General features: G+C 43.3%; 36 protein-coding genes (1 of these 36 cut by a window edge). 24 read left to right on the top strand and 12 right to left on the bottom strand.

What is annotated here, in order from left to right:
* The first annotated feature begins 589 nt into the window (after positions 1-589).
* The 3 genes from galU to tnpC (ES017_RS07680) are packed head-to-tail and all read left to right on the top strand — an operon-like array spanning position 590 to position 3,696.
* The gene (gene galU / locus ES017_RS07690; RefSeq protein WP_035064488.1) at positions 590-1,471 is read left to right on the top strand and encodes a UTP--glucose-1-phosphate uridylyltransferase GalU; all 882 of its coding nucleotides are present in this window, start codon (positions 590-592) and stop codon (positions 1,469-1,471) included.
* 16 nt (positions 1,472-1,487) lie between these two features.
* Complete coding sequence (locus tag ES017_RS07685; protein ID WP_171334952.1) at positions 1,488-2,189, top strand: sugar transferase; 702 nt, start codon at positions 1,488-1,490, stop codon at positions 2,187-2,189.
* A 58-nt stretch (positions 2,190-2,247) separates the two neighbouring features.
* The gene (gene tnpC / locus ES017_RS07680; RefSeq protein ID WP_116052098.1) at positions 2,248-3,696 is read left to right on the top strand and encodes an IS66 family transposase; all 1,449 of its coding nucleotides are present in this window, start codon (positions 2,248-2,250) and stop codon (positions 3,694-3,696) included.
* Between the two features lie 110 nt (positions 3,697-3,806).
* On the opposite strand, the gene ES017_RS07675 is transcribed toward tnpC (ES017_RS07680), so the two are convergent.
* Positions 3,807-4,178, bottom strand: coding sequence for a VOC family protein (locus ES017_RS07675; protein WP_003397545.1), 372 nt, complete (start codon positions 4,176-4,178; stop codon positions 3,807-3,809).
* Positions 4,179-4,750: 572 nt separating this feature from the next.
* Between ES017_RS07675 and tnpC (ES017_RS07670) the strand changes: the two genes are divergently transcribed.
* The 4 genes from tnpC (ES017_RS07670) (at position 4,751) to ES017_RS07655 (ending at position 10,328) form a co-directional block, all read left to right on the top strand.
* A complete protein-coding gene (gene tnpC, locus ES017_RS07670; protein ID WP_171334951.1) occupies positions 4,751-6,199 on the top strand; it encodes an IS66 family transposase in 1,449 nt (482 codons plus the stop codon).
* Between the two features lie 158 nt (positions 6,200-6,357).
* Positions 6,358-7,395 carry a LacI family DNA-binding transcriptional regulator gene (locus ES017_RS07665; RefSeq protein ID WP_171334971.1) on the top strand — a complete coding sequence of 346 codons (1,038 nt, stop codon included), beginning with the start codon at positions 6,358-6,360 and terminating at the stop codon, positions 7,393-7,395.
* Positions 7,370-8,905 carry a gluconokinase gene (locus ES017_RS07660; RefSeq protein ID WP_171334950.1) on the top strand — a complete coding sequence of 512 codons (1,536 nt, stop codon included), beginning with the start codon at positions 7,370-7,372 and terminating at the stop codon, positions 8,903-8,905. Before ES017_RS07665 ends, ES017_RS07660 begins: the two co-directional genes overlap by 26 nt.
* Positions 8,906-8,987: 82 nt before the next feature.
* Complete coding sequence (locus ES017_RS07655) at positions 8,988-10,328, top strand: GntT/GntP/DsdX family permease (RefSeq protein ID WP_021095808.1); 1,341 nt, start codon at positions 8,988-8,990, stop codon at positions 10,326-10,328.
* 200 nt (positions 10,329-10,528) lie between these two features.
* Here ES017_RS07655 and ES017_RS07650 read toward each other — a convergent pair whose 3' ends face one another.
* Positions 10,529-11,221, bottom strand: a complete 693-nt coding sequence (locus ES017_RS07650) for a plasmid pRiA4b ORF-3 family protein (RefSeq protein ID WP_021095805.1) — start codon at positions 11,219-11,221, stop codon at positions 10,529-10,531.
* Between the two features lie 165 nt (positions 11,222-11,386).
* Between ES017_RS07650 and ES017_RS07645 the strand changes: the two genes are divergently transcribed.
* From ES017_RS07645 to ES017_RS07635, 3 genes are all read left to right on the top strand, one after another.
* The gene (locus ES017_RS07645) at positions 11,387-12,688 is read left to right on the top strand and encodes a UDP-glucose dehydrogenase family protein (protein WP_021095804.1); all 1,302 of its coding nucleotides are present in this window, start codon (positions 11,387-11,389) and stop codon (positions 12,686-12,688) included.
* Between the two features lie 74 nt (positions 12,689-12,762).
* Entirely contained in the window at positions 12,763-13,734 is a 972-nt protein-coding gene (gene galE, locus ES017_RS07640; RefSeq protein WP_021095803.1) for a UDP-glucose 4-epimerase GalE, read from the top strand.
* Positions 13,735-13,830: 96 nt separating this feature from the next.
* Positions 13,831-16,887 carry an efflux RND transporter permease subunit gene (locus tag ES017_RS07635; protein WP_171334949.1) on the top strand — a complete coding sequence of 1,019 codons (3,057 nt, stop codon included), beginning with the start codon at positions 13,831-13,833 and terminating at the stop codon, positions 16,885-16,887.
* A gap of 104 nt (positions 16,888-16,991) precedes the next feature.
* On the opposite strand, the gene ES017_RS07630 is transcribed toward ES017_RS07635, so the two are convergent.
* Both ES017_RS07630 and ES017_RS07625 read right to left on the bottom strand, forming a co-directional pair.
* Complete coding sequence (locus tag ES017_RS07630; RefSeq protein WP_483296344.1) at positions 16,992-19,688, bottom strand: DEAD/DEAH box helicase; 2,697 nt, start codon at positions 19,686-19,688, stop codon at positions 16,992-16,994.
* Positions 19,688-21,355: an SWIM zinc finger family protein gene (locus ES017_RS07625; RefSeq protein ID WP_021094693.1), complete on the bottom strand. Its 1,668-nt coding sequence runs from the start codon at positions 21,353-21,355 to the stop codon at positions 19,688-19,690. Before ES017_RS07625 ends, ES017_RS07630 begins: the two co-directional genes overlap by 1 nt.
* A 140-nt stretch (positions 21,356-21,495) precedes the next feature.
* Between ES017_RS07625 and ES017_RS07620 the strand changes: the two genes are divergently transcribed.
* Positions 21,496-21,927, top strand: a complete 432-nt coding sequence (locus tag ES017_RS07620) for a VanZ family protein (protein WP_021094692.1) — start codon at positions 21,496-21,498, stop codon at positions 21,925-21,927.
* An 8-nt stretch (positions 21,928-21,935) separates the two neighbouring features.
* On the opposite strand, the gene ES017_RS07615 is transcribed toward ES017_RS07620, so the two are convergent.
* The 3 genes from ES017_RS07615 to ES017_RS07605 form a co-directional block, all read right to left on the bottom strand.
* Positions 21,936-22,988 (bottom strand): Fic family protein, encoded by a 1,053-nt coding sequence (locus ES017_RS07615; RefSeq protein ID WP_084703092.1) that lies wholly within the window; start codon positions 22,986-22,988, stop codon positions 21,936-21,938.
* Between the two features lie 94 nt (positions 22,989-23,082).
* Complete coding sequence (locus tag ES017_RS07610; RefSeq protein ID WP_042535302.1) at positions 23,083-24,075, bottom strand: Gfo/Idh/MocA family protein; 993 nt, start codon at positions 24,073-24,075, stop codon at positions 23,083-23,085.
* Positions 24,072-24,929 carry a CvfB family protein gene (locus ES017_RS07605; RefSeq protein WP_042535304.1) on the bottom strand — a complete coding sequence of 286 codons (858 nt, stop codon included), beginning with the start codon at positions 24,927-24,929 and terminating at the stop codon, positions 24,072-24,074. Before ES017_RS07605 ends, ES017_RS07610 begins: the two co-directional genes overlap by 4 nt.
* 126 nt (positions 24,930-25,055) lie before the next feature.
* Between ES017_RS07605 and ES017_RS07600 the strand changes: the two genes are divergently transcribed.
* Positions 25,056-26,201, top strand: a complete 1,146-nt coding sequence (locus ES017_RS07600) for an SEC-C metal-binding domain-containing protein (protein WP_171334947.1) — start codon at positions 25,056-25,058, stop codon at positions 26,199-26,201.
* Between the two features lie 23 nt (positions 26,202-26,224).
* Here the strand turns inward: ES017_RS07600 and ES017_RS07595 are convergent, their stop codons facing one another.
* Positions 26,225-26,794, bottom strand: a complete 570-nt coding sequence (locus ES017_RS07595) for a hypothetical protein (protein WP_021094687.1) — start codon at positions 26,792-26,794, stop codon at positions 26,225-26,227.
* Positions 26,795-26,933: 139 nt separating this feature from the next.
* Here ES017_RS07595 and ES017_RS07590 point away from each other — a divergent pair, with 139 nt between their 5' ends.
* From ES017_RS07590 to ES017_RS07545, 10 genes are all read left to right on the top strand, one after another.
* Positions 26,934-27,668: a WecB/TagA/CpsF family glycosyltransferase gene (locus tag ES017_RS07590; RefSeq protein WP_021094686.1), complete on the top strand. Its 735-nt coding sequence runs from the start codon at positions 26,934-26,936 to the stop codon at positions 27,666-27,668.
* Entirely contained in the window at positions 27,665-29,197 is a 1,533-nt protein-coding gene (locus ES017_RS07585) for a putative polysaccharide biosynthesis protein (protein ID WP_021094685.1), read from the top strand. The genes ES017_RS07590 and ES017_RS07585 overlap by 4 nt, the downstream gene beginning before the upstream one ends.
* On the top strand, positions 29,170-31,056 hold the full coding sequence (locus ES017_RS07580) for a DUF5693 family protein (protein WP_171334946.1): 1,887 nt from the start codon (positions 29,170-29,172) through the stop codon (positions 31,054-31,056). The genes ES017_RS07585 and ES017_RS07580 overlap by 28 nt, the downstream gene beginning before the upstream one ends.
* Complete coding sequence (gene csaB, locus ES017_RS07575) at positions 31,053-32,129, top strand: polysaccharide pyruvyl transferase CsaB (protein WP_042535314.1); 1,077 nt, start codon at positions 31,053-31,055, stop codon at positions 32,127-32,129. Before ES017_RS07580 ends, csaB begins: the two co-directional genes overlap by 4 nt.
* Before the next feature lie 99 nt (positions 32,130-32,228).
* A complete protein-coding gene (locus tag ES017_RS07570) occupies positions 32,229-34,337 on the top strand; it encodes a methyl-accepting chemotaxis protein (RefSeq protein WP_035063142.1) in 2,109 nt (702 codons plus the stop codon).
* 89 nt (positions 34,338-34,426) lie between these two features.
* Positions 34,427-34,909, top strand: a complete 483-nt coding sequence (locus tag ES017_RS07565) for a competence protein ComK (RefSeq protein ID WP_021094681.1) — start codon at positions 34,427-34,429, stop codon at positions 34,907-34,909.
* Positions 34,910-34,943: 34 nt separating this feature from the next.
* Positions 34,944-35,372, top strand: coding sequence for a DUF1284 domain-containing protein (locus ES017_RS07560; protein ID WP_021094680.1), 429 nt, complete (start codon positions 34,944-34,946; stop codon positions 35,370-35,372).
* 49 nt (positions 35,373-35,421) lie between these two features.
* Positions 35,422-36,768 (top strand): aspartate kinase, encoded by a 1,347-nt coding sequence (locus ES017_RS07555; RefSeq protein WP_021094679.1) that lies wholly within the window; start codon positions 35,422-35,424, stop codon positions 36,766-36,768.
* Between the two features lie 60 nt (positions 36,769-36,828).
* The gene (locus ES017_RS07550; RefSeq protein ID WP_021094678.1) at positions 36,829-37,749 is read left to right on the top strand and encodes a processed acidic surface protein; all 921 of its coding nucleotides are present in this window, start codon (positions 36,829-36,831) and stop codon (positions 37,747-37,749) included.
* On the top strand, positions 37,713-38,222 hold the full coding sequence (locus tag ES017_RS07545; protein ID WP_253263369.1) for a class D sortase: 510 nt from the start codon (positions 37,713-37,715) through the stop codon (positions 38,220-38,222). The genes ES017_RS07550 and ES017_RS07545 overlap by 37 nt, the downstream gene beginning before the upstream one ends.
* Here the strand turns inward: ES017_RS07545 and ES017_RS07540 are convergent.
* Positions 38,219-38,626: a YwpF-like family protein gene (locus tag ES017_RS07540; protein ID WP_042535316.1), complete on the bottom strand. Its 408-nt coding sequence runs from the start codon at positions 38,624-38,626 to the stop codon at positions 38,219-38,221. The genes ES017_RS07545 and ES017_RS07540 overlap by 4 nt on opposite strands.
* Before the next feature lie 365 nt (positions 38,627-38,991).
* Between ES017_RS07540 and ES017_RS07535 the strand changes: the two genes are divergently transcribed.
* Positions 38,992-39,219, top strand: a complete 228-nt coding sequence (locus ES017_RS07535) for a hypothetical protein (protein ID WP_021094675.1) — start codon at positions 38,992-38,994, stop codon at positions 39,217-39,219.
* 21 nt (positions 39,220-39,240) lie between these two features.
* Here the strand turns inward: ES017_RS07535 and ES017_RS07530 are convergent, their stop codons facing one another.
* Positions 39,241-39,657 carry a helix-turn-helix domain-containing protein gene (locus tag ES017_RS07530; RefSeq protein ID WP_235341143.1) on the bottom strand — a complete coding sequence of 139 codons (417 nt, stop codon included), beginning with the start codon at positions 39,655-39,657 and terminating at the stop codon, positions 39,241-39,243.
* A gap of 188 nt (positions 39,658-39,845) precedes the next feature.
* Between ES017_RS07530 and ES017_RS07525 the strand changes: the two genes are divergently transcribed.
* Positions 39,846-40,295, top strand: a complete 450-nt coding sequence (locus ES017_RS07525) for a hypothetical protein (RefSeq protein ID WP_035063140.1) — start codon at positions 39,846-39,848, stop codon at positions 40,293-40,295.
* Between the two features lie 182 nt (positions 40,296-40,477).
* Here ES017_RS07525 and ES017_RS07520 read toward each other — a convergent pair whose 3' ends face one another.
* Together ES017_RS07520 and secA2 are read right to left on the bottom strand one after the other, a co-directional pair.
* A complete protein-coding gene (locus tag ES017_RS07520) occupies positions 40,478-41,347 on the bottom strand; it encodes an accessory Sec system S-layer assembly protein (protein WP_042535318.1) in 870 nt (289 codons plus the stop codon).
* A gap of 16 nt (positions 41,348-41,363) precedes the next feature.
* Positions 41,364-43,024, bottom strand: the 3' portion of a protein-coding gene (secA2, locus tag ES017_RS07515) for an accessory Sec system translocase SecA2 (RefSeq protein ID WP_075039196.1). The gene runs 673 nt beyond the window's last position; the window shows 1,661 of its 2,334 coding nt (coding positions 674-2,334); the start codon falls outside the window, past its right edge — the gene reads right to left on this strand; its stop codon occupies positions 41,364-41,366.

Here is a 43,024-nt window from a genome sequence, read left to right as displayed (position 1 = left end):
GCGAATTTTCCTCCAATGGTTTGGTTTGGTCACCTTTACCATACAGGAAAATTCGCATTTTTTGTACCCCTATTTTCTATATGCACACCGATCTTAAATGATCAAGTACAACTTGTGGTGAAGAGCCTATATAAAAGAATTTTTTGTTGTTATAATGAATCTAGTGAATGGTTTTGTCGGAAATATGTGTATGATAGCATCTTACTGTTATCAATGGAGTCACTCGGTCGTGCTGTGGTGGGGACAACGATGTGCCGAGCACCTCAGACGCTTGTCTTCAATGGTGCGGTGTGAGGACGGGGAATGCCAACCTTGTTTTTATTTCTGTCTCTTTTTGAGCGTGTTATAAGGATAAATGGCTACGAAACGATTTGCAGCTTATGAAAGAATCCACCCATTTAATCATGTTGCATTTAAAGGTAAAAACATGATGTGTTGCTCGATTGGATCATAGAACATGAAAAAGAAATGTTCAACTTAATGTCTAACTGGCTAACTCTCAACGGGGGCTATTTTTTGTACATCGACGTATATGTTGTGCATATATAACATGTACGTGGGTGTACAGTTTAGAAAGCGAGGGATCTATGTGAAAAAGGTGCGAAAAGCAATCATCCCAGCTGCCGGGCTTGGAACAAGATTTTTACCTGCGACAAAAGCGATGCCGAAGGAAATGCTTCCGATCGTCGACAAACCGACGATTCAATACATCGTTGAAGAAGCGATTGAATCAGGCATTGAAGATATTATTATCGTCACAGGAAAAGGAAAACGCGCCATCGAGGATCATTTTGATCATGCATTTGAACTAGAACAAGCATTATTAAAAAGCAATAAGCATGACTTGCTAGAAAAAGTAAAAGAACCGTCCAAAGTCGACATTCACTACATTCGTCAAAAAGAGCCGAAAGGACTTGGCCATGCGGTTTGGTGCGCACGCAAATTCATCGGAGACGAACCATTCGCTGTCCTATTAGGCGACGACATCGTCCAAGCAGAAAAACCTTGTTTAAAACAGCTGATGGACGAATTTGAACGAACACATAGCTCCATCATCGGAGTGAAACAAGTCAGAGATGACGAAACACATCGCTACGGCATCATCGACCCACTCGACAAAAAAGGCCGCCGCTATCAAGTGAAACAATTCGTCGAAAAACCAGCACCAGGCACCGCACCGTCCAACTTAGCCATCATGGGACGATACATACTTACGCCTGAAATTTTCATGTTTCTCGACAAACAAGAAACAGGCGCAGGCGGTGAAATTCAACTAACCGATGCGATTCAACAACTAAACGAAATTCAAAGAGTGTTTGCGTACGAGTTCGAAGGCAAGCGATATGATGTCGGGGAGAAGCTAGGATTTATCCAGACGACGGTGGAGTTTGCGATGCAAGATGAGGAGTTGAAAAAACAGCTTATTCCATTTATCGAGAACATATTAAAAGAAGCAAAAGTGACTGAATGAAGGGGGATGAAGGAAGTTGGCTCAATCAGGCAATACTGCCAGTATACAAGTCCAACAAAGATATACACAACAAGTACTCATTAACGAGAGAAAAAGCTACTTAATCACCAAGCGAATGATGGACATTATAGGAGCTTTGATCGGCTTAATTGCCTTATCATGGCTCTTTTTTCTTGTAGCCGTTTTAATCAAATTAGAAGATCGAAAAGGCCCTGTCTTTTTTAAACAAGTTCGTGTAGGGAAAGACGGAAAAGAATTTTACATGTACAAATTTCGCTCAATGGTGACAGATGCGGAGGAAAAGTTACAGGAATTGTTGAAGTACAACGAAGTGTCCGGCGCGATGTTCAAAATGAAAAACGATCCGCGCGTTACGAAAATCGGAAAATTTATTCGCAAAACAAGCATTGACGAACTGCCACAATTATGGAATGTATTAAAAGGGGAAATGAGTCTTGTCGGTCCACGCCCACCGTTGCCAAGAGAAGTAGCGCAGTATAAGGAATACGACAAACAGCGATTTCTTGTGACCCCAGGGTGTACAGGGTTGTGGCAGGTGAGTGGGAGAAATGACTTAGGGTTTCGTGATATGGTTGAGTTAGATTTACAATATATCCGTGAACGCTCATTCTTATATGATTTAAAGATTATTGTTAAGACAATCGTAATAATGATTAAGCCGAATGTAACTATTCAGCCACATCATAAAGTGAGCTGAATATTTTTTGCTTTTCCTGTCTATGATGTGAATATTGATAGACAAGGAGGTGAATCACATGTTGACGGTACAACAAGCTGTATTTACAGTTGAGGGCTTAATCGGCAAAGTCCAACAACAAAAACAGCTCATTCATCAACTCATTCAAGAAAATGAACATTTGCGTCAAGAAAACAAACAGCTACGCAAAGAAAATGAACAACTCAAGCATCGCGTTCAAGAGCTGGAAGCACGCACGAAAAAAAACAGCTCCAATAGCCATTTGCCCCCATCTTCTGACCGTTTTGAGAAAAAGCGTTCCTCCCGCGAGCCGTCTGGCAAAAAGCCTGGTGGGCAAGAGGGACATGAGGGGACGACGCTCCGTCAAGTGGAACATCCACATCATCGTGTCGTCCATCGCGTACATACGTGTCAAGGATGTGGGGCTTCTTTGCGTGACGTAAAACCGTTCAAATTCGATGTCCGTCAAGTGTTTGATCTGCCTCCCGTGTCGATTGAAGTGACACAACATGAGCGTGAAGTGAAATCATGTCCGCATTGTCGATGCGTGCAACAAGCGGAGTTTCCACCACATGTCACGAATCATGTGCAATACGGTCCACGTCTTACTGCGCTCGTTGTTTATTTGCATCATATCCAATTGATCCCTTACAAGCGTTTAAGTGATACAATCGAAGCGTTATATCAACACTCGGTTAGTACAGGAACCCTTGCCAATATGGTGAAACGAGGACGCGAAGCGCTGGAATCCAATATGGACATGATCGAAGACGCCTTACTTGACTCTAACATCTTGCATGTCGATGAAACGAGTTTGCGCATCAATGGTAAACTCGCATGGGTGCATGTCGCATGTACGTCGACATATACGTACTTGGCTTTTCACGCTTCTCGTGGAAAGAAAGCAACGGATGAGATCGGGATTCTTCCACAATACAAAGGGACGATGATGCATGATGCATTCGGTACGTATCCGAGATACACGAAAGCCACACATGCTCTTTGCCATGCCCATCATTTACGTGAGCTAAAAGGCTTCATCGAACAAGGCCATACATGGGCATCGCGCATGACCACGTTTCTGTTAGCCGCCAAACAGGCAGTCGAAGCGCATCACGGTGCACTTTCCGAAGAAGAAGCGAAACGATGGGAACGAGTGTATGATCGTATCCTAGCGAAAGCACAGCACCGATTGGAAACGATGACACCTCTTCCGAAAAAAGCACTCGCTTTTATTCGACGGCTTCAAAAACGAAAGGAAGAAGCGCTGCGTTTCTTATGTGAAGTGCATGTTCCCTTTGACAATAACCAAGCCGAGCGAGATCTTCGCATGGTCAAAGTCAAAGAGAACATCTCGGGTACATTTCGTGACGAAACGTTCGCGCAGTCGTTTTGCATCGCAAGAAGCATCGTTTCCACACTTACGAAACACGAAAAAAACGTGTGGGACTCGTTGTGTCTTCTGTTGGCAGGCGAAACGATCGATCGAGTTCTTTCCGCTACCTAGGTCATTTTCTATGACCGAAATGCCCTATTTGTGCTGGGCTTTTTTATACACTAGCACTGGGGTGAATAGTTACTTAGCGACGTGGTGCTTAATTTGCTCAAGTACAGTTATTATTTAATCCACTCTAAAAATTCGAGTCTGTTGCCAAAAGGATCATTGGCATAAAAACGATTTGCTCCTTCTAGCGGTTCATCTTCCTTTACTGCAATCCCCTTCTCAATTAAGTGGTCACGCAATACAGCAAGATTTTTTACATGAAAGGCTGGGTGTGCTTTTTTAGCAGGTTGAAAATCATCTTGTACACCAATATGTAGCTGATGACTCCCACATTGAAACCATACTCCACCTCGCTTTTGTAAGTTCTCAGGTTTTGGGATCTCTTTCATTCCTAAAATTTTTCCGTAAAACTCACGTGCTTTTTCTTCACAACCTTTAGGAGCAGCAACTTGAACATGATCAATTTCTAAGAAAGTAAAGTTCATGTATATTCCTCCTCAGTAAATATATTAAATTAAGTTAAAATAATTTATTTTAATTTATTTTAATTTATTTTAATTTATTTTAATTTATTTTAATTTATTGAACATGTTTGTCGCGCAAGAACAGTATATGCTTTGCAGCGAATGACAATTATGTTATCACTCTAATTTAAAGTTTGAACAACAGTGAAAAATGATACTCTTTCATAGAACAAATTTACTGAGAACACGGTTATTTGAAGTAACAGTTCAATCCTTAGTAATGTCGTCACGAACTAGAAGATATAGTGAATAGGATTGAATGAATGATTTTAACGGTATTTTCAAGCTAAATGATAGAATAAATTTCTATTCTATACTTATTATAACTTATAAACAGAAATTTTCAATTATTAAAAATTTAATATAATATTGACAATATAATAATTTTTTATAAAATAAAAGTAGAGGTTTGCAATATTTTATTGCAACACCTTATTTTGGGGTAACTATTCAGCCACATCATAAAGTGAGCTGAATATTTTTTTCTTTCCTTGTCTATGATGTGAATATTGATAGACAAGGAGGTGAATCGCATGTTGACGGTACAACAAGCTGTATTTACAGTTGAGAGCTTAATGGGCAAAGTCCAACAACAAAAACAGCTCATTCATCAACTCATTCAAGAAAATGAACATTTGCGTCAAGAAAACAAACAGCTACGTAAAGAAAATGAACAACTGACATATCGCGTTCAAGAGCTGGAAGCACGCACGAAAAAAAACAGCTCTAATAGCCATCTGCCCCCATCTTCTGACCGTTTCGAGAAAAAGCGCTCCTCTCGTGAACCGTCTGGCAAAAAGCCTGGCGGACAGGAGGGACATGAGGGAACGACGCTCTGTCAAGTGGAACATCCACACCATCGTGTCGTTCATCGCGTCCATACGTGTCAAGGATGTGGGGCTTCTTTACGTGACGTAAAACCGTTCAAAGTCGATGTCCGTCAAGTGTTTGATCTGCCTCCCGTGACGATGGAAGTCACACAACATGAACGCGAAGTGAAATCATGCCCGCACTGTCGGTGCGTACAACAAGCCGAGTTCCCGTCACACGTCACCAATCATGTGCAATATGGTCCACGGCTCACGGCGCTTGTCGTGTATTTGTACAACATACAAATGATTCCATATCAACGTTTACGTGACATGATGGAAGAGTTATATCAACATCCGATCAGCACAGGAACACTTGTCAATATGGTCAAACGAGGACGCGAAGCACTCGAACCAAACATGGACATCATCGAGGAAGCATTGCTTCCATCGGATATCTTGCATGTGGATGAAACGAGCTTGCGGATCGATGGCAAACAGGCCTGGGTTCATGTCGCCTGTACATCTGCATATACATACTTAGCTCCTCACGCTTCTCGTGGAAAGAAAGCAACCGATGAAATCGGGATTCTTCCACAATATAAAGGAACGATGATGCATGATGCATTCGGTACGTATCCCAGATACACCGAAGCCACGCATGCCCTTTGTCATGCCCATCATTTACGTGACTTGAAAGGGTTCATCGAACAAGGGCATACATGGGCAAAACGGATGACCACGTTTCTATTATCCGCCAAACAAGTGGTCGAACAACATGGTGGCTTTCTTCCTGAAGAAGAAGCGAAACGTTGGGAGCGCGTGTATGATCGCATACTCTCGAAAGCGCAACATCGGTTGGAAGGGATGACACCGTTGCCAAAAAAAGCGCTCTCCTTCATTCGGCGACTTCAAAAACGGAAGGAAGAAGCGCTGCGCTTTTTGCGTGAGGCTCACGTTCCCTTTGACAACAACCAAGCCGAACGAGATCTTCGCATGGTCAAAGTCAAAGAGAACATCTCAGGGACGTTTCGTCAGGAAACGTTCGCGCAGTCGTTTTGCATCGCAAGAAGCATCGTTTCCACACTCACAAAGCACGAAAAAAACGTGTGGGACTCGTTGTGTCTTCTGTTGACAGGTGAAACGATAGATCGTGTTCTTTCCGCTACGTAGGGCATTTTCTATGACAGAAATGCCCTATTTGTGCTGGGCTTTTTACACACTAGCACGGGGGTGAATAGTTACCGGTTGTAAAACGCTTTCAATTTCATATATAATACAACTAAACCGGTTTATTTACTAAATCGATTTAGTAAAGGGGAATGAATACGGTGCGGAAAGTGACGATGGCGGACGTAGCAAAACTGGCGAATGTTTCAAAAAGTACAGTATCGCAATATTTAAATAAAAGATATGAATATATGAGCGAAGAAACGAAAAGGCGCATTGCGGAGGCAATTGAGGAATTACAATATCGCCCAAATGTTCTCGCCCGTAGTTTAAAACAAAAATCAACAGCGACGATTGGCGTCATTGTTTTCAACATTTTGCATATGTTAACGACGCAAGTGCTCCGTGCAATTGAGGATATGTGTCAACAACATGATTTCCATGTCATCGTTTGTAATACAGATGACGATCCTGAAAAAGAAAGAAAATATATTGATATGTTATGGGCGAAACAAGTGGATGGGTTTATCATTTTCCCGACAGGAAAAAATGTAGAGTTGTATAAAAAAATGCAAGAAGCGCGCTTACCGCTTGTGTTTGTGGACCGTACAGTTGCGGGGATCGATGCGGATTCGGTTTTGTTGCATAATGAGCGTGCTGTTCAGTTAGGTGTACAGTATCTCATTGAACAAGGGTATAAACATATTGGGCTTGTTGCACCGCCATTTGCTCCACACGTCATTCCACGTACAGAGCGCATCGAAGCTTTTCATCATGCGTTGTGTGATCACGGTGTTTCAGTGGAAAAAGAGTGGGTTATTACCGAGCATGTGAAGCGCATCCCGGAGCGATTAGAGGCTCTTTTTAACAGTAATAAACTGCCTGAGGCGATATTTGCGATAAATGACTTAACGTTAATGGAAGTATTAGCGTTCGTGAAAAAACATCAACTCGCCATTCCGAACGATCTAGCAGTCATAAGTATTGATGACGTTCCATTTGCATCGATTTATACCCCTTCGTTAACAACGATTGCACAGCCAACGTTTGAAATGGGAAAAATAGCGGCAGAACGGTTGTTTATGCAAATGAATGGTGAGACGTCTCCACAAATGTTTCGGCTTGCTCCAATGTTCATAGAAAGGGATTCAGCAAAGAAAAGAGGAGAAAAAAATGAGTCAAGTTGTCATCGGAGTTGATATTGGCACAACGAGTACAAAGGCCGTCATTTTTGACGAAGATGGAGGCATTCGCTCCATACATGCGGTCGAATATCCGATGCTTCATCCGCAACCGGGATGGGCAGAACAAGATCCGCACGTTCTTTTTTCCGCGGTGATGCAAAGTATACAAGGAGCGATATACAAAGGACATGTTTCCGCAAAGCAAGTAAAAGCAATTGGATTCAGTGTCGCCATGCATTCAATTATGTTAGTAGATGAACACCACCGACCTTTGACGAACTGCATCATTTGGACAGACAACCGAAGTAGCGAACAAGCGGAACGGCTTCGAGCGAGTGAACAAGGAGTGGCGATGTATAAAAAAACGGGGACGCCGATTCATCCGATGTCACCGCTTGTGAAATTGATGTGGTTTAAAGAATGTGCGCCAGATGTATTCAAACGGGCATATAAGTTTATTTCCATTAAGGAGTATGTGTTATATCAATGGTTTCATCAGTACGTTGTCGATTATTCGATTGCTTCGGCCACCGGTTTGTTTTCTTTGCAAACATTTGATTGGGATGAGGAGATTTTAACATTTCTCGGCATTGAACGTAGCCAGTTGTCTTCTCTCGTTCCTACGACATATACGCTACAAGGAATGGATAAAAAATGGGCTGAACAGCTCGGTATTTCTTCTCGCACACCTGTTGTCATTGGAGCGAGCGATGGTGTGCTTGCGAATGTCGGGGTAGGCGCTGTATTACCCCATGAGGCCGCTATTACGATTGGAACAAGCGGGGCAGTGCGAACGATTTCACCTTTTCCAAAAACAGATGAACGAGGGCGGACATTTTGTTATGTGTTGACAGAAAATGAATGGGTTGTTGGCGGACCGACAAATAATGGGGGGATTTTATTACGTTGGCTACGCGATGAATTTGGGGCACAAGAAAAAGAAGTAGCAAAGCGGCTTGGAGTAGACCCATATGATTTATTGACACAATATGCCGCTCGTGTACCTGCTGGATCAGAAGGATTGTTATTTTTGCCGTTTTTATCAGGGGAGCGGGCTCCGTATTGGGATGCGCATGCGCGTGGAACATTTTTTGGTATTCGTTTGCAGCATAAGCGCGAGCATTTTATTCGTTCAGTCATGGAAGGGGTTTGTATGAGCGTATTTTCGGTTGCACTTGCGGTTCGTGACGTCGTTGGACCGTTATCGGAAATTCGAGTATCGGGTGGATTTGCGAAGTCGCCGTTTTGGCGTCAAATGTTGTGCGATATGATGGGGAAAGAGCTAATCGTCCCTGAAACGCATGAGGCATCGGCGCTAGGAGCAGCAGCATTAGCCCTTTACGCCCAGGGAGATATTTCGTCGCTACAAGAGGTGAAATCGTGGCTACGCATTTCTTCTTCTCATACACCAAATGAACAACATACAGTGATTTATGCGGAATTGTTTGACTTGTACACACGCCTATATATGCGATTAAAAGATGAATTTCAAATCATTTCTTCCTTTCAAAGTAAATATGTATAAACAAAGGGGGTGATTCACTGTATAACTAAACCGATTTAGTAATTGTAAGCGTTTACTTTAAAACAAGGGGGAGCGGAGTGCAATGACATCATCTTCATTAATTTTCATCGTTATCGCAGGGATTAGTTTATTGTTATTTCTTATTATTCGTTCAAAATTGCATGCATTTGTCGCTTTATTGTTAGTTAGTTTACTCGTCGGAATGGCGGCTGGCATGCCGCTGAAAAGCGTTATTGAGTCCATCCAAAACGGAATGGGTGGGACACTTGGATTTGTCGCGGTTGTTGTCGGATTAGGTGCGATGTTTGGACAGATGCTTGAGGCGTCGGGAGGGGCTGAACGACTAGCTCAAACGTTAATGAAGAAGTTTGGTGAAGATAGAGCACAGTGGGCGCTTGGAATTACTGGGTTTTTAGTTGCGATCCCGGTATTTTTCGACGTTGGGTTTATTATTCTTGTACCCATTGTTTATGGTTTAGCGAAAAAGACAGGGCGCTCTCTTTTATATTACGGTATTCCTTTGCTTGCTGGTCTAGCGGTGACGCATAGTTTTATTCCACCAACACCAGGGCCTATTGCGGTTGCGAATTTAATTGGCGCAGATTTAGGTTGGGTCATTTTATTCGGTTTTATTGCTGGTGTACCTGCGATGATGATAGCAGGACCTTTGTTTGGGAAGTATATTGCAAAAAAAATTCATGCTTCTATTCCTTCTTATATGGAATGGAAAGAGCATGATAACGAACGGGATTTACCTAGCTTCGGATTAATTGCGACGATTATTCTCATTCCTTTGCTCCTTATTTTAATGAATACCGTTTCAGGAGTTGTTTTGCCAGAGAAAAATATGTTTCGATCGTTCTTTACGTTTTTAGGGCATCCGTTTGTTGCATTAACGATCGCCACATTATTAGCTTTCTATTTCTTAGGACGAAAGCGCGGTTTTTCAAAGCAACAAGTACAAGATATTGCGACAAAAGCGCTTGAACCGGCTGGAATTATTATTCTTGTCACAGGAGCTGGTGGAGTGTTCAAGCAAATTTTAGTCGATTCAGGTGTCGGTAAAGTGCTTGCAGATATGATGGCGACATCTACGTTACCTCCAATTGTGTTAGCTTTTATCATCGCTGCGCTCGTTCGTATTTCGCAAGGCTCAGCAACGGTAGCAATGGTGACATCCGCTGGATTAATGGCTCCATTTATTGAGACGCTCAACTTAACGGGTCCGATTTTAGGCTTAATGACAATTGCGATTGCAGCGGGAGCGACAATTCTTTCACACGTCAACGACTCAGGATTTTGGCTCGTCAATCGCTATTTTGGTTTAGAGGTGAAAGATACGCTGAAATCATGGACAGTGATGGAAACAATCATCGCTTTCGTCGGTTTTTCCGTTGTTTTTATTATTAGTTGGTTTGTATGATAGGATAAGAAAAGGGCTACTTAAACGGAAGTGGCCCCTGTCAAGTAGACAGGGGTCACTTCAATTTTAGCCATCCTTCTTTACAGGCGCTAACACATTTTTTGCGGGAAGCTTAATTAAAACATATCAAAATCGTTTCCTAACAGACGTTCATACGCGAGAGGACCGTCCTTCCTCAGCAGTCCTCTCACATTTTCACGCTACTTGAAGCGAATGGTCGCAAGTCGTTGGTTTACTTCTTCAATGTCAAAGCGCTCTGGATCAAAGTCGTCTCCGTACCATTCGTCATACCATTCTAAAAACTCTTGACGCTCTTGTTTTCGCGTATCGTCCTTCATCATATCGATCGCATCTTGGTAGCCCCAAACCCCACCAACATCTTCGGGAGGGCATGCTCGTGATCCTTTGATGCAAACAGGATGTGTTAACGGTTCGATTCGTTTTTCGATTTTCTCCAATGTAATGATATGATCCCAGTTGTCCCCGAAGTCATACGTATATAGCACTTTTTGTTTCTCTTTACTTAAATATTTTTTAATCGGTGTTTTTTGTGAATCGAGCTTGTCCTTCCAAAGAGTCATAAATCGATCATCTGGATGCGGGACGTCAATGATCGCATCACTTGTTTCAAACTGATACAAATGGTAATTTCCCCAGCCCATTGCCTCTTGAATAATGAGATGGAGCTGATCGAATGTTATGTCGCTTGGGACGAGCACACGTCGCCAAATCGGTGGACGGATACCGCGCAACTGGATTTTTAATTGATAAATTGTTTCGGCTTTCTTGACTTGTTCTAAAGTTTGTTCAATCTCATGGCGGAGCGAAGCGGGTAATGTCTCGTAATCTGATAATTTTGTAATCTTTTTTAATGTTTCCCATGCAGTTGGCATATGCTATTCCTCCTCTGTCTTTTTACTATAATCATAGACAAATGTTCACTTTCTTATAAGTGAAATGACTTACTTTCTAAAAAATATTTTTCACAATAGCTGTACCGTGCAAAAGTGTTCGTATTTGTGTAAACTGAAAAAAAAAACAGGCACGGAGGGTTTGGAATGAACATTGTCGTCGTTGGGACAGGGTATGTTGGGTTAGTGACAGGTGTAGCACTTGCGCATATTGGGCATCGGGTGACGTGCGTCGATGTCGATGAAGAAAAAGTAAATCGGATGCGACAAGGCATTTCCCCGATTTATGAGTCGGGGATTGAGCAGTTTATGAAAGAAAATATGGAAGCGAATCGGTTGTTTTTTACAACGGACGGTGCGCGTGCATATCGCGAAGCGGATGTGATTTATATTGCGGTCGGCACGCCTGAAAACGAAGACGGCTCAGCGAATTTGACATATATTTATCAAGCGGTGAAAGATATTGCCTCATCAGTGACGAAAGATGTCATTATCGTGACAAAAAGTACGGTGCCCGTCGGGACGAATCATGAGATGCAGCGCATGTTTCAACAGCTCGCTTCGCATGTGCGCATCGATGTCGTGTCGAATCCGGAATTTTTACGCGAAGGGTCAGCGATTTATGATACGTTTCATGGCGACCGAATTGTGATTGGCGCGGATGATGAACGAGCGGCAGCTGTGGTTGCAGACATTCATCGTCCATTTGGCATTCCGATTTTTCAAACAGATATTCGAAGTGCAGAAATGATCAAATACGCTTCTAACGCATTTTTAGCAACAAAAATTAGTTTTATTAACGAAATTGCAAACATATGTGAAAAAGTTGGCGCAGATATTGAAAAAGTGGCAGCCGGAATGGGAATGGATCAACGCATCGGCTCATCGTTTTTACGTGCAGGTATTGGATATGGCGGTTCGTGTTTTCCGAAAGATACGAAAGCGTTAGCGAAAATTGCCGCAAATATCGATCATGATTTCGAGTTGCTGAAGGCGGTCATTGAAGTAAACAATAAACAACAACGAAAGCTCATTGAAAAAGCAAAAAAGCGTTTCGGACATATTCAAGGCAAAAAAATCGCCCTTCTCGGTTTGTCGTTTAAGCCAAATACAGACGATATGCGAGAAGCCGCATCGCTTGTCATCGCACGGGAACTCGTTGCTGAGCAGGCGATCGTTGTCGCTTACGATCCGATTGCGATCAATAAAGCAAAAGCCGTATTGCCGAAAGAAGTTACATATGCAAGCCATGTCGAAGAGGCACTCAAAGATGCGGATGCAGCGATGATTTTAACAGAATGGGATGAGTTTCGCCAACTCGACTTATCTGTATATGTCAAGCAAATGAAAACGCCAATTATTTTTGATGGACGTAATTGTTACGCGCTTGAAGATGTCAAAAAATATGCAATCGAATATTATTCGATCGGGCGAAAGCCAATGAAGTAAGACAGGAATGATGCTCGATTTTTCCATATATGTATAGTAATATGGTTATAGATGGGGCTGAAAGGAGTTTGTGTATGATTTTAGTCGTTGGTGGGGCAGGATATATCGGCAGCCATGTCGTCAAACAGTTAGTGGAAACAAACTCAGTCGTTGTGCTTGATAATTTATCGACAGGACATCGGTATTTAGTCGATAAACGAGCGGTGTTTGTGCATGGCGATTTAGGTGATCGGGCAGCGCTCGTGCGCATTTTTGAAAAATATCCGATCGATGCGGTCATGCATTTTGCGGCGAATAGTTTAGTTGGTGAGTCGGTTGTCGAGCCGATGAAATATTATAAAAATAATGTGGCAGCGACGTTAACGTTATTAGAAACGATGATGGAATATGGAGTGAAGCGCTTCATTTTTTCATCGACAGCTGCGGTGTATGGCATTCCGAACGTCGATATCATTACAGAACAATGTCCGACGCTTCCAATTAATCCGTACGGTCGCTCGAAGTTAATGATTGAGCATATGCTTTCTGATTTTGCATCAGCGTACGATTTACGTTACGTGGTGTTGCGCTATTTTAATGCGGCAGGTGCGCATGTAAGTGGCGACATTGGGGAGGATCACGACCCAGAGACGCACTTAATTCCGCTTATTTTGCAACATTTGCTCGGATTGCGCGATAAAATTTCAGTGTTTGGCACAGATTACGATACGCCAGATGGCACATGTATTCGCGATTACATTCATGTGACCGATTTAGCGGAGGCGCACATTCTCGCTTTGCATGCCCTTCTTTCTGATGAGAAAAAGACGGCTGTATACAACCTTGGCAACGGTCTCGGTTATTCGGTGAAAGAAGTGATCGACATGTGCGAGCGCGTGACAGGGAAAAAAGCAACGATTGAATATACAGCGCGTCGTCCGGGAGATCCAGCTCGCCTTGTTGCTTCATCCGAAAAAATTGCCCGCGAACTCGGCTGGCAAGCGACACGTTCGTTAGAGGACATCATTAAAACCGCTTGGAATTGGCATAATAAGCAAAGAGGTTGAATACGTTTCAGCCTCTTTTTTCGTTTGTTTCCAAATTTGACAATGGATTTATGTGTTCGTTACTCTATCATTAGAACAAACATGGGGGGAGATATAATGGGCATTAGCCATTTTTCGATTCGGCGTCCTGTGCTGACATTTGTCTCGATGATTATCGTCATTCTTTTAGGGGCGGTATCGTTATTAAATATTCCGATGAAGTTAATTCCAGATATTCAGCCACCCGTTGGAGTTGTTGTGGCAACGTATCCGGGGGCAGGGCCAACGGAAGTGCTTGAAAAAGTGACGAAGCCGTTAGAAAGCAGTTTAGCGACGTTGCCGGGGTTAAAGTCGATGACGTCAACATCCCAAGAAGGCTCTACACTCATTTTATTGCAGTTTTCATGGGCGACAGTCATTGATGAGATGCAAAATGATGTGATGCAGCGCATCGATCAAGCACCGCTTCCAGATGATGTGCAAAAGCCGCGATTTTTAAAGTTTGATCCGTCGCAGTTTCCGGTCATTCAAATGACGTTAACGAGCAAAGATGGAACGGGTGAGTTGAACGCATTAGCGCAACAGTTAAAAGCAGAGCTAGCAAAAACGGAAGGCGTGGCGAGCGTGAACGTATCGGGCACGTTAACGAAACGGGTGCGCGTGCTCGTTGATCAAAATAAGCTTCGTACATATCGCCTGTCGCAACAAGATATCGCTAACTTGATTTCAGCCAATAACGTGTCGCTGCCGGGTGAAACAGTTGTCATCGATGAGCGGCAATTGTCGACGCGCATTTTAAGCACTGTGCAATCGGTTGACGATTTAAAAAAGCTCGTCGTTGCGGTGAATCCGTTGACGAATGAACGCATTCGTCTACAAGACGTGGCGAAAGTCGAGCTCGTTTCACCAAAGCAACAAACGATTACTCGAACGAATGAACAGCCATCTGTGCTCATGAGCGTGCTGCAAAAGGCGGATGCGAATACGGCCGAAGTGTCACAATCGTTTCAAAAGCAGCTAGATAAGCTATTGAAAAAAGAACAGTTTAAAAACGTCCATGTCGATATTTTATTTGATCAAGGGGAATTTATTGAACGGACGATTCGCAATATTGCCCAGTCGCTCGTTTTAGGTGGCGCGTTTGCGATGGCTGTGTTGTTTTTATTTTTACGCAATATAAAAAGCCCGATTATTATCGGCATCGCCATTCCGTATTCGGTCATTGTGACGTTCGTTTTAATGTATTTTTCCGACTTTACGTTAAATATTATGACGCTTGGCGGATTAGCGCTCGGAATCGGTATGCTTGTCGACAACTCGATCGTCGTCATCGAAAATATTTCGCGCCATTTAGCGATGGGGAAAGAGCCGAAAGAAGCGGCAAAAGACGGGGTGAGCGAAGTCGGAAGCGCCATTGTCGCCTCGACGTTGACGAGCGTGGCGGTATTTATTCCTGTATTGTTCATTACCGGATTAATTGGTGATTTGTTTACCGAATTTGCGTTAACGATTGCGTTTAGTTTGCTTGCTTCGTTGTTTGTCGCGTTAACGGTTGTCCCGATGCTTGCGAGCCGTTGGCTACGTCCGCGCAGACGTTATCGGGAAGAAGCGCGATTATCTTCTGCCCCGATGCGCGCAATGGAAAAAAGTGTGCGTTGGGCATTGCGCCATCGTTTGATCGTGTTATTGTTCGCGGTTGGATTGCTTGGCGTCGGTGTTGTCGGGTTAACGAAAGTAGGCATGCAGTTTTTACCGAATACAGATGAAGGATTTTTCTCGATTCGCGTGCAAACGGATGACGGCTACTCTTTAGAAGCGACAGAGCGCGTCGTTGCGGCCATTGAACATGAGCTAAAGAAAGTCGATGAGATTGAAACGTACGTCAGTCTCATCGGTTCGACGCAAGAACAGTCGTTTCGCGGGACGACGCAAAGCAACGTCGCTGAAATATATGTGAAAATGAAGCCGAAAGATGAGCGAAATCTGTCTGTGTTCGTCGTCGTTGACGAATTAAAAGCGCCCGTGCAACAAGCGGTAAAAAACGTGAATCAAACTGCGGAAGTATCGTTTAACTTGCAAGCGTCGACAGGAAGTGCGCCAAATACGTTAATATTTAGTGTAAAAGATACGGATGAACAGCGCTTAAAGAAAGTCGTTAGCCAAATTGAAAAACGAGTGAAGGCATTAAAAGAAGTGAAAGAAGTATCGACAGATTTATCAGAAACGGTCGATGAAATTCAAGTACAGATCGATCGCGATAAAGCGTTACAGCATGGACTGACACCTGCGCAAGTGGCGGTCGTTGCCCAACAAATGACGCGCGGAATGACAGCGACGCGCATCATTGACGCATCTGCGAACGTGTACGATGTGACGGTCGAATACGATGAAAACGTGAAAAATTCTGTATCCGACTTAAAGCAGTTGCTTGTGAAAAAGCCGGACGGTTCGTTTGTGAAACTCGGCGATATCGCCTCGGTTACCGTTGGAAAAAGCCGCGTCCAAATTCAGCGCGTAAATGAGCAAAGCGCGGTACAGTTTACAGTGAAATATAAAAGTTCAGTGACGCTGAGTGACATATCTGCCCTTGTTGACCGAGAAATTGCTAAGCTCGATCTTCCGTCTGAAACGGACATCGTCTTCGGTGGCGATCGGGAGCTATTAGAATCGTCGATTGACGATTTAGCGTTAGCGTTTGCGTTGGCGGTGACGTTCGTCTATCTTGTTATGGCAGCGCAGTTTGAATCGTTTAAACATCCGTTTATTATTATGTTTACCATTCCGCTCATGATCATCGGCATTACTGCTGGATTATGGCTAACACAAACGCCGATGAGCGTCATGGTCATTATCGGTGGCATCGTCCTTGCGGGCATTGTTGTAAACAATGCGATTGTGCTTGTGGACTACATGAACCAGATGCGTGCGCGCGGGGAGCGGGATATTATTGTCACAGCGGTGAAACTTCGTCTTCGTCCGATTTTAATGACGGCGTTCACGACGATTTTAGGTTTGTTGCCACTTGCTTTTGGTATCGGTGATGGGGCAGAACTCAATCAACCGATGGCGATTACGGTCATTGGCGGATTAATCAGTAGCACCTTTTTAACTTTATTTATTATCCCGATTGTATATAGCTTTACGTTGCCAAGAAAGTTTTACATTCAAAAATAAACAGCCGGTCGTGCCGGCTGTTTATTTTTTTCGCTCTGCTAGTTTTTTTAACATTTGTTCGATGAGCTTTTCCCAACTTTCTTTTTTCTTTGCCATGTTTCACCTCAATATGATAAAGTAAATAGTTCGCGCAGTTGTTCGTTGGACAGTTCGGTAATCCACGTGTCGCTTTGGATGAGCTGTTCATTGAGCGCTTGCTTCATTTCAATCATTTCGTCAATTTTTTCTTCAATCGTACCCGTTGTAATGAATTTATGCACATGGACGAATTTCGTTTGCCCGATGCGATACGCGCGGTCTGTCGCTTGATTTTCAACGGCTGGGTTCCACCAACGGTCAAAATGGATGACGTGATTTGCGGCGGTTAAGTTTAACCCTGTGCCGCCTGCTTTCAGCGACAAAATGAATATATGAAACTGTCCGTTTTGAAATTGCTCAATCATCGTGTCGCGCGTCTGTTTCGGTGTGCTTCCGTTTAAAAAGACGACGGTTTCTTTCAAATGTGTCGATAACACATGTTGGATCATTTCACCCATTTGAATATATTGGGTGAAAATTAAACAACTTTCCCCGTTTTCACGAATTTGTTCGACAAGTTCAAGCAATTTTTCTAGTTTATGTGACCGTTCAACGACTTGTTTTGGATGCTCTTCTTTTAAATAAAGCGCAGGGTGATTGCATAGTTGCTTTAAATTGTTTAACATTTGTAAAATAATCCCGCGCCGCGCAAAGCCGTCTACTTGTTCGAGTTTTTCGAGCGACTGTTGCACAATTTGTTCATATAATGAAGCTTGCTCGACGGTTAGCGGACAATATTCTTTTTGTTCTAGTTTATCTGGTAAATCAAGCGCAATGCGTTCGTCTGTTTTCGTTCGGCGCAGTAAAAACGGGCGAATCAAGTTTTGTAGTTTTTCTGTCGCCTGCTGCTCGCCATTTTTTTCGATTGGCGTCGCAAAGCGGCGTTGAAATTCTGTTTGTGAGCCTAAGTAGCCCGGATTTAAAAAGTGGAAAATGCTCCATAGCTCGTTTAACCGGTTTTCAATCGGTGTCCCGGTAAGCGCGATTTTATGCTGTCCTTTCAGCTTGCGAATGGCGCGCGCTTGCTTCGTTTGGGCGTTTTTAATGTTTTGCGCTTCATCTAAACAAATGACGTCCCAGTTGATGCTGGCCAAATCGTCAAAATCTAAATGCGCCAAGCTATACGATGTAATGACGAGGTCGTAGCTTTTTACCTTTTCGGCAAACGCATCGCCGTGTTCGCGATTTGATCCGTGATGGACGTAAACGTTTAAAGACGGCACGAATTGCTTACATTCTTTTTGCCAGTTGCCGATGACGCTCGTCGGGCAAATGAGCAAGGCAGGTCCGTTTCGTTTCTCATTTTCTTTCACATATGCAAAATAGGCGAGCATTTGGATCGTTTTTCCGAGCCCCATATCATCAGCTAAACAGCCGCCAAAGCCGAACTGACGCAAAAAGACGAGCCAATCGACACCGCGTTGTTGATATGGGCGTAACGTACCGTGAAACGTTTTTGGTACGGGGACGGTCGGAATATGGTCGATATGTTTTAACTTTTGAATGAGCGACGTGAATGAACGGTTTAGTTCAATGTCAATCGGATCATCATGTTCATCTTGTTCTGTTCGTTGCTCGGCAAGTGTTTGCGCAAGCACGTCGCGAATAGATAGCCCTTCCTTTTTCGCTTGTTTGATTAGCGTTTGAACGCGTTGAATAAGCGCAGGATCAAGCTGCACCCATTGATCGCGAATGCGCACGAGGCGACGTTTTTGAGCCACGAGTTCCGCAAATTGCTGTTCTGTCAATTCGACACCGTTTGTGGCGATGCGCCAGTCGAAATCAAGCAGTGCATCTAATCCGAATACAGATGTCGATGATGATTTGACACGGGCTTTTACCCGAAGTTTTGTTTGCTTAACGACTTCCCACCATTCTGGCACAATGACGCGGACGTCTGCTTCAGTTAGTTCAATAGTTGCTTCCACTAAAAAACGCCACGCTTCTTCTTCGTTTAGTTCGTTGCGCAACGCCCCGTTTTCGCTCAGCCACGGGACGATCGTTTGCCATCGTTGTTGTGCCCGTTCGACGTGGCTAGCGTACGCTTGCCAAGCGCGCGGCATATGTGGATAAACGGTGATGTCGTTTGTTGTTGTGTCGATGAGCACCGTTTCAAGCGACCATGCTCCACCATCTTCCTTAGGTTCGTTTAAACGAATCGCAACGACAAAAGGCGGACGGTTTTGATCCCAACCGATTTCCGTTAACCAATCGTGCTCGTCCATCAATGGCACAACGTCACTTGTCAGAAGCGGATACGTTTTCACGATTTGTTCCCACGTTTCTTTTAGTTCTACGTCAGATTGAATCCAGTCATTTATCGCTTCTGAGCGCCACATAGCAACGAACGGATGGCCTTCTTCTATTCCTTTCCAGCCGAATTGTCCGTTTTTCCATGCTGCAAAGTCAGGCATAAACTGTTTTTGTTCGATATGTGCAATGATTTGTTTTGCCCACGCTTGAAATTGTTTACTTTGTTCATCCCATATGATGTCAACGAACTCGTTTGTGGATGGATAAGCAAAAAACGTGAGCGCTTCCCAAGGAGAAAGGAGAACACCAATATGTGTTCCAATCGTCTCGATAGGGGCAAATGTGCCATAAAACGTTTCCTCATGCCAACAAAAGACGAGGTCCCTCCAATTACTTGGATGTGTATCGTCACTATAAATGAAAAATTGTTTTTGTTCCTCAAGCCAGCGGCTTTGTAATTCCAGTTGCATCATATGAATTTCCCTTTCCGTAATAAATCTTGAAAGGCACGCAATCGTTTTGTTTGTTCAGCGAGTTTTGTAATATATGCTTCCCAGCGAGGCATTTGTTTTAATGCTCGGTAATGTGCTCGCAGTTTTCGTAAATGTTTAATTGCTTGTTCGTATGCGCTCCGATTTTTTTGTTCGATGTAGTACATAATCGTTTGATGATAAAGCGGAAGAACGAGCGAACGATCCGTTTGTTCGATTTCCTTTAAATGGAATGGATGAATCATATCGACGTTTGCTTTTTCGAGCATATACAATTCAATGAGTTCTCTCCATTTTTGTTCATCGAATAAGTAGTCGATGTACGTATAAAAACTATACGGAAGAAGCTTTTGAAGAAGCTGTTCGTATCGTTCTGTTTCGTCGCTTTTTGTTGCAATGCGGTATTGACTATACGCAGATAATACGGTGCGAACAAACCAATCGCGGTCAGTCATACGAAGCGAATGTAAGTATGATTCCATATTTTTTTCAAGCCGATGAAACCACTCAGCTCCGCGTTGTATTTGTTTTTTCGCAAATGACATGTGCATAAAATCGACGATATGTTCCGTTGCTAAATATGGAAACGGTTCAACGAGCTGATAAGCTTGCTGATCGTTTTCAAGCAAAAACGATACGTATGAAGCGGTAGCGATAAATGGTAGTTTTTGTTCGACTGTTTCTTTCTCATTTAGCTGTTTTATCGCCCAGTTGCATTCTTCTTCGCGATATGACGGGTCGGTGAATACATATGTCCACATTGTTTCATATACATCTAGTATTTGTCTAAAGTACGTTAATTCGCCTGACAATATGCTTCGTGCGTACGGCATTGACGCATATATGAGTTGTTCGTGCAGCTTTGTACGCGGCTTTTTCGCTAAGTCTTTGATCGCTTGTTGTACTTTTGGAACAAACTGAGTGATATGTCGCTCTTGCATGATGGCGGAGTAGCCCCATGCATGTTGCGGGATGTGAACGAGTTTCACAAATGTAAATAAGGCGGCATGGACATAATAAAAATGATCTAAAAACGGTGCTTTTGATGTCGGACGTTCGAATGTTGAAAAAAAAGATTGAACGAGCTTGCGCATATGTTCTTCCTCTGTGAGATCGTAAAGAAACATGCGACCATACCGTTCTTCAAACGATTGCCACCACGCATCAACGACGTTTGTTTTCGTCGTATCTTCTATGTTTGAATTTGATTGAGTTTTTGTGACCTTTTGTTTTTCTTCGCTTATCACCTGTTTTTTCTTGCTTCCTGTCTGTTTTTCCTTGCTTCCTGTCTGTTTTTGTTTTGCATTTGGCTCTTTCCATTGCCGAATCAAGTTTCCGACCGCATCGATTTGATTGTACGCATATAAAAATAACGCAACATTGTGCGGACATAATCCTACTGTTGTGCAAGAACAAGACGAGCCGGCCGCTTGTTTCAAGCGAAAAGAAGGCTCATACGTATGCCCTCGGTCTGTCACCTTCCCTTTTAGTACATCATTTTCTACCGTCACATTATATACATGTCCTGTGCGATACAGTTGCCATGCTCGCTTGATGACGTCGCTATGTTTTTTGTACGGTAAAAGTTTCATGAGACGTCGAGCCGCTTTTGTCATCACTTCTTGCGATAACATCGTCTGTAACATACGAAAGCTCCTTTTTTATCAATTTGCCCTTATTTTAGCATGTGTGCTTGTTGTTTACAAATGGAACAAATCAATCGTACAAAGGCGATGAAAATGGTAAAATGATGTGTAGATTTCCATATGTAGAAAGGGCTTGAAAGATGACGAAAACAAATCGTTTGATATGGTGGGGACTTGTGTTTATATGGTGTATGCTCATTTACTATTTTACGGAGTCTCCGCTATTTACTGGAGAGCAAACCGCGCAATGGATACGCCATTGGTTAAATTATTTTGGAATTGAAACGAACCGTCCTGTGAGCGATGGGGTATTTTCGTGGAATTTCATCGTTCGGAAATGTGCGCACATGACGGTGTTTGGAACGTTAGCGTTTCTTGTGTGGAAAGCTACGCACCCACACCGCTATCGTTACCGAATTGCTTGGATTTTTACGCTCATATATGCTATCTTCGACGAATGGCATCAATCGTTTCAGCCGAAACGAACGGCCTTATTTTCTGACGTCATCATCGATATGGTCGGAGCAACGATCGTTTTATGGATCGTTTGGAAAGCGAATAAGCGAGCATAGTCGCTCGCTTATTCACCTATTTTCCGCCACTTCGAACCTCTCCCTTTACCGATTGGTGTAATTTTCTTCGCTTCCTTTAATTCATTCAAAACGCGATTAATTGTTGCTTCGCTAATGTCAGGATAAGCGTGGCGAATATCTCCCTTTGTAAAATACCCAACTTTTCCTTCAATAAAATCTTGAATGCGTTTTCGTTTGTGTCCACGACCTGTTTCTATATAGCCAACACGTTCTTCAAGTTTTTTATATGCGGCAACAATAATCGATAAGAAGTAATGCAGCCAAGGGAAAATGTCATTTTTCCCTTCATGCCAATGGATTGATGAGCGCTTTAGCACGTCGTAATACGTTTCTTTACTTTCTTCGATGAGTGTTTCCATACTAATGTAGCGACCGACTTCGTACCCGAATTTGTATAATAAAAGAAGAGTTAATAAACGTGACATCCGTCCATTGCCGTCTTGAAATGGATGAATGCAAAGGAAATCTAAAATGAAGGTTGCAATTGCGATTAATGGATGGATGTCGCTTTTTTGAGTTGTATGTTGAAAAGTCATGCAAAGAAGGCGCATATGTTCATCGGTTTGGAAAGCTGGTACAGGAATAAAACGGATAAACTTTTCACCATTCGGGAGTGTTTCACTTATATAGTTATCTTGATTTTTCCACTCTCCACCTTGCGAAGGAACATACTCGTATAAATCGCGATGCAGTTGTTTAATGATAGAAGGGGATAGCGGAATAGCGTCGTATGATGCGTGGATCAATTTTAACACATTTCGGTACCCGGCTATCTCTCCTTCCGATCGATCCATCGGTAACGTCCGTTCAGCCATAATGCTTTTGAGTCGTTTATCTGTAATAACAATCCCTTCAATTGCGTTTGATGATTTTGTTGATTGAATGATTGCTACATTTTTCAGCGTTTCGAGTATTTGAGGAGATTGCTTTTTGTATAAGTCTTGTTTCCCTTTATATTCATCAATTTTTGTCAGTAGTTGAATCGTTTCCATGGAGTATGGGAGATGTTTCAATAGCTCGTAATTGTATATGCGCATCATACCACCTCGTTTATAAATGATTACATTTAATTATAACATAGTGAACCTATTTTTATAAAAATATACTCATTATAAAAAAAGAGAACGTTTCGTTTTAAGCGAAACGTTCGTCTGCAGGAAAGACAATGCCTGTTTGTTTTCGTGCTTCTTCCATAATTTTCATCGTTACGAGGGAACGAGCGTGTGAGTTGATCGTTGATTCCTTTTCTCCTCGTTCGATGAGCGTCATAAATTCAAGTGCCTCGTAGTACATTGGCTCATGCGGTTGCGGAACGCTTATATCTTCTGTACGCCCGTCGCGGTAATGAATATGGACGCGCGTGGGAGTATGAATCGTGTCGATCACGATTGTTCCTTCTTCCCCTTGAATTTCGGCAGGAGTATAAGAGTTTGCGATTTTTGAATACATAACAACCGCATCCATCTCACCGTAATCGAGTATAATGCTTCCTTCGCCATCTACTCCAGACGATAAGCGAACGCTATGCGCCTGAATCGACTTCGGTTCGCCAAATAAAACAACGAGCGGATATAAACAATATACGCCAAGATCCATTAATGCGCCGCTTGAAAAGGCAGGATGAAAGGCGTTGGTAATCGTTCCTTGCTTAAACGCATCGTAGCGCGAAGAATATTGGCAATAACTTGCGACGTAACGACGAATGCGCCCGATTTTCGGCAAGTGATGTTGAATGGCTTGAAAGTTTGGCAAGCACGTTGTTTTCATCGCTTCCATGAGCACGACATCGTTTTTTCTTACTGTTTCAATCATCGCTTTTACTTCTTTTACGTTAGAAGCGAGTGGCTTTTCACATATGACATGTTTGCCGTGATTCATAAGCACGATCGCTTGTTCGGCATGAAACGCGTTTGGGCTTGCGATATATACGGCATCAATATCATCGCTTGCGGCAAGCTCGTGTAAATTAGTAAACGTTTGCGTGGCCCCTGTTTTTTCGGCGAAAGCATCTGCCGTTTCTTTTTGGCGAGAATATACAGCTTGTAAATGAAATGACGGGACTTGTTTGGCGGCGCGAATAAACGCCTCTGTAATCCAGTTTGTTCCGATTGTCGCAAAGCGAATCATTCGTTTTCTCTCCCTTTGATGTATGTCCAACCGTCTTGTTGGTACACTTTGTTTTCTTTCATTAATCGTCCGAGCGCCCGTTTAAAGGCAGCTTTACTCATATGAAAGCGCGCTTGAATATCTTCGGGATCGCTTTTGTCACCATATGGCATCGCCCCACCGCGACTTTCGAGATATTGGTAAATCGTTTCGGCATCCGTTTGTAAACTTTCTTGTTTGCGAGGAAGGAGTGATACGTTCATCGTTCCGTCTTCTTTCACCGCGATGACGCGTCCTTCCACAAGTTCGCCAAGACGTGGCTCTCGTCTTCTTTGTGATTCGTGAATAAATCCGAGATAGCCAACGTCTGTGATGAGGAAAGAGCCAGCTTTGATGAGGCGATAAATGCGCCCGCGCACGTTTGTATTAAACGCAGAAGGTGGCGCAGGAACGCTTATTTGTTTCATCGTTTCTTCATCTGCCAGTTTAGCGAGCAGTCGCCCTCGTTTGTCCACTTGGAGTGAACAGTACAATTCATCTCCTTTTTCAGGCCAAAGCGTCGCAAGCGACGGTAAGTCGTCAATCGATAATAACATATCTTTTTCGATGCCGATATGAACGAAAACGCCTAATTGCGGCACAACATCGACCACTTCTACCCAACCGTATGACGATGTTGTAATGAGCGGTTTTTTCATCGTCGCGCGCATGCGTCCGTCGTGATCATGATATAAAAATACATGCACATCTTCCCCAATGTGTAATTCGCCTTCACATTGACTTTCATGAAGCAACGCCGTTTCTTTTCCGTCTGTGACGATATAACCGAACGGTTTTTGTTCTTTTACTTTCCATGTAACCATTTGTCCAATCATGTATCTCTTCCTTTTTTGTAAGTAGTTTATCCATTATTGTACATGATTAAAATGAAAGAGACAAAGGATGTATCTTGTTCCAGTCTGGCGTGATACAATAAAGAAAAAGAGATTGAGGTGAAGACGATGAATAAAGTAGCACGAAATGCGTTATGTCCGTGCGGAAGCGGGAAAAAGTATAAACATTGTTGCGGCGATAATGTCATTTCCATTCATAAGCTCGTCGATCAAGAAGTGGAACAGCATATGCACGATTTCATTCGCTATGCCGCTTTCGAACACGAGTCATTTTTATACCAACATACAAAATCATACATAAATCAAAAAGAACGAGATGAAGACGCGCTCATGATTTTCCGATTTTTTATTAGCGTGTGGGTGATGTTTTTTAAAAAAGATATGCGCGGCATGACGATTCTCGATTATTACTTAAGCACGATTCGGAAACATCACGTCCGCCCATCTGTGCTGTCTATTTTGACATCTTGGAAAGAAGCGTTTCCGTCATTTGTACAAATCGATCATATGGACGGTTCGTTTGCGTTCGGAACAGATCTCGTCACAGGCGAAACGAAACAAATTAAATTTTTAGATGAACATATTGATTACGATCTCGAAGTGGGGCAAGTGATAACAGGCGTTTTCGTTCCACATGGGCAATATACCACTTGTTTTTCAACATTTTTCCCGATGCCGATCGTGTTATCGAACGCTGTAACACATTTTGTACAAGAGCATTGGGAGCAATGTAACAACGACCGTCAACAATGGCTCGAGCAATATCCATATATTTTTCAACAGTCGCTATCGCTTTCATTAATTGATACGGACGAGTTGTCACCGAAACATCAAGAAGTATTAACGATACTTGAACAAAAAGCAAACATTGACGATCGAAACGTTCTTGATACTGCGCGTATTGTATGGCGCCAATATTGTCGCGCGAAAAACCCGAACATTCGCAAGCCGGAAGTGTATGCGGCTGCTTTGCATTACCTTCTTATAGAAACCGTTTTGCAAGAAGAATGGATGTCACAAAAACAGCTGGCGGAAATGTACGGCATATCAGCAAGCACGCTTTCGAAACGCATTGATGATTTATATATCGCTCTTGAAGATTTAGATTTCATGTTGGAAGAACAGATTGACGAATTGGCCGAAGCGCTTGGAGTAGATGAAGACTGGGACGATTGGGACGATGACGATTGGGACGATGACGATTGGGACGATGAAGATATATTCGAAGTATGTGAAGATTGCGATGAAGAATAAAGGGAGCGAATCGGCTCCCTTTTTTATATGAGTTCGATTCCTTCTAAAATCATGCTGGCGAAAAAGCCGCTGATATGATGAAGCGCTTCGAGCACAGCTTTCGGATCTGCGTCGAAAAAATCTTTCATCATCGGTTGATTTTGTTCATGAATGAAAGCGAAAATGAAATCTGTTTTGATGCGATTACTTAGTAACATAGGGCAATAACTTAACTCTAGCTTTCTTTTTATATTTTCTTCGCCTTGTGCGTTGCTAAAATGTTTCCAATACACGTCGCGCAACGTTGGCAATTGTTCTTGAATTTTTTCATGCGCATCCGTTAGCCAAGCTTGTACGGCTTCAGCAGGTGGAAATTGTTTATTTAATAAAATAAGCTCAAATATTTTTTGTAGGGCAAAACTCGATTCCGTAGCGAAGGCGACATTCGTTAACAGCAAATTCACATATTCTTCCTCATTTTTCGTTTCTAAACGCATGTTCATGAAAATTTCTAATATTTCTGAGTGTACTTTCGTTTTCGTCCAGTCTTTTGTCAGTTGTTGTACAAGTGCCATGACTGTCCGATTGACCGTATCATTTGTCCATTTTTCCATTGTGTACACAATCCTTTCTTTTATGTGTATGTATACCATTAGTTTACCAATGTTATGTCGAAGAAGAAATAGTCAATGTCATAGTCATGTGATATCATTAATAATGTTGTCGAACAATTGAATTGAAGGAGCGTTTTGTATGTCGTTTCAAACGGTTCATATACTCGGAGTCCCGTTTGTGCGCGCAACGATGGATGACATGGTTGCCATCGTTCATGAGCGCGTCAAACAACAAAAGCCGTGTTTTATCGTCACGGCCAATCCTGAAATTGTGATGAAAGCAAAAGAAGAACCAACATATATGGCAACGATTCAACAAGCAGATTATGTCGTTGCGGATGGGATTGGGGTTGTCAAAGCGGCCGAGCTGCTTGGCACCCCTTTGCCTGAGCGTGTCGCTGGCTACGATTTATTATGCCGATGCTTGCAGCTTGCGAATGAACACGAATATCGCGTATATATGATTGGCGCAAAAGAAGAAGTTGTACAAGCTGCCGCACAGCATATTCGAAACCACTATCCAAACGTTCATGTAGTCGGGGTACGCAACGGCTACTTTGATTGGAATGACAAAACGATTGTCGAAGAAGTGAAACAAGCGCAACCAGATTTCGTTTTTGTTGCATTAGGAATGGGAAAACAAGAGCAATGGATTGCGGAACATATAGGGATGGTAGGACGAGGTGTATGGATGGGAGTTGGCGGAAGTTTTGACGTGCTTGCTGGGGTGGTCAAACGCGCCCCTGAACTATGGATTCGCCTTCATTTAGAGTGGCTATATCGTTTATTGAAGCAGCCGACGCGGGCGAAACGAATGTTGGCGTTGCCGCGGTTTGCGTGGACGATTTTAAAACAAAAGGTTGTCGGAAAATGAGCCAGTCATTTGTCAAAGGGACGATCATTTTAACGATTGGGACGATTATTTCAAAAGTGCTTGGCAGCATTTTTCGCATCCCCCTGCAAAATATTGCAGGAGATAAAGTGCTTGGCATTTTTAGTCTCGTTTATCCGCTCTATATGGTCGCTTTAATTTTATCCGTTGCCGGTATTCCGATTGCCGTATCGAAGTTAATTTCCGAAGCGCGCGCTCGGCAAAAAGAAGACGAGGTGGCGCGACTTGTACAAACCGCAAGCTTATTGGCATTTAGCTTCGGTGTGCTCAGTTTTTCACTCCTTGCAGGCGGTTCATTTTGGATTGCGAAGGCGCTTGGCGGTCCAGAAGCGCGATTAGCCATTGTTGTCGTTTCCACGACGCTTCTCATCTCACCGTATATGGCGGTATATCGCGGATTTTTCCAAGGTCTTGAAAATATGAAACCGACCGCTGCTTCACAAGTGCTAGAACAATTCGTGCGCGTCGCTTTCATTTTACTTGTTGCTTTTTATATGGTTCAAGCTGCATATCGCGATGATATCGTTGCAGGGGGAATCATGATCGGCTCGCCGCTCGGTGCCTTAGCAAGTCTCATTTACTTACGTATATTATATGCCCGTTCCCCTAACCGTCCGAAACGCGTGAAGCTTTCGCGCGTGCAATGGGTGGAGACAAGCAAAACGATTTTAAAATTATCTATCCCGATTGCGTTTGGGGCGCTTGCGATGCCATTTTTAAATTTAGTTGATTCGCTTTCTGTTCCGATCGCCCTTCGTTGGTACGGAACAGCAGAGGGAGAGACGAGCTATTTATTTGGATTGTATAGCCGCGGAACAGCGCTCGTCCAAATTGCGACAGTGTTTTCATCTTCGCTTGTGCTTCCGCTTATTCCTTTGTTAAGTAAACAAATGGCAAAAGGGGAAGCGAGTTTAGCGCAGCAAACGGTTCAAAAATCGTTTGACCTATCACATTTTTTATCGTGGCCTATGGCAGCCGGCTTAGCTGGGTTGACCGTCCCTTTAAATATTGCTTTATTTACAAATAATGAAGGAAGCGTGACAATGGCGGTCGTATTAGCAAGTTCCGTATTTACGTCGCTTGCTTTGCTTGGAACAGGCATTTTGCAAGGGATTGGTGAGTCAAAACGCGCGGCAGCCATCATTTTAATCGGCTGTATCGTGAAATGGGGAACAAACGCCTTATTCGTTTCATTATACGGCTTAATTGGTGCCGGTATTTCGACATTGATTACATATGGGTTTATTACATGGGCGAATCATATGGCGATTCGTCGACGCGTTTCGCTCGCTTTTTGGAGCCGAAAAGTCGTCGTGTATGTCGCTGCTTCCGTTATGATGGGAGTCGGTTTATTTTTCATTTCTCCAACGTGGGGACGACTCGCCTCCCTCGGTTACGTCACAGCTGCGACGGTCGCAGGCGGTTTATTTTACCTTGGGGTTGTGCTCGCACTCGGTGGTGTGACGCTTCAACAGTTTCGCCAATGGTTGAATCAAACGAAGAAGGGATGAATGATGTGAAAAAGTGGTTGTTGTTCATGATGGCCATTTCGCTTCTCCTTGTTGCGCCAGCGATTGGCAAGCGGCATGAAGCAGAGTGGAACAATCGAACGTATGAAATGATCATGCCATACGATGAAGTGGAAGCGTGGTTGCAAGAAGACGAAGAACAAGTATGGAAGCAACTAAAAGAAGCGGGGCTAACGACGGTCAGCGTTGAAGCAGAAACGCTTGATTCACTTGAAAAGTCCGGACGTGTGTTGCTATTCAAAATGGGGGAATGGAAACAGGCACTTGTGTTAGCAAATGAACATGTTGTGACGCCAGCGCGTGGCATCGTCGTTTATCCACTTGATGATACGTTTCCGACTGTTACACGATTACAGGAGACGTTTGGCGATGACGTCAAAGCGATGCAAGTAAACGGAAAAACGTACTATATGATTGAAGGAAATGCGAAAAAAATCGAGCGCGTTCCCCTTGGATATGACGAAACGAAAATTTCTGACCTAATGACACGTGGTTTCATGGTCGTGCTTCGTATTCCAGATGCGCGCGATATGAATGAAGCGAGTGCACGTGTCCTTCAACAAGTAGAAACGTTAAAAAACGAACATATATCGAAACTGTTACCGACAGGGGAAGAAGTTGCTGGTTATCCGTCTGATGTTGAAAAATGGGGAAAAAGATGGAACGAAGCAGGGTATGGTCTACTATCAACGGAGTTTTACGAAGCGAAAGGATTGACGACATTAGCGAAAGCGATGAATGTCCACGTCGTTCGTTTGCATAGTTTAAATTTAGAGCAACGTAAACCAGATGAAGCGGTAGATGTGGCGGTTCGCGCAGTAAAAGAACGAAATATTCGCGCCTTATTTATTCGTCCGTATACGTCATTAGATGAGCAGCAAAATATTGAAAAAACGATGACGGTGATGAAACAAATTGTTCAACATATGCCAAATCACTATACGCTAGGCAACAGTGAACCGTTCGCACCGATTGCACGTTCACAGATGGCGACGATCGGATTTATTGTCGGGGCAGCTGCTTTTGTGTTTCTCGCCGTTCGCTCTCTCTTGTCACCGATCATTGCACCGCTTGCGGCAGGTGGGGCGCTCGTTTTAGGCATTGCAGGTACGGTGTTAGCAATTGATTTCGCTTTAAAAGCGCTAGCGTTGCTTGTGGCGATTGTCACGCCGATTTATGCAGCGAAGCCGTCTTCCGTTCGGGAAGGATGGCGCGGAACGATTACCGCATACGGCCGCGCGATTGCTATTTCATTTATCGGAATAAGCTGGATTGTGACGATGTTGTACGGAAATGAATATATGGCTTATGTCGGTGAAGGATTTCGTGGGGTGAAACTCGTTTACGTCGTGCCGCTCGTGGCAATGATTTTACTCGTATTACCATCGATCATCGGACAACCACTTATACCGTTTTTTAAAAAACTATGGAAGCAACCGATTACGATTGGACACGTCGTGCTTAGCATGTTTATCCTCGCTTTGCTTGCGTACTATGTCTTGCGCTCTGGCAATACGGGAACTGCAAGTGCGTTTGAGCTAGCAGCGAGACAAAAACTTGAAGAATGGTTGTACGTACGTCCCCGCACGAAAGAGTTTTTGCTCGGTTTTCCAGCGTACTTGCTTGCGTTATTTGTCATAAATAAGCAAAAAAAGCTAGGGGCTATTCTCCTTATCGTTGGAACGATCGGATGGCTATCGATGATCAATACATTTACTCATTTGCATATCCCACTATTTATTTCGTTTATTCGCACGGTATACAGTCTTGGGCTTGGATTCGTCATTGGCATCGTGCTTATTTACGTATATGAGTGGGCATGGAAAAAGGTGATAAGATGAACATCGTGTTATCTGGATATTACGGTTTTCATAACGTCGGTGATGAAGCGATTTTATATGCGATTATTCAAGCGCTCCGTGCGCATGATCCAAATGTGCAAGTGACCGTGCTTTCTAACGATCCTGCCTTTACAGAAAAAACGTATGGCGTTCATGCGGTGAACCGTTGGCGAATCGGTGATATCATTCAAGCCCTTCGTCATAGTGACGGCTTAATTAGCGGCGGGGGAAGTTTGCTTCAAGATCAAACGGGATGGCGCAGCATCCCGTACTATACAGGAATTATGCAAATTGCGAAATGGTTAGGCAAACCGGTCATGGTTTATGCACAAGGCATGGGCCCTGTCAACAAAAAGCAAAACCAGTGGCTCATGAAATGGACGCTTAATCAAGTCGATCGTCTAACGGTGCGCGATGAGCCGTCGGCGCAACTATTAAAAACGTTAGGTATTACAAAGCCGATCACCGTCGTGCCTGATCCGGTGATGGGGCTAAAGCCACCGACAACGCCAACCGTTTGGTGGCAACAACAGTCGTTTACACGTCCTGTCATCGCTGTTTCTGTGCGCGATTGGGCGCGCGGTCGCGATTTTGAAAGAAAAATGGCGATTGCGCTTGACCGTTCTGTCCAAGCAGGTTTTGACGTCGTATTCATCCCGATGCACGGACATCACGATGATGAAACGTCGCGGCGTGTGTTGGGAATGATGAAAGAGCGTGCTATCGTTGCCCCTCATGACGCAAGTATTGAAGAAAAAATGGCGATGATTGCAAGTGCGCACTTGCTCGTTGGGATGCGCTTGCACGCATTAATTTTTGCCGCTGTCGGTCAGACGCCGTTTATCGCTTTATCGTACGATCCGAAAATTGATGCGTTTGCCAACCAAGCGAATCAACCGGTGTTCGCTCACGTGGAAGATGATCACTGGGACGGCGAAGCACTATTTTCATATATTCAACAATGTATGAATAAACGAGAAGAGCGAAAAGAAGCAATGATTTATGCCGTTGCACCGCTTCAACAAACTGCGCAACAAACTGCGGCAGAAGCGCTCGCTTTGTTCCGAAAATAAAAATAGGTCGAATGACCTATTTTTATTTTTGTTATATAACTTTTACGAATCGTCTGATAAAATAGAAAACAATATAGACATATTGTTTTCGTAAGGAGCGTGAATGCGCCGATGTTTACGTTAGGAAAAAAGCTATTGAATCGCTTGCCTTTTAGTAAAAAGTTTATGTTGCTCGCAACCATTTTTATGTTCACCCTTTTTTCAATAAGCGTCTTGTACGTTCGGTTATTGACCGATAAAGCGACGCTACTTGAAAAAGAAAAGCAAGGAGTGGCATACATCGCTCCGATGATTGATGCGATGTACGGCATACAAAAACATCGCGAATATACGGCGACCGTTCTTCTCGGACACGGGAAAGAGGACAAAGTAGCAGAGGCGCAAGCGATGTTGAAAAAATCAATACAAACATTACGAAGCGTACATAAAGAGCAAAAAGCAAACTTTATTGAGGAAGAGAAATGGAAGCAGTTATTGCAGCAAATGCAAGATGTGCAAGACAATTGGAAAATGTACACGGCAAGCGAGGCGGTGAAGCGTCATAACGCTCTCGTCTACGATTTGCATCAATTGTTGCTTCATGTGGCTAGCCGTTCGAACGTGTCGCTCGATAACGATATGAACAATCATTATTTAGCCCGTCTATTTGTTGAGCACGTGCCATTTCTGACGGAAACGATCGGAGGGGTGCAGTCGTTTGCGGCAGAGCTGACGTTAAAAAGCGAATTGTATGAAATTGAACGTTCAAAAATGACATATTGGATAAACGTATTAGAAACGTCGATGCAAACGATCAGCCGTGCAACTGCTCCGCTTTTTGCTGACGATGAAAAGATGCGCAAAAAAGTACAACAATATAATGACATCATCTCAACGGATTTATTAAGCATGACAAGCTTATTTCAACGCGAATTTTTGCAAACGAATCGCATTTCGTTAACATCGGTTGACTTATATGAAAAAACGAACGACGCACATGAGAAGCTTCATGATTTGGCTCGCTTTTCATTACATGCGTTTCAAACGCACTTAGATGGTGAATATCGGGCGGTGACGATTGAGAAATGGGCGACGATCGGCTTAGGGGCGTTCGCTGTTTCAGCTGTCATTTACTTGTTTATCGCTTTTTACATGGCGGTGCGTGAACAAATTACAGCGATTGAGCAGGCAAGCAAACAAGCGGCAAGTGGGGATTTAACGGTGCAAATGTCCGTCTCGTCAAACGACGAATTTGCGCGTATTGCTCAATCATTCCAGTCGCTCGTTGCTTCATTCCGTTCGATGATTAGCGCCAACCAACAATTGACGTATGACGTGTCCGCATCCGCTCACGAGTTGACTGCGATTACTGAAGAAGCAGCGCAAGCGATGGAACAAGTCGGTGCAACGATGGAAGAAGTCGCCGCTGGATCGAGCAAGCAACGCATATGGGCGCAACAAAATGTCGAGGCTGTTCATACGCTTGTCAACGATACAAACTACATTTTATCTCGTTCACAAGAAGCAGCAGAGGCGGCGCGAGCAATGACAAATGAAGCCGAAAAAGGAACAGCGGCGATGGATAAAATGATTGCACAAATGAAAACGATGAACGATTTTATTACGCAATCAAGCGAATGGATTCAAGCGTTGCATCAACGCTCTGCCGATATTGCCCAAATGGCGACGATGATTACAAACATTGCAGAACAAACGAACTTGCTTGCGTTAAATGCCGCCATTGAAGCCGCGCGCGCAGGCGAGCACGGTCGCGGATTTGCCGTTGTCGCAGACGAGGTAAGGAAACTGGCGGAACAATCGTCTTTATCTGCAAAGCAAATACGCGAGCTATTGCAAGAAGTGCAAACGGATACGTCACAATCGGTGGAAGCGATGCAACATGTGCGACAACAGTCCGAAAAAAGCATGACGATCGCACACGAAGCGGACGAAACGTTTAACCGCATTCACCAAACGACAAATCATGTCATGACACAAATGGACGACGTCGCTCAAAAAATTGCGGTGATGACAAATGCGTTTGATGAACTGGCGATGACGATGAAAGAGACCGAAGCGATCGCACAAGAAGCAGAACAGCAAACACAAACGGCAGCAGCTGCACACGAACAATTGCTTTCTGCTGTTCAAGAAATTGCCGCAAACGTGCAAACGTTAAGCGACAAGGCGCAACATTTAGCGGAAAAAGGGAAGCAATTTACCGTTTAGTCCCGGATATTTCTCCGGGATTTTTGTTGTTAAAATTATGAAAATTCATTATAATAAATGCGAACATATATTTGTGAGGGGGAGTTTGGATGGAACGGATGGAAGAATACATTATTATGGAGGAAACGGCTGCGCTCGTGCCGCAATATGATGAATACGGTCGGCTTGGCACAATCGTTTATGAGCTGTACGACACGTACAAAGTGGACCAGTCGCCGAAACAAATTATGCAACAAAGCTGCCGCTATTATGGAAGTACGTATGAAGGGAAAGTACAAGCAGCAAAACATATTCTCGGCATTCGGCAAATGGCTCCCGTCTCCGTTTGTGAAGCGCTTCGGCTTTACTTCTTTCCAACATGTTCTCCTGACAGCGACCGATGCGTATGGATTGCTCAATCTCACATCAAGACGATACAACCGCATGGGAAAAAGAAAACAAAAGTCGTTTTAAAAAATAATAAACAATTAATTGTTGATATACAAAAAGGAACGATGGAAGGGAAGATGTATAAAACGGCGATGTTAATTTTCATTTTACAACAAAGAATAGTGAATAACTATGAAAAATAGTGTATAATATTTCGAGGGAGAAAAGAGGAAAGCGATGCGGACGTTACGAGGACATCATTTATTATGTGTACATGGGTTTCAAGGAATGGGGTATAGTGAATCGTTCGTCAAAAAAATGAGCGAAATTGTCGATGATATACGAAACGACGAGTACGATTTTCCGATTCGCGTCATCGCCGCCCTCGATGAAGCATGTGATGCATGCCCGCATCATGGGATGGATCGCTGTGAAGCAGATGAAGCGTCGAACGATCATGTGTTGGCAATGGATCGACGTGTGCTCAACCAGTTACAGCTAGAAGAACGAGGCGTATATATGAAATCCGAGCTGATCGAACGAACGAAACGAATGGTTGAACCGAATGATTTAGACATGCTTTGTGAAGGGTGTTCATGGCTGTCGTATGGCGTTTGTAAAGAAGGAATACGAAAATTAAAAAACTTTTCTGACAAAAACAAATAAAGTTGTGCTATGATTATGAAATAAAAATAGAAAGAAAGGGTTATTGCATATGAAAGTAGCAAAATTCGGGGGAAGTTCTGTTGCAAATGCAGCGCAATTTCAAAAAGTAGCAAACATCATCACATCGGATGAAGCGCGCAAATTTGTCGTCGTCTCTGCGCCGGGAAAACGGTTTAAAGACGACACAAAAATGACGGATTTGTTAATTGCATTGGCGAAAAAAGTCATTGAAAATAACATATACGAAGGGGTGCTCGTCCAAGTCGTTGCGCGCTATGATGAAATTGTAACTGACTTACAGTTGTCGCGCGACATTTTAGATGTCATTTCCGCCCATTTACAACAACTCATCGATACGTATCATGATCAGCCAGAACGTTTACTCGATGCGTTAAAAGCGAGCGGGGAAGATAACAATGCAAAACTGATGGCGCATTATCTCCGCCAGCTCGGATATGAGGCGCATTACGTCAGTCCGAAAGACGCAGGCATTTTCGTCACAGACGAACCGGGCAATGCGCAAGTGTTACCTGAGTCATACGAACAGCTCGCCAAATTAAATGAACGAAGCGGCATTTTAATTATTCCAGGCTTTTTCGGCTACTCCCGTTCAGGTCATATCGTCACATTCCCGCGCGGCGGCTCGGACATTACAGGTTCGATCGTGGCGGCAGGTGTTGGAGCAGAGCTGTATGAAAACTTTACAGACGTTGATTCCATTTATTGCGTCAATCCGTCGATCGTTGAGCATCCGTGCCAATTAAAAGAATTGACGTATCGTGAAATGCGCGAATTGTCTTATGCTGGGTTTTCCGTTTTTCACGATGAAGCGCTTGAGCCTGTATATCGCCGCGGCATTCCAGTATGTGTGAAAAATACGAACAATCCAGAAGCGCCAGGAACGATGATCGTCGCAACGAGAGACCATCGTGAACGTCCGGTGGCAGGCATCGCCAGCGATACAGGATTTTGCAGCATTAACGTCAGCAAATATTTAATGAACCGCGAAATCGGATTTGGACGCCGTCTGTTACAAATTTTAGAAGACGAAGGCATTTCATATGAGCATACACCATCAGGCATTGATAACATGTCTGTCATTTTACGTGAAGAACAATTAGCAGGCGACGTCGAGCGCCGCGTATTACATCGCATCGTGAACGAATTGCGTGTCGATGAAGTGTCGATCGAACGCGATTTGGCGCTCATTATGGTCGTTGGGGAAGGAATGGAGCGCAGCGTCGGTATTGCAGCTAAAGCAACAGCGGCTTTCGCACGGGCGAACGTCAACATCGAAATGATTAACCAAGGCTCATCGGAAGTCAGCATGATGTTTGGCGTCAAAGCCGATGCGGTAGAAAAAGCGGTGCGCGCACTATATGAAGTATATTTTTAATCGTATAAAAATGGAATAATCGAACAAAATAACCATAGCACACATAAGGGAGGAAAAAAGATGCGCGTGCTATGGTTATTTCTTTTTTTATTCGCCACACCAGTGCAAGCAGCGACATATGAAGAAGCAGTAAAACAGTATGTACAAGACATCGGGTGGACGATGGAAGATTTGACGCGTTATTTGGCGAAATGGAATATGACGATTCACGATTTTTCATCGCTTGATGCGTTAAAAAAGCAGCTCGGTACCCCGATCACGCCTGAACGTCTCGATGCGTTGTTGTTACGGTACGATATGACGAGAGAAGAAGCGGAAGCGCTTCTCGGGCAGTTCGGTGAACAACTGCAACATTATACGTTCGTCGAAGATTTAAATTATGCGTTATCGTTTTACCGCGACCGTTACGATACGATGCAAGCGATGACAGATATGTTAGCGACGATTGGGCTAACGGAAGATGAAATTCGTCGCTTATTTGAACGTACCCCTCTGTCTGCAAAACAAACATTTGAACGTCTCGACGAACAAATGCAAACGCTCGTCTTGCGTGATCCATCCACACCGTTAACAAAACAAGAGCGAGAAACGGTGCTCCATTTTTGGAACGAATGGCTCTCACTTTATCGGCTTCAAGCAAAAGTATATGAAGTCAACGAACAAGGACGAACACCAATTTCGTTTGAACAATTACAAACCGTTCATGCCCCTGTCGTGATGGAATGGTACGATGAGAAAGGGAATTTTGTTGCGGATGTGTACATTCCGCGCGAACGAATGAATGAAAGTACGTTTATTGATGTAAGCGAACAACTCGCACATATCGGTATGATGGCGCTCGATTTAGAAAGCGGCTTGCTCGTTGCGCGCATGCCAAAAACAGCTTCTTCGTACGGAATGAACATCATCATCGGCGTTTGCTTTTTGTTAGGAAGTTTCGTGTTATGGAGGAAGGGAAAACGATGCGAGCCGTTGCGATAGCGTTGTTTCTTTTTGGGGCATCTTTCATTTGGGCAAATGCGCTCGGTTGGCATCGGGCGTATGAAGCAGTGCAACAGAGTGAACAACCGCATGATGCGATCGGGACGCTTTTCATTCCGAAACGAAACATATATACGCCGATTTACGAAGGGATGGAACAATTGGATAAGGGAGTCGCACATGATGAACGAAGCGCGCTCCCAGGGGAGGGAAACCATACCATTCTAGCAGGGCATCGCGATACGGTATTTCGCCAGCTCGGTGACATTCAATTAGGCGATGAGCTGATCGTGCGGACGAACGACAAAACGTGGACGTATGTCGTGCAACATATTCGCATCGTTCGTCCTGACGATCAAACGGTGCTCGTTCCAAAGGCACATCCGACGTTGACGTTAATTACATGCTATCCGTTTCGCTGGATCGGGGATGCTCCGAAACGGTATGTCGTCGTGGCGAAACAAAAACGTTAGCCTTTTTTTGTATGCATTTGTTGTTTAAATTGTTGTAGAAGCGTTTCGCCGTGCAGTCCGCGTTGAACTAAATCTTCTAATACGACTTCAGCTAAATTGGAGCGTTTCACAATTGTCGCATCCATTAATACGCTTATTCGTTCACCCATCAACGTCACCGAACGGACGGTGGCACGGACGTGGGCGGGATCGTTCGTTGTTCGTGAAATCGTGACGAGTGCATCAAACGTCGTTCCGTTTTCTTTTAACGATGTAAACAACTCGCGATATGTTTGCTCGATATACGCTTCAACGAGCCATCGTTTATTTTCATCTTCTTTATTAATCATTAAACCGTCAATGAGCGGAATGTCTTGTTTTTGCTCATGTAATAGCGTGAGCGCAACGAGCTTAAATGTTTTCACAAAACCACCTCGCAACAGTAGTTATTTCCATTATATCATACGAACAACATACAACAAAAAAAGAAAAGAAAAAGTGAAAATTGAATTTTCAAGCACTTTTTTCGTCAAAAACGGCCGAAAAACGGCAAAAAAACGAAAAAAATCGCTTAAAAATTGAAAAATCGAAATTTTACATTATTTTTTCCTTCCCGTATCATATGAGTCGAGGAGGTGATGCAAAACCGATTCCTCTCATTTCCTTCCAAAATGCGTCCTCTTACTGCTCCCTCACAGTTTGGCTAGCCCCCCTTGCTAGCCTCTTTTTTTCAATTGACCGTCTATGATGGGAGTGATATGCTAGGGGGGGAGAAAGGGGTGAATAGAAAATGGAAAGCCAAGTTTTACAAGCCGTAAAAGAATTGCTGTATGAAGTGCGTGAAATGCGCGCAGAGATGGAAAGTTTGAAACAAGAAATAAAAGAGCTGCATGTGCGCATCGGAAAGTTAGAAACAAAAGTGGACAAGCTGCACGATAAATTTGAATTGCATGCGCAAAAACAATGGCAAACAGAGGCTGACGTGTATCGGTTAAAAAAATTAATTGGCATTGAATAAAGGGCAAAAAGCCCCTTTTTTTTATTTCAATGCTTCAATCATTTCATCAATCATTTTTATGACTACTTCTTCCACTCGTTTTCGCTTATGCGAAGGCAATGATTGCAACGCATATAGACGCTTTGCGAGCTCACGCTGTTCATTGATATAACGAATAAGCGCGAGTCGTTCTTCATCCATCTCATTCGTTCCGTACGCGAGTTTGACTTCTTGCAGCAGTTGTTCATCTGTCGGATGTTTGCCAAGTAAAAAATCAACGCTCACACGAAACAAATCGCTCATGTCAATGATCGATTTTAAATCAGGGAGCACCTCGCCGTTTTCCCATTTGCTCACTTTTGAACGAGATACGTTTAGCCGTTGCGCCAGCTGCTCTTGCGTCCAATGGTTTGCTTTGCGCAAACGTTTAATTTGTTCGCTCATATGTTGTAACATCATGTTCCACCAAATTCCCTTTTTTCTTTTTACAATAGAAGAAGAACAAGGGATGTTTTGCTCTTTTTAAGAACAAAAATTAAAATGTTCAAAAATAGAACAAAAATCAACAAGTTCTTTGTCGAAAAAAGTTGATTGAATATTCTTTAAATGTAAAAATATACATTGGAAAAACTTGAAGGAGAGGATGAATTGTGAATATTTATTTTTCGAATTTCATTGTTCATCAAACAAAAAGGGGAGGAAAAACGTGTGAAGTGCTTATTAAAGAGAAACCGTATCCTCCTTTTCATGAGTCCCGAACAATTGAACCAATTCACTTTTCTGATTCACTTCAGTTTATCTCACCGATCGAAAAGTTGCCGCTGGAACCAATTCGCTATCGCATGATTACATGTACAACAAAAGATGATGTATTTTTATTTTTTAAAACGATAGACGATCAACTAATGATTGTCGTGACGCTTTTGTTTGGAAAAGGGAAGTTGCAAGTATGCGTCAAACGTTGGAATGACCTCGAGAAGCGCTACATCCCCGCACCGATGAACGACCTCACAGCTGCTGAAGAACGGGCCATCCTATGTACAGTCCGCTCAGTTTCCATTCGTTCTGGGCAGAAAATTCGTTATTGTTTATTTTAGTTTCGTGTAAGAGGTGAAAGAGGAGAAAAAAATCATACGAAAAAACAAAAAATATGTTTGTTAAACATAAAAAATGATGCTAAAATATAACTGTAGTACTATTTCCTTCTGTTTACGATAGAGAGCGGTTGGTGGCCAGAGGCAAAGAAAAAGAGCTGATGACAACATCAGCTCTTTTTCTTTTATGATTGTGGAATGTAGGCACGCCACGTGGAAAAGTCAAATTCGTCTTTTTGTAAAAGAGATTTTGGAAAAATAAATGTCCATGGCTTGCTTGTGTTTGCTTTTACTTCTAGTTGTAACGTAAATGCCCCGCGGGCGATAACATCCCCCGATGCATCTTCGACGATTAATGGCATTTGCTCAAACGTAATGTTTTTATCACTACCGTTACGAATGAGTAGGGTGACGACTAAATTCCCTTCGTTGTTGATGAGCGCTTGCAACCCCATGACGTTTACCTCGCCTTGCTTTGGTGGAGTAAGGGAGCGCACGAGTTGCTCAAGTTTTTGCTTGTCTTCTTCTTTTAAATGCTGCTGCCAACTTTCTTCTAAATCTAATCGATGTGGCTTCTTTAACTCAAACGCTAACTTCCATCCCGTTTCAGGAATGTTTTCTGTGTATAAGTCACTTGTTGTAAATACAAATCGCCACGGACGGCTACTTTTTGGCGGAATATCGCCAAGTTCACTCATTGGAAATACTTTTCTTCCAACCACTTTTCCGTCTGGCCCAATGAACAATAACGGCATATGGTCAAAACGAATAGGCTGGTCCAAACTGTTGCGAACAAATGCTGTAACAACGTAATGATCGCCTTCCTTTTTCCATTCCACACCGGATAACGATACTTGATTTTTTTTCAACGGCGGCAATTCGTTATTAACGTATTGAAAATAATATTTTTGTTCTGTCGTCAGCGACATCATTGGGTGAATGGATAATGTCGTGTGCACGTCTTCATCTTGTTGTTCATCTGCTCCGTCAAATAACTGACCAGCTTGAATGGTACTATCTTCCCCTTGTTTTTTCTTTTTGAAAAATGGAAACATTGTTCCATCTCCTTTCTTATTGTAAGATGAGCTGGGCAAGTTGTTGGGAAACATCTTTTTCTAATCGGTGATACATGACTATAAAGAGCTCCAACCCTTCTTTTGCATATTGGCGCATCGGATCCTCTTGTCCGTAATAGCGCAACCCAATTCCTTCCTTTAATAACTCCATTGCTTCTAAATGTTTTGTCCAGTGAAAATCGATGAGTGAAAGCATGGCACGTTTTAACGCCTGTTGATGTTCTTTTGTATATTGTAACGTTTCGAGGCGTCTTTTCCATGCCGAAATCGCTTGTTGTACGATCGTTTCTACTTCTTTTCGTTCCACTACCCCTGTGAACGTCACTTGTTCATTTGTCACAAGGTGGATCGTTTCAGCGAGACGAGCGAGATCCCATTGCTCTGGAATAACATCTTCTGGACATGTATAAGCCATTTCTCTTTCAAGAAACGCAGGGATCATACTTGCGACAATTGTGACGGCGTCCTCTTGTTCGAGCACGCGATTGCGTAGCGTATAAATCGTCCGACGCTGCTCGTTAAGTACATCGTCTAGCTTTAAGTTATATTCTCGCACAGAGAAATTGCTTCCCTCACAAATGCGCTGCACACGGTTGACAAATTCATGAACGTCTTTGTTTAATACTTCGCCTTCTTCGTTTACTTGTAGTGATTTTTTCAATTTTTCTAGCTCTTCTTTCGCGAAGCGACGGAACATGTCATCTTCAAGCGAAATGAAAAATTGCGAGCGCCCCGGATCGCCTTGACGGCCTGCGCGTCCTTTTAATTGATTATCAATGCGTCGGCTTTCATGGCGTTCGGTACCGAGGACGTACAATCCGCTAAGCTCTGCCACTCCTTCACCGAGCATAATATCTGTTCCGCGTCCCGCCATATTTGTCGCAATCGTAATTTGTCCTTTTTGACCGGCACGAGAAATGAGTTCGACTTCTTGTTCGACGCTTTTGGCGTTTAACAATTGAAACGGCAACCCTTCTTCCGCTAAATATTGCGCCACTTTTTCCGACTGTAAAATGGACGTCGTTCCGATGAGCATCGGTTGCCCTGTCGCATGAACGCGCTTCGCTTCTTTGGCGACTGCTTTATATTTCGCTTCGACTGTCGCAAAGACGCGATCCGGCAAGTCTTGACGAATGACAGGACGGTTTGTTGGAATTTGGACGACATCCATTCCATACAACGTTTGAAACTCTTTTTCTTCTGTTTTCGCTGTTCCTGTCATTCCTGATAAAATCGGATAAAGGCGAAAATAGTTTTGGATTGTGATAGACGCTTGAATTTTATTTTCTTCCGTTAACTCCAATCCTTCTTTTGCTTCAATCGCTTGATGAAGCCCGTTGCTTAAACTGCGCCCTTCCATCGGACGACCGGTGAACATGTCGATTAACAACACTTTCCCGTCTTTCACGATATAGTCGACATCGCGTGTAAACATGACGTATGCGCGCAACGCTTGAATGACGTAATGGTACAACACTTGATGTTCAAGGTCATATAAATTGTCGATGCCGAATCCTTTTTCAATTTTTTCAATGCCTCGTTCTGTTAAATTCACTGTTTTCGTTTCTTCGTCGTATTCATAATCTTCATCGCGGACGAAATGTTTTACGATGCGCGCGCATAAATAGCTTAACTCCGAGCTGACACCTGTTTTCC

The sequence above is a fragment of the Anoxybacillus sp. EFIL genome (assembly GCF_013096955.1).
GTDB classification, from domain to species: domain Bacteria; phylum Bacillota; class Bacilli; order Bacillales; family Anoxybacillaceae; genus Anoxybacillus; species Anoxybacillus ayderensis.
The sequence above is the reverse complement of the archived record's forward strand: the minus strand, read 5'-3'. Positions and strand labels throughout refer to the sequence as shown.

Bases quoted from the DNA above. Each gene is read 5' to 3' on its own strand.
- ES017_RS07560 (WP_021094680.1), top strand. From the start codon at position 34,944: ATGCGGACGTTACGAGGACATCATTTATTATGTGTACATGGGTTTCAA.
- ES017_RS07650 (WP_021095805.1), bottom strand. From the start codon at position 11,221: ATGCCAACTGCATGGGAAACATTAAAAAAGATTACAAAATTATCAGAT.
- ES017_RS07615 (WP_084703092.1), bottom strand. From the start codon at position 22,988: ATGATGCGCATATACAATTACGAGCTATTGAAACATCTCCCATACTCC.
- ES017_RS07625 (WP_021094693.1), bottom strand. From the start codon at position 21,355: ATGTTACAGACGATGTTATCGCAAGAAGTGATGACAAAAGCGGCTCGA.
- ES017_RS07555 (WP_021094679.1), top strand. From the start codon at position 35,422: ATGAAAGTAGCAAAATTCGGGGGAAGTTCTGTTGCAAATGCAGCGCAA.
- ES017_RS07590 (WP_021094686.1), top strand. From the start codon at position 26,934: ATGTCGTTTCAAACGGTTCATATACTCGGAGTCCCGTTTGTGCGCGCA.
- ES017_RS07600 (WP_171334947.1), top strand. From the start codon at position 25,056: ATGAATAAAGTAGCACGAAATGCGTTATGTCCGTGCGGAAGCGGGAAA.
- ES017_RS07585 (WP_021094685.1), top strand. From the start codon at position 27,665: ATGAGCCAGTCATTTGTCAAAGGGACGATCATTTTAACGATTGGGACG.
- galE (WP_021095803.1), top strand. From the start codon at position 12,763: ATGATTTTAGTCGTTGGTGGGGCAGGATATATCGGCAGCCATGTCGTC.
- ES017_RS07530 (WP_235341143.1), bottom strand. From the start codon at position 39,657: ATGATGTTACAACATATGAGCGAACAAATTAAACGTTTGCGCAAAGCA.
- ES017_RS07520 (WP_042535318.1), bottom strand. From the start codon at position 41,347: ATGTTTCCATTTTTCAAAAAGAAAAAACAAGGGGAAGATAGTACCATT.
- tnpC (WP_171334951.1), top strand. From the start codon at position 4,751: ATGTTGACGGTACAACAAGCTGTATTTACAGTTGAGAGCTTAATGGGC.
- ES017_RS07550 (WP_021094678.1), top strand. From the start codon at position 36,829: ATGCGCGTGCTATGGTTATTTCTTTTTTTATTCGCCACACCAGTGCAA.
- ES017_RS07605 (WP_042535304.1), bottom strand. From the start codon at position 24,929: ATGATTGGACAAATGGTTACATGGAAAGTAAAAGAACAAAAACCGTTC.
- ES017_RS07655 (WP_021095808.1), top strand. From the start codon at position 8,988: ATGACATCATCTTCATTAATTTTCATCGTTATCGCAGGGATTAGTTTA.
- ES017_RS07580 (WP_171334946.1), top strand. From the start codon at position 29,170: ATGGTTGAATCAAACGAAGAAGGGATGAATGATGTGAAAAAGTGGTTG.
- ES017_RS07675 (WP_003397545.1), bottom strand. From the start codon at position 4,178: ATGAACTTTACTTTCTTAGAAATTGATCATGTTCAAGTTGCTGCTCCT.
- ES017_RS07610 (WP_042535302.1), bottom strand. From the start codon at position 24,075: ATGATTCGCTTTGCGACAATCGGAACAAACTGGATTACAGAGGCGTTT.
- ES017_RS07620 (WP_021094692.1), top strand. From the start codon at position 21,496: ATGACGAAAACAAATCGTTTGATATGGTGGGGACTTGTGTTTATATGG.
- tnpC (WP_116052098.1), top strand. From the start codon at position 2,248: ATGTTGACGGTACAACAAGCTGTATTTACAGTTGAGGGCTTAATCGGC.
- ES017_RS07565 (WP_021094681.1), top strand. From the start codon at position 34,427: ATGGAACGGATGGAAGAATACATTATTATGGAGGAAACGGCTGCGCTC.
- ES017_RS07635 (WP_171334949.1), top strand. From the start codon at position 13,831: ATGGGCATTAGCCATTTTTCGATTCGGCGTCCTGTGCTGACATTTGTC.
- ES017_RS07545 (WP_253263369.1), top strand. From the start codon at position 37,713: ATGGAGGAAGGGAAAACGATGCGAGCCGTTGCGATAGCGTTGTTTCTT.
- ES017_RS07645 (WP_021095804.1), top strand. From the start codon at position 11,387: ATGAACATTGTCGTCGTTGGGACAGGGTATGTTGGGTTAGTGACAGGT.
- ES017_RS07630 (WP_483296344.1), bottom strand. From the start codon at position 19,688: ATGCAACTGGAATTACAAAGCCGCTGGCTTGAGGAACAAAAACAATTT.
- ES017_RS07595 (WP_021094687.1), bottom strand. From the start codon at position 26,794: ATGGAAAAATGGACAAATGATACGGTCAATCGGACAGTCATGGCACTT.
- ES017_RS07535 (WP_021094675.1), top strand. From the start codon at position 38,992: ATGGAAAGCCAAGTTTTACAAGCCGTAAAAGAATTGCTGTATGAAGTG.
- ES017_RS07660 (WP_171334950.1), top strand. From the start codon at position 7,370: ATGAGTCAAGTTGTCATCGGAGTTGATATTGGCACAACGAGTACAAAG.
- csaB (WP_042535314.1), top strand. From the start codon at position 31,053: ATGAACATCGTGTTATCTGGATATTACGGTTTTCATAACGTCGGTGAT.